The following is a 55,055-nucleotide window of genomic DNA, read 5'->3' on the forward strand; positions in this document are numbered from 1 at the left end:
GCCGGGGCGGGCGTCGCCTGGGGAGCGTCCTGAGCCATCCCTTGCGTCCTGTCCTGGCTCACTCCCTGGGCCTGCGCCGGACCGGCCATGACGGCTACCGTCAACAGGCCGGCGAGAAGGCCGGCGCGGGAACGCACGAGGCGGATCATCGGCCCGCTCCGGTGCCGCGCCCGTTCGCCAGCGTTTCCGGCACCGGCGTCAGCGGCCCCTTGCCGGAGAACCAGGACAGCAGGTTGTCGACCACGAGCCGGCCCATGACCTCGCGGGTATGGACGGAGCCGGAGCCCACATGCGGCAGCAGGACGACCCGTTCCAGGCCGAGAAACGCCTCCGGCACATGGGGCTCGGTGGCGAAGACATCGAGGCCGGCCCCGTGGATCCTGCCGGATCGCAGGGCTTCGATCAGCGCCGGCTCGTCGACGAGGCTGCCGCGGGCGACGTTGACGACGATCGCGTCGGGGCCGAGGGCGTCGAGAATCTCGGCATTGACGATCCCGTTCGTCTCCGGGCCGCCGGGCGCCACGATCATCAGGACGTCCACCGCCCGCGCCATCTCCAGCAGGGTCGGGTGGAAGGCGTAGGTCACGTCCTCCTGCCGGCGGCGGCCGTGATAGGAGAGGGTGACGCCGAAGCCTTCGAGGCGATGCGCGATGGCCCGTCCGATCCGGCCGAGGCCGAGGATGCCCACATGCCGGCCGCGCAGGGTCGCGGTGAGGGGGTAGGTCCGCGTCGGCCAATGCCCGGCGCGCAGGTAGCGGTCCGCCTGCGGGATTTCGCGGAGTGTCGCGAGCAGCAGCCCGAGGGCGAGATCGGCCACCTCGTCGGAGAGCACGTCGGGCGTGTTGGTGACGACGATGCCCCGCTCCGCCGCGGCCCCGACATCGATCGTGTCGTAGCCGACGCCGAAACTCGCCACGATCTCAAGGTGGGGCAGCCGCTCGATCAGGGCGCGGTCGACGGGTGCCTGCGCCCCGGTGGCCATGGCGCGGATGCGCGGTCCGATCTCGCGATAGAACGCGTCGCGATCCGGGGCGGTGTCGGCGCGGTGGAGTGTGAAGGCGGCGGCCAGCGCGTCCATGACGCTCGGCTGCATCGGCTTCAGGAGCAACAGGTCGGCAGGCTGCATGTCGCGCTCGTCATCCGTCCCCCGGAACCGGCCATGAAGAGGAATGGCCATGAGGGCATACGGCTGTAATCCGCCGTCCGGGCAGGGTCCAGCCTCGCGAATGGCCCTGGGCCGGCCAGGCTCGCCATGCGGCGCGCGAGTGGCCATCATGCCTCGGATGCACCGTGTGCGCCGGCCTACTTCCATGCGGGCCTTTCGAACACTACTAAAGAGGGCGAGCGTCACATGCCTGCCCGTGATCCCATCAACGACGAAAACCGAAACAGCCACGCCATGACTGCCCCGCGCACCCTCTACGACAAGATTTGGGACGACCACGTGGTCGATGTCGAGCCGGACGGCACCAGCCTCCTCTACATCGACCGCCACCTCGTCCACGAGGTGACGAGCCCACAGGCCTTCGAGGGGCTGCGCGTGGCCGGACGGCGCGTGCGCCACCCGGAGAAGACCCTGGCGGTGGTGGATCACAACGTCCAGACCTCGGACCGCCGCTTCGGCATCGAGGATCCGGAGAGCCGCCTCCAGCTGGAGACGCTGGCCGAGAACGTGCGCGACTTCGGCATCGAGTTCTACGACGCCCTCGACCGGCGCCAGGGCATCGTCCACGTCATCGGGCCCGAACAGGGCTTCACCCTGCCGGGCCAGACCATCGTTTGCGGCGACAGCCACACCTCGACCCACGGCGCCTTCGGGGCGCTGGCGCATGGCATCGGCACCTCTGAGGTGGAGCACGTGCTCGCCACTCAGACGCTGCTGCAGCGCAAGGCCAAGAACATGCGCGTCACCGTGGACGGCATCCTGCCGCCGGGCGTCACCGCCAAGGACATCATCCTCGCCATCATCGGCGAGATCGGCACCGCCGGCGGCACCGGCTACGTCATCGAATATGCCGGCGAGGCGATCCGCGCCCTCTCGATGGAGGGGCGCATGACGATCTGCAACATGTCGATCGAGGGCGGCGCCCGCGCCGGCATGGTGGCGCCCGACGCCATCACCTACGCCTACGTCAAGGACCGCCCCAAATCCCCCAAGGGCGAGGTGTTCGAGCGGGCCCGCGCCTATTGGGACAGCCTCGCCACCGACGAGGGCGCCTTCTTCGACCGTGAGGTCCGCCTTGATGCCGCCAGCCTGCCGCCCCTGGTGAGCTGGGGCACCAGCCCCGAGGATGTGGTCTCGATCTCCGGCCTCGTGCCCGATCCGGCCGCCATCGCCGACGAGAACAAGCGCCAGTCGAAGGCGAAAGCCCTCGACTATATGGGCCTCACGCCGGGCACGAAGATCACCGACATCACCCTCGACCGGGTCTTCATCGGTTCCTGCACCAACGGCCGCATCGAGGATCTGCGCGCCGTGGCCAAGATGGTGGAGGGCCGCAAGGTCCATCCGTCGGTCTCGGCGATGGTGGTGCCGGGCTCCGGCGTGGTGAAGGCCCAGGCGGAAGCGGAAGGCATCGACCGCATCCTCAAGGAGGCCGGGTTCGACTGGCGCGAGCCGGGCTGTTCCATGTGCCTCGGCATGAATGCCGACCGCCTCAGCCCCAACGAGCGCTGCGCCTCCACCTCGAACCGCAACTTCGAGGGCCGCCAGGGCCATCGCGGGCGCACCCACCTCGTCTCCCCGGCCATGGCCGCCGCCGCCGCCGTGGCCGGCCGCTTCGTCGACATCCGCGAGTGGCGCGGCGAGGCCTGAGCCCCGAGCTTGGGCGGAATCGGCGAGACGGGCCGGAATCGCGATTGACGCGGCCGGCCCGTCCGCTTAAACGAACCTCCGCGTCGGCAAACATCTGCCGACCGGCCCAGGTGGCGGAATTGGTAGACGCGCTGGTTTCAGGTACCAGTCTTGCAAGAGGTGAAGGTTCGAGTCCTTTCCTGGGCACCAAGCGACCTTAGGTCGTTGCTCCGTTGAACATGTAGGATCAGACCGACCCACCCGAACGGGTTTCGATCCTCGCCATGAGATGGCACGCTGCCCGCGCGAAGACGGGATCTCTCTAGGTCAAGTTTCGTTTTTCGGCTGACGAGCCCAACCGGGTCGCAGACGCGTCATTACGGTGGAGCTTCCGGGTTCGACATCCCGGCTTCGACCGTCGCGTCGCCTCCCTTTAGCGTGAAGACCGCGGCACCCATCCCGGGATCAGGCACAAGGTGCGACCACGCGTGAGGCGGCCGTCATGGTCAAGCGCACGGATAGAGGCAGCATCCGTGCGTCGGGAATTCAACGTCTCATAAAAAGCTGCCGCATATCGCGCCTTTTCACTCGATCGGAATCGGGACCGAGGACAGCTTCTTGACGACATGAAGCGGTAGCGTGCATTCGCTCTTGCCCCCTGGATACTCCGATATCGCACGCTGATCATATGTGATCGTCGCCGATGTCGAGTCGAACGTCCAATGGGCCGCCTCTTCATTGATTGCGGACGCCTGTTTCCTGGCATCGGCCAATTCAAGTGTTTCGATGTTGCGATCATCTTCCGTTTGCTGTGCTTTTGAAACCTGATCGCCGTCTTGTCGTTTCCACTGCTTACGGATCTGGCTGAAGCAGGTCTTGTCGATGAGATGTCTCGCCTTTTCATCGAACCAGTCGGTAATTGTCACGGCCTTGCCTGACCGGAGGTCGAAATTGATGTTCTGGGTCCAGGACAGGCCATGCGCCGCGCCTTGAGCGTATTCGTCGGCGTCGACGCAGATCGAAATGAAGCTTGGTGACGCATAGACGAGGGTGCCGTCCACACTCCACGTGCCGGTCTCCCCCCCTCCCGCACCGTCCATCTTCACCGGCAGATCCGAGACGGCTTTGTCGATCAGCAGATTGAAGGCTCTCTCCGCGTCGGTCGAGGGCTTGTTGAAACGGAAGAGGGATGCGGATCTGTTCCATTCGCCGTCCTTGCCGTCGGCCCCGACGTCGTAGGGTACCAAAGCGCCCAATAGGCCGGGACCGTCTTCCGGTATGGCGGCGCTCATGCTCCTGAGCGCATCCATCCTGTCTTTGCTGGACGTGATGATGCAGGCGACGAGGTCTTTTCCTTTGTCGGAACAGCTTTGGCTGCGGGTCTGCAGCCATTTCCTCTGTCCCTCAAGCAAAGCCTTGCCGCTCACGCTATCGAAGCTATGATGGAGGTTGGTGTAAGCTTTCACCATTCCGTCATCGGCTGATTTTGCAGCAGGGTTCGTACAGATGGCCCTGTCGACGGCGTCCGTGGCCGTGTCGCAGTGTTTCGGCGTTTCTGCTCGGCCGATTGTCGGGAATGTCAGGAAGACTGTCATCATTACGCTGAGAGATGACGCGGTCATGAATGTGCTCGACATTGCAAAAACTCGATCAGGCGAGAGACAAAAAGCGTTGCGATTGCTGACGTTCCGTTCGATCTGGCTAGCATCCGATTGTTTGAGACGCCGTTACAACTTTGGCTCACGGCGGTGAGATGAATCGGATGCCTTCCGAATGGTGAATGAGTGACGGGTTCTGTAATCGGGCCTCTGCCGTCAAGGGGTGCCGTGCTGCCGCGCCTGCCGAAGGTCCGCACAGGGTGGACGGTGGACCTTTCGCCCGCAGAGACGTCGGTTGGCATCCGGGGAGAAAGCCGGGATGCGGCCGAGCCGCTACCAGGCTGTGAACGTCAGTTCGCCGAAGGCGCGATGGTCTGCCCCAATCCTGAAGGCCATCGCGATCAGCCCGTAAACCTCGCCGACAGTCACCAGCTTCCCGTAGGACCCGTTCCGCTCCGGTTGCGGAAAGTCCATCAAGATAATCCGAAGATGACTGGCATCCTCGACGTCGTTAGGAATGCTTGCCTCGAAGTAGAATTGGACCGCCCTGTTCCGGGCGTCGATCAGGCCGAAAAAATTTCCCTCGACGCCGCGGACCTCGTCGGACCAGATCAAGCCGGCCTCCCCGAGATCAACCTCCCTGGCCTGATCAGAGGTGACCTCAATACCGCAGCCTTTCCAAAACGCCCTCATCAGCAGTCCCTCGAACCTTTCCTCACCGCGATCTGATCATCCATCATACTACGGTGGAATGTCTGCGACGGGTCGAAAGTTCGCATCCTCCGGTCGCGCTGGGCGCGCGCTCGGCGGTCATGTTATCTCACACGTCGATCTCGCCACCCACGGGACTCTTGGCTTCTGTCCGTGGTCGGCACGCGGGCCGCCACATGATCGCGTTCCGATGAGAGGCGAGCCTATATGCGACAGCGGACTTGGCCCAGAGGCCAGCACACCCGTCATTCCGGCTTCATCTCCCGCCCGTCCCCGTGAGGACGACCTTTCGAGTCCAGGCGCGCCCGGCCTCGATCCCTGCAAACCGTGAGATGCCTACGCGGCGGCCGGAGCCTCGACTGCGCTGAAGCGGAAGGTCGTGCCGTCCACCCACATCCGGTGCATCACCACCGCCATCTTGCGCGCCAGCGCCACCGTCGCGCGCTTGTTGCCCTGGCGCTGGGCTACCTTCGTCGCCCACGCCCTTAGCCCGGACCACTTCTTGACCCGGTGCAGCATCACGTGCGCCGCTTCGAACAGCGCCGCCCGCGCCTCGGTATCGCCGGTTTTGGTGATCCGCCCGTTCCGGTCCACCTCCCCGGACTGATGCTTGCGCGGCACCAGGCCGAGGATCGCCCCGACCGAACGCGACTTGGCGAACCGGGCCGGATCCTCGATGGCGGCGATGAAGGTCAGGCCGACCACGGCCCCGACGCCTGGCACCGTCATCAGCCTACGGCAGACGGCGTGCTCGCGGGCGATCTCCAACACCACGCGGTTGAGCCGGTCGAGCGAGAGCAGCATCGCCGCATGCGCCTGCAACAGCACGTCGAGGATGGCCGCCACGCGTGGCAGGTCGGCCGTCAGCTCCCGCACCCGTTCCGAGAAGGTCCGGCGCTTGGCGGTGCCAAGCTTGATCCCGAACAGGCAGAGCGACCCGCGAATTTGATTCTCCACGTCGCTGATCTTCAGCACCAACGTTTTGCGGCTGGTCAGCAACGTGCGCAGCTCCATCGTCCGGCGTGCCTTCACGTGGACCTGCCGGAACCAGCCGGTGCGCAGCATCTGAGCAAGGCCGCGCGCGTCGTTGCGGTCGGTCTTGTGGGTCATCGCGACCATCGCGGCGCGGGCGTGCCGCGCGTCCATGCAGACAACGTTGGGCACGCCAAGTTCGGTCATCTTCTCGCATAGCCAGCCTGCCAGCGCCCCGGTCTCCAGGCCGACACGGGTCAGCGGTAGGCCGAGAGCGCCAAGCCAGGTCGCCAGCGCTTCCGGTTCGCTGGCGACCTTGGCCTCGCGGAGGATTTTGCCCTCCTCATCGACGACGCACACCGACGTCTCCGCCAACGAGACATCCAGACCGGCGTAGTAGCGCATGACCCTGCTCCCGGATGATCGGTCGCGGGCGTCGCGCCGGCAGACCGGATTGAACCACCGAGCAGCTTGCCACGATCCGCGACGCGGGGAAGGCTGGCGACGGCCCGATTACCCGATCTGCGCAGGGCCGAGACTCACAGAGCCGGCGGTCGTGCCGGTGCTGTTGGAGATACCGGCACGACCCTGACCGGTCCCGGAAGGCGCTGCAGCGGGTTGACGCCGCGAGCCCCCGCCAGCCAGGGTGCCGCCGCCCGGGACGTTGCACAGGCCGCGAACCGGACACCGGGCAAGCCCCACCGACGCTGACGTCCCACGCGCGAGAGACGCTTCCACGATGGTTCTTCCACGCTTCCGCCGCGCCACCGGCCGGCTGTTCGCCCTCCTTGGCCTCGTCGTTGGCCCCCTCCTCTCCGCCCCGCTCCTCTCCATCTCGCTCTTGCCGGCCCGCGCCGCCGAGGCGGTCTTCCCGCCCGCCGGCGCGATCGGTCTCGTGCCGCCCGCCGGCATGACGCCCGCCAGGAGCTTCGCCGGTTTCGAGCATCCCTCCGGCGCCTCCATCGTCATCGTCGCGATGCCGGCCGAGGCCTATGGGCAGCTCGCCGAAAAGTTCACCCCCGAATCCCTGCGCGCGACGGGCTTTGCCGCCGTCGGAGCGGCCGAGGCGCTGCCGGTCGCTGGCGGCGAGGGCCGTGTCCTGCGCGGCAGCCAGTCGGCCAGGGGGATCACCTACACCAAGTGGGTCGCGGTGGTGCGCGGCGGGGACGGCACCGGCCTCGTCACCGTGCAGGTTCCGGAAGCGGCCCGTGGGCAGGTGCCGAACCAGGCGGTGGAGGCTGCCCTCGGCACCATCGCGTTCCGCTCCCCCGGCAATGTCGCCGACCAGATCGCGGCCTTGCCCTACACGGTGGGGGATCTGGCGGGGTTCCGCCCGGTCCGCACGCTGATGGGAAATACCCTCCTGCTCACCGATGGCCCCAAGGACGTCGATCCCGAAGGCACGCAGACCCTCGTCATCGTAGCGCCCTCCCTGGGGAAGGCTCCGGTCGCGCCCGGGCAGCAGAGCGCTTTCGCCCGCAAGGCGCTGGGCACCCTCCGCGAGGTTCAGAACATCGCGGTCACCGACGAGACCCGCACCAGCGAGGGCGGCGCGGTCCTCATCCGCCTGCGCGCCACCGGCAAGGACGTGCGGTCCGGCCGAAAGGTCGGGGTGAGCCAGACGATCCGCTTCGATGGGAAGAGCTATCTGCGCGTCATCGGCCTCGCCGGCGCGGACCAGCCGGACGCCCTCGCACGGGCCGAGCGCGTCGCCGCCTCGGTGGTTCCGCGCTGAGCAGGCGGGGCGACGCCGGTCTCTGCCGCTTCGATGGCGCGGCAGGCCAGCCTCCTGCGCCGTTTCGTGCCGGCCAAGCAGTTCGACAAGAGCGACCGCAAGCAGATGCGCCTTCCCCTAGTCTCGTGAAGCTCCACGTCTCGAGCACCCAGGGCGGGGCGCGCTTCGTGTGGCTCTACGAACCTGTCTGATCGGATGTCTCGGCGGATGCTCATGCCAAAGCCGCTCCTCCCACCAGACCACCTCATCCTGAGGCGCCCTTCGCCTCGGCGAAGGGCCTCGAAGGAGGTTTCCAGAGCCCACTGCGATATCTGGAGTCCTCCTTCGAGGCCGCTACGCGGCACCTCAGGATGAGGTAAGCCCTTGGAAAACCAACTCAAACAAGATCTTAGGGCCGACCGGGATTGACCATCGGGTCGGCCTGTAGCCGCGCCGCGGCCAGATCGATGAAGGCGCGCACCTTCGCCGGCGCGCGCCTTCCCTCCAGGCTCACGATATGGACCGGGACCGGCACCGCGTCCGGATCGTCGAGGACCAGCCTGAGCCGGCCCTCGGCCACCGAGGGCGCCACCTGATAGGACAGCAGGGGTGCGATCCCCTGGCCGGCGAGGGCGGCCGCCAGGACCGCGTCGATGGTGTTGCAGATCAACCGTGATTGCGTGGCGCCACGCGTCGGCCCTTCGGCCGGGGAATGGCGCTCGAAGGGCAATCGCGTTCCCATCAAACCGATGGTCGCGTGGCGGTGCAAATCCCCCATCGATTGCGGTGTCCCGTGCCGGTCGAGATAGTCCGGCGCGGCGCAGAGAACCCTGCGGACCGTGCCGACCCGGACCGCGACGAGCCCGGAATCGGCGAGATGGCCGATGCGGATTCCTACATCTGCGCCCTCCTCGATCAGGTTGACCACCCGGTCGAGGAACAGCGCGCGCACGCTGACGGCCGGGTAGCGCGCAAGAAACTCCGTGACGGCGGGCAATACATAAAGCCGACCGAATTGCACCGGAGCGGTAATCGTCAAGATTCCGGAAGGTGTCGCATAGGCGCCGGCCGCGAGTGTTTCGGCCTCTTCTGTGTCCGCGAGGATGCGGCGGCAATCCTCCAGATAGCGTCCGCCCACCTCGGTGAGCATCAGCGAGCGCGTGGTCCGGGTCAGCAGGCGGGTTCCGATCCGGTTCTCCAGGGCGGCCACCGCACGGGTCACGGCGGGCGGGCTCATGTTCAGCTGGCGTGCCGCAGCGGCGAACCCCCCGCTCTCCGCCACCCGCACGAAGACCCGCATCGCCTGCCACCGATCCATGCCGGCCTCCTCCGTACCCGCAGATTATTCCATCCAGCGGAATAGTCGATTGCGGAGAATGCCGGTTCACGCGTTCCAGGCAAGGGTCTCTCATGTGCCCGTGGCCGGCGCCCTCGTCCGGCCGTCGCGGAGACATGTCATGAAGCTGTTCCACATGGCCCTGTCCGGGCATGCGCACCGGGCCCGCCTGTTCCTGTCCCTGGTGGGCGCGGATTGCGAGATCGTGGAGCTCGATCTTGCCGCCGGCGCGCACAGGACGCCGGACTTCCTCGCCCTGAACCCCTTCGGCCAGGTGCCGGTGCTCGTGGACGGCGACGTGATCGTTCCGGATTCGAACGCCATCCTGGTCTACGTGGCGAAAAAGCTCGGGCGCACGGATTGGCTGCCCGAGGATGCCCTGGCGGCGGCGCGGGTCCAGCGCTGGCTCTCGGTGGCGGCCGGGCCCATCGCCTTCGGGCCCGCCGCCGCCCGCCTGATCACCCTGTTCGGCGCGAATTTCGACGCCGCGGAGGTGATCGCTCGGGCCCATCAGATCCTCGGCCGCATCGAGGCCGAGCTCGGCGGCCGCTCTTGGATCGCCGCCGATCACCCGACCATCGCGGATGTGGCCCTCTACAGCTACATCGCCGCAGCACCCGAGGGGAATGTCGACCTTGCGCCCTATGCCGAGATCCGGGCCTGGCTCGGCCGTATCGAGGCGCTGCCCGGCTTCGTGGCCCTTCCGACGACAGTGGTCGGCCTGCGCGCGGCCTGAGTCGAGACCCTCTCACGGGAGATCCCCCCATGTCGTCATCCGACCATCACTCCGCCTCGCCCTGGCACCGGGGCGAGATCGCGATCCAGAACCATGCCGGCGTCGCCGCGCGCATGGCCGAGCTCGGCCCCCGCGTCATCCGCGACCGGATGATCGAGCAGCATCGCGACTTCTTCCGGCAACTACCCTTCGTGGTGCTCGGGGCCGTCGACTCGGAGGGCGACGTCTGGGCGACGATCCGGGCCGGCGAGCCGGGGTTCCTCGAAGCGCCGGATCCCGTCCGTCTCCGGGTACGGGCTGCCGCCGACCCCGGCGATCCCGCGGAGGCGGGCCTGACGGAGGGAGCGGCGGTGGGTCTGCTCGGGATCGATCTCGCGACGCGGCGGCGGAACCGCCTGAACGGGATCGTGCAGCGCAGGGAGGGCGACGGTTTCGAGGTCCGGGTGCAGCAGAGCTTCGGCAATTGCCCGCAATACATCCGTGTCCGGCAGGGTACGGAGCGTTTGCTGAATTCCATCGCGGCGGCCCCGGAGACCGGCCATGGCCTCGACGAGCGCGCCCGTGCGCTCATCGCCGAGGCCGATACGGTCTTCGTCGCCACCTATGCGGACGGGGAGGAGGGGGACCGGCAGGTCGACGTCTCGCATCGCGGCGGCGCGCAAGGCTTCGTGCGGATCGGCGCGGACGACGTGCTCACGGTCCCGGATTATTCCGGCAACCGGTTCTTCAACACGTTGGGAAACATCCGCGCCAATCCCCGCGCCGGACTCCTCGTCATCGATTTCATCACCGGCGACCTGCTGCAGATGACCGGCCGGGCCGAATTGGTCCTCGATTCCCCCGAGATCGCGCGTTTTCCGGGCGCCGAGCGGCTCTGGCGCTTCGCACCCCGAACCTTCGTCCGACGGGCTGGCGCCGTGCCACCCCGGTGACGGGAGCCCCGGCGCCGGGCTCGCTTCAGCGACGACGGCCCTGGCTCGCGCGGAGCACCTTGCGGGCCCGGGCCACGTGGATCGCGGCCACCTTCATCAGGAGGTGGCGTACGACATCCGAAGGAGCGCTCGCGGCACAGTCCCGCAGGGCGATCGCCGCCCGCACATGCATCAGCGCCCTACCCAGCATCCGATCCCCGCTCTCCGCCCGATCCCCTCCTGGTCTAGCGGCGCGGTGCTTAAGGCATCATCAAGCCGGATGCGTAGAGGCCGGTCCGGCACCGGGGGGGCCGTGCGGGGAGTACCGATCCGCTGTGAGAGTTGACGCCGGCCGTTGGGACTGCCAACCCGGCCGCATTGCGGGCGCGGCCGATCCCTCGGTCCGCAGGAGTACCGAATCTTCATGTCCGATCTGCTTGAGACGATCCGCCGAACCCTCGTGCCGATCCACAAGGAGGGCTACCCCTTCATCCTGATCGGCATCGTGCTGACCGTGCTGTTCGGCTATTTCGCCCAGTTCGCCGGCTGGATCTTCCTGATCCTCACCCTGTGGGTCTGCTACTTCTTCCGCGATCCCGAGCGCGTCACCCCGGTGGCGGACGGCCTCGTGGTCTCGCCGGCCGACGGCCGGGTGAACCTGATCTCCACCGTGCTGCCGCCGCCCGAGCTCGACCTGCCGCAGGAGCCGATGACGCGGATCTCGGTCTTCATGAACGTGTTCGATTGCCACGTGAACCGCGTCCCCGTCACCGGCAAGATCGGCCAGATCGTTTACACGCCCGGCCTGTTCCTCAATGCGGAGCTCGACAAGGCCAGCGACGACAACGAGCGCAACGGCCTCGTCATCGAGACCACCCATCGCGGCAGCCCCCTGCGCGTCGGCGTCGTGCAGATCGCCGGATTGGTGGCCCGCCGCATCGTCGGCTGGGTCCAGGCGAACGATACCCTGAACGTGGGCGAGCGCTTCGGCCTGATCCGCTTCGGCTCGCGCGTGGACGTCTACCTGCCGGTGGGCACGCGCGTGCTGGTCGGCCTCGGCCAGAAGGCGGTGGCGGGCGAGACCGTGCTCGCCGATCTCGGCGGCGGCCCCGAGCGCAGCTTCCGCCGCATCTGATCCCGCACGGCCCCGCCCGGCGGGGTCGCGATCCTTCGCGGACGGTGTCCCACAGGCCCGTTCGCCCGTCTTTCTGAAAAGGCGCGTCATGGACGATCTCTTTCCGCCCTTCGAGCCGGATGCCAACGAGCCGAAGCCGCGCCGCTTCAAGGCGGTGCCATTCCGGATGATCGCGCCCAACATGATCACCCTGATGGCGGTCTGCCTCGGGCTGACCGCGATCCGTCTGGCCTTCGAGGGCAAGTTCGAGCCGGCGGTGATCGCCATCGTCGCGGCCGCCTTCCTCGACGGGATCGACGGGCGCGTCGCCCGCATGCTCAAGGGGACGTCGCGTTTCGGGGCCGAGCTCGATTCCCTCGCCGATTTCGTCAATTTCGGCTGCGCTCCGGCGCTCATCCTCTACGGCTTTGCCCTGAAGGAGCTGCGCTCGCTGGGCTGGATCGTCGCCCTGATCTTCGCCATCGCCATGGCCCTGCGTCTCGCCCGCTTCAACGCGATGCTCGACGATCCCAACCGGCCCGCCTGGAAGAAGGACTTCTTCGTCGGCATGCCGGCGCCGGCCGGAGCGCTGACCGCGTTGCTGCCGCTCTATCTCCACTTCCTCGGCCTGCCGTTCGAGCGCTGGGCCGCGCCGGTGGTGCTCGGCTACACCCTCTGCATCGCCCTCCTCGTGGTCTCCACGGTGCCGACCTTCTCCGGCAAGACCATGGGCAAGCGCGTGCCGCGCGAATGGGTGCTGCCGATCTTCCTCGTCGTGGTCGCGGCCTTCGGCCTGTTCATCAGCTATCCGTTCGAGGCCATGGTGGTGATGGCGGGCGGCTACCTCGTCACCCTGCCGATCGGGGCGGCGCAGTATCGGCGCCGGGCGAAACTCGAGGAGCGTCTCGACGCAACCGGTCGTGGACAGATCGAACCGGCGCCTGTCGAAACCTGATCGCCTCGCCTAACCTCCCGGCAGGAAACCCACTGGGCTTGGGCTTGGGAGGCGACGATGCTGGAAGAATTCAAGAAATTCGCACTGCGCGGCAACGTCGTCGATCTGGCCGTGGGCGTGATCATCGGTGCCGCCTTCGGTGCCATCGTCACCTCGGCCGTCCAGGACGTGTTCATGCCGATCATCGGCGCGGTGACCGGCGGCCTCGACTTCTCGAACTACTACATCGCCCTGTCGTCGAGCGTGCAGAAGGGCGCGGCCTATGTCGACGCCAAGAAGCAGGGCGCGGTGATCGGCTACGGCCAGTTCATCACCGTGGCGCTCAATTTCATGATCGTCGCCTTCGTGCTGTTCCTCGTGATCCGGGCCATGAACAAACTTCAGACCCAGGAGGAGGCAAAGCCCGCTCCTGAAACGCCGGCCGACGTGAAGCTGCTCGGCGAGATTCGCGACATCCTGGCGGCGAAGCCGACCCTATGACGTCCCCGCGCTCGAAGCTCGCTCAGGGGTTCGAGCGTCGCGCCCCGAAGCGAGCGTTGCCGACCCGCGCTCCGATCTTCGGCCCAGTGGCGCGTCAGAAGCGGTAGCCGATTCCGCCGCCGACGATCACCGTGTTCATCTCGACCTTGGCGCCGATGGCGGCATGTCCCAGCGTGTAGCCGGGAAGCCAGATCTTCTTGACCTCGGCATTGGCGTACCAGTTGCCGCCGAGATGATAGTCGAACCCGGCCTGAAGCAGCAGGCCGGCGATGGGATCGACGCTGAAGGCGGTCACGAAGCCCCCGGCGGGCTCCGTCTGGAGCGGTACGGACAGGCTGAGGCCCAAACCGACATAGGGCTTGAAGGGTCCGTCGGAGAAGGCGTGATACTGGATCGCCGCGAAGCCGCCGAAGCTCTGGATCGCTCCGATGGGGATGTCTCCCACCAGCGATCCCTTGATCACGGGCTTCGTCCGGATGATGCCGGCCTGTCCCGCGACGGCCAGATTGCCGGTGAGGAAATACGTGACGTCGGCATCCGGCAGAATCATCGCGGGCATCCTGACCGTACCGCCGATCAGATCGATCCGGGACCGTTCGTCGACCGCGAACATGCCGATGACGCGGGCCCGCACCAAGACATCGCCCGCTGCAAAGCCTGCCCTCGCCGGAAGCGGCGCGCCGACGGGAAGGGTTTCGTCCGCACCCAGGCAGACGGAGGAGCCCATCGACACGGCAAGTCCTGCCAGACCCAGATGCCGGACAGCCACGCCCCACGCCGCCCCTTCACGAGCCTTGAGACGAAGACGCGGCCTCCATGGCACCGCAAAGATCGATCGGTCCCGTGCACCGATGGTTGTAGCGCGTGGGGAACCGGTCCTTGTCATCAGATCAGCCTATGAACTAGACAATAACCGTTCCTTACCGGCCCCTGAAAGAATGTCTGCTTGTGACAGCTTTGCTATTCTTTCGTGTGGAAATCTGATTTCCTGGCATGTAAGCCCGCAGGCGTGTTTGAGATAGTGAAAAAATTGGCGTGTTTGTTCTCTGTGCATTAATAAAGTCGCCGCACGCTCAGCCAAGGGTGGACTTCGACCAAGTATGAAACATTATTTCATGTCGTTAAATTCTCCAACACAACGGCACTTCAGGAAGTGTGATCCGCATCGCCGCGTCGGTACGCCCATCGCGTATCGGATGCCCCTCGGCGGCGGAAGCGCCGTCCGTCGCCCCGTCATCGGCGTCTAGTGAAAGGTCGGAACCGTGTCCCTTGACGTCGATACGCTTCAGTTCGCGACGCTGACGTCGCGCGGGGCCTATCTCGCCGTGTTCATCGTCGTGGTGCTCAGGCAACGCAACGAGATCTATCTCTGGCATTGGATCGCCTCGGTCATCGTGTCGATCCTCACGACCATGTTCATGATGAGCGGCCCCCTCGGCGGATGGATGACGCTGTCGCAAGGGCTGGTGACCTATTGCGGCTTCGGGACGAGCTTGGCCTTGACCTGGAGCGGATTGCGGCTCTTCTACGGCCGCTCGGTCGCACCGTCTCATCTCATGGTTCTGGCTTGCCTGCCGGGCATCCTGCATACCGGAGCATTGCTGGTCGGTCTGTCGCCACGGATTGCCTTGGCACTCGTGTTCGCGCCCTGCCTGCTGACGACGGTTCTGGCAATCCATGAATGTGTTCGGACACGCGCGGGTGACCATCTCTGGTCGCAATATATCATCGTGGCTGCGATGAGCTTCTATGCCCTGAGCTTCGCGGCTTCACTGGCCGTTCTCGTCGCTACGGACCTGCCGATGCAGACCGAGGAGGCCGCCCGCATGTCCCTCGCGGTCGATCAGGTGTCCGGCATCCTGGTCCATTTCGCGTATCTCGCCATGTCGGGCGAACGCGCCAGCCTTCGCCTCGGCCGTCTCGCCCAGACCGATCCGTTGACCAGCCTCGCCAATCGTCGGGGGTTGATTGAGACCCTGCGCCGAACGTGGTGGTCGAAATGGGAAGGGCAGCCGGTCGGAATCCTGATGGCCGACATCGATCATTTCAAATCGATCAACGATCGCTTCGGGCATCTCAGCGGTGACGAGGTCCTGATCGCGTTCGCCGGCCTCGTCGCCAACACCATCCGCCGGGACGACATCGCCGTGCGCTGGGGCGGCGAGGAGTTCCTGGCCGTCCTGCCCGGCGCTGAGCTGGAGCAGACCTTGGCCATCGCCGAACGCCTGCGTCTCGCGACCGCATCCTGCGCCCTTCCGCTCGCCGGTCAGACCGTGAGGGTCACGGCGAGCATCGGTGTCGCCATGATGGAACCGGGCGAGACCGATATCGGACCCGCGACACTAAGGGCCGATGCGGCCCTCTATGCGGCCAAGGCCCAGGGGAGAAACCAGGTCTGCCGAAACAGCCCGGTGCGGAAGGCCGAGAAACGGGACGGTCTCGACGAGGCAGCGTTCGGCGCCGATAAGCTCGTTGCCTGACCGTCATCGCGTGGGCCGACGCCGTGACCTCGAGCGCCGGTCGATCAGGTCGTCGAACTGGCCGGAAGGGAGTGGCCCTCCTTCAGGTCGTCGAGCAGCCCGTCCAGGGCCTGTTCGACGGCGACGGTGCCCTCCTCATGGGTCTTCAGCCGGGTTTCCAGGCGACGCAGCTGAGGCGCGAACTCTTCCGGCACGGCGGGATCCCCAAGGAATCGAGGCGCTTCGTCCTGCGTGGTGAAGACCGAGCGCAACTGCTGGCCGAGATGATCCCGCACCGGCTCGGGCAGAGCCGGATCGACATCCACGCCGCCGGCCTGACCGGGGGGCGGATGATCAACGCGGACGATTGGATCGTTTGCCATGTCGGGTGTCTCCGTCAGTCAAGAGCAATAACCAGCCCGGGCGGAGAGTGTTGCGCGTGCCGACATACAAATGTTGACGGCGGTCGGCGCGACGACGGTAGTTTGTCCATGTCTCATGCGAGTCCTGACGACTCTCCGATCCACGAAAAAGCCCCCGGTGCCGTAGCACCGAGGGCCTTTATCGAATGATCAGCGACGGTCGAGGTCGACGATCAGTCGATGACCTCGACGATGCGGCGGCTGCGGTCGACCAGCACCGGGCGGTCGTTGACGATGGTGTAGCGTGCGCCGCGGGCGTTGTACTCGGAGGGGACGTCGTAATAGGTCACGCCGGTGCCCGGCAGGGTCGCGCCGACGCGGACATCGCCGTCATAGGCGTAGGAGCTGTGACGCTCGCGGGTGACGTACTGGCGGAAGCGGGGACGATCGTCGACGCCGAGGATGCCACCGACGGTTCCGGTCGCCGCACCGACGGCACCGCCGACGATGGCGCCCAACGGGCCGGCCGCATCCGCACCATCCTGCGCGCCACGCTCGGCGCCGCGCACGAGGCCCTGGGCCTGGGCGGCGAGGGGGAGGGACAGGGCAATCGCCGAAGCGGCGAGAAGGGTCTTGATGTTCATGATCGAGATCTCCGTATCCGATATCCCGCGAACGGTGACGCTCAGCGGGGTTCGGGGCAGTAACGCCCGATCTCCGGAAAGGGATGCCTCGAAAGTCGATTTTGCCGGATTGTCCCAACCCTGCCCCCGATCGGGGGACGACGTTCCTCATGCGCCCGGCGTCGCGAAACAACGTCGCCTGGTAAACGCCGAGGGGTGCCGATCCCGACTGGGTGCCGGATGGTGTCAGGCGTCCTTCGGCATGGCCGATTGGATCAGGCGGTCCGAGCTGAGGTCTTCCTCGTCGTAGCCGAGCAGTTCGGCGAGGCGCCCACGGGCACGGCTCACGCGGCTTTTCACCGTGCCGACCTTGCAGCCCATGATCGTGGCCGCCTCCTCGTAGGACACGCCCTCGGCGCCCACGAGGACGAGGGCCTCGCGCTGGTCGGGCGGCAATTTGGCGAGAGCCGTCTGCAGATCCTCTACATCGAGGCGGTCGCCTTGGTGCGGCGCCGTCGCGAGACGTGCCGCGTAGGAGCCGTCCTGGTCCTCCACTTCGCGCACGCGCTTGCGGTGGTCCGAGTAGAAGATGTTGCGCAGGATGGTGAAGAGCCAGGCGTTCAGGTTCGTGCCCGGCTGGAACCGCGCGCGGTGCTGCCAGCCCTTGAGCAGGGTGTCCTGCACCAGATCGTCCGAGCGGGCCGGATTGCTGGTGAGCGAGAGCGCGAAGGCCCGCAGCGACGGCACCGCCGCGAGCAGACCGTTGCGGAACTCGGGCTCCACCTGCTCGCCGCGCGCCTTCAGGGCGGCTTCCAGCTTCTCGATGAGCTCGGCGAACCGAGTGGACGGCTCGTCCGTGCCGAGGCGATCGTAGACCGTGCGGAGCTGGTCTCCGAGATGGGAGCGAATGGTCGCTGTCAGGCTCGGCCGCCCGTCGCCGTTCGTGTCGCTCAAGCGGTCGGGGCTGGTGTCAAGGACGTCGCGTGTCATGGCTCGTCGTATTCTGATCGTTTGGCAGGAAATCGCCCGGTTCGGACCGGCCGTATCGGATAGGTCCGCCTGACGTCGATGGCGAGCCCGTAGCATGTCCCGGGGTTGTAGCGCATCCCACCCGGTCACGCATCCCGCCAAGCTGAGCATATGGCGATGTACGCCGTTCGCGTCCACATGCGGCGGATGGCGTCGGAGACGTCGACATCTTGGTCACATCCCCGAGCCCTGCGGCCTCTGCTGGCGTCTTCGGTGGCCTATATGATCCGGTCATTGCCATCGGAAAGGATCGTCCATGGATCGTCGCGCCTTCACCGCGAGCCTGACGGCGGCTGTCCTGTCCGGTCCAGGCGAGGCCGCGCGCGCGGCGGTGCCGGACCAGCCGCCCGTGCGGATCGCCATGCTGATGTTTCCCGGCATGACGGCACTCGACCTCGTGGGCCCGCAGGCGATCCTGGCCGGGTTGGCGGGCGATCGGCTCCATCTCGTCGCCCACCAAGCCGGACCGGTCCCCAGCGATACAGGGCTGACTCTCTTGGCGGACACCTCCTTCGAGACCTGCCCTCGCGACGTCGATGTGCTCTTCGTGCCCGGCGGCGACGCGACCCCCGCCCAGATGCGCCATGAGGCGACTCTGGCCTTCCTGCGCGACAGGGCGGCCGGGGCGTCCTGGATCACCAGCGTCTGCACCGGCTCGCTCATCCTCGGTGCGGCGGGGTTGCTCGATGGCTATCGCGCCACCTCGCATTGGTGCGTGCGCGAGACCGTCCTGCCCCGCCTCGGCGCCATCCCGGTGAACCGGCGCGTGGTGGTGGACCGCAACCGGATCACGGCGGCAGGCATCTCCGCCGGCCTCGACTTCGCCCTCGTCCTGGCGGCGCGCCTGCGTGGCGACGAGTATGCCAGGACGAGCCAGCTCGTGGCCGAGTATGCGCCGGAACCGCCCTTCTCCGCCGGTACGCCCGAGACGGCCGGCCCGGACATCGCCGCCCGCGCCGGAGCGATCCTCAAGGACCTGGCGGATGGGTCGCTCGCGGCCGCGGCAGGGCCCACGCCGCGGTGAGGGCTGGGGCGCTCGGGGCTGCCGGAGGCAGGTGGTCTCCAGCTCTCCGCGCGGCAGCTCCTTCGCGCGACTGCCCCTGGCGCGACGGCGCGTCATTTTGCCGGAACCTCGTTGAATGGCCAAGGTTTAGCCAATGGCGGGAAAGCTGCATGGTCGCAATGCGCTGGACACCGGACATCCGCGCTCCAACGATGAAGGGCATCGATCCATGGCATCAGGCCTCGCAGGCGATCTCACCCGGACGAAAACCCTCGAGCGACTGAATGCCGATGCCGAAGGGGGTGAGCACAAGCTCGAACGCACCCTCGGCCCCTGGAGCCTCGTCGCCCTCGGGATCGGCGCGGTGATCGGCGCCGGCCTGTTCTCCCTCACCGGCATCGCGGCGGCCGAGCATGCCGGCCCCGCCGTGGTGATCTCCTTCGCCATCGCGTCGATCGCCTGCGCCTTCGCCGGGATGTGCTACAGCGAGCTCGCCGGCATGATCCCCGTGGCGGGTTCGGCTTATACCTACGCCTATGCCACCATGGGCGAGTTCGTGGCTTGGATCATCGGCTGGGATCTCGTCCTCGAATACGCTGTCGGCGCGGCCACCGTTTCGGTGAGCTGGTCGAGCTACGTCACCCGGTTCCTGCGGGACACCCTCGGCATCAACTTGCCGCCCAGCCTCGTGAATTCACCCTTCGAGACCTACACGGTCGACGGGGTGACGGCGCATGGCATCGTCAACCTGCCGGCCATCCTCATCATCGTCGCCGTCTCGGCCCTGCTGATGATCGGCATCCGCGAATCCGCCCGCGTCAACGCCGTCGTCGTGGCGATCAAGCTCGCGGTGGTGGCGGTCGTGGTGGGCGTCGGCCTGTTCTACATCAAGGCGCAGAACTATGTGCCGTTCATCCCCGAGAATACCGGCACGTTCGGCGAGTACGGCTGGAGCGGCATCATGCGCGGCGCCGGTGTCGTGTTCTTCGCCTATATCGGGTTCGACGCGGTCTCGACGGCGGCGCAGGAGGCTAAGAACCCCCAGCGCAACATGATGATCGGCATCCTCGGGTCGCTGGCCATCTGCACGGTGATCTACATCGCCTTCGCCGGCGTGCTCACCGGCCTCGTCCATTACGACGCCATGAAGGGCGATGCCGCGCCGGTGAACACGGCCATCGCCCAGACGCCGTTCCCCTGGCTGAAGAGCCTCGTGACCCTCGGCGTCATCGCCGGCTTCTCCACCGTGATCCTGGTCCTGCTGCTGGGCCAGAGCCGGGTGTTCTATTCCATGAGCCAGGACCGGCTGCTGCCAGGCTTCTTCTCGAAGATCCATCCGACCTGGAAGACGCCCTACCGCTCGAACCTGTTCTTCATGGTGTTCACCAGCGCGCTCGGCGGCTTCCTGCCGATCAGCCAGCTCGGCCACATGACCAGCATCGGCACTTTGCTCGCTTTCATCCTGGTCTGTGCGGGGGTCGTCATCCTGCGCCGGACCCAGCCCGATGCGCGCCGGGACTACCGGACGCCGCTGGTGCCGCTGGTGCCGATCCTCGGCATCGTCAGCTGCCTCGCCATGATGGTGTCCCTCGACGGCCAGACCTGGCTGCGACTGCTTGCCTGGCTCGCGGTAGGACTTGTCATCTACTTCGCCTGGAGCCGGCGCAACAGCCGCCTCGGCCGCGAAGAGGCCGTCAGGCCGTCTTGATCAGGGACAGGTGCCGGCCGTCACGGGCCGGTTCCGTCATCTCGCCCACGGCGACCATCTGCCGTTCGCGCGCGATGAAGGCGGTCGGCATGACGGCCTGCATCTCCGTCTCCACGCTGCGCAACTGCGCATCGCCATGGGACGGATGCAGATGAATGATCGCCAAAGCCTTCGCCCCGGCCGCCTGCGCCAGCTCGACGCCCTTTTCCCAGGTGGAATGTCCCCAACCGCAGCAGCGGGGATACTCGGTCTCCGTGAACATGCCGTCGTAGACGAGGAGGTCGGCGCCCTCCACGAAGCGGCGCAGGGCTTCGTCAGGCCAGGGATCGGAATGCTCGATGTCGCTGATGATGCAGAGACGCTTGCCCGCATGATCGAAGCGGTAGCCCACAGATCCTTGCGGATGGTTGAGCAGGATGGTGTCGACGCGCGCGCCATCGGCGAAATTCAGCGATTCGCCCGCCTTGAAGCCGTGATGGGCGAATGTGCACGGGAGGACGTCGAGCGTCACGGGAAACAACGGCGGCGAGAACAGCCGGTCCAGAGTCGCCTCGGCGCTGTCCCCATCGAGGTTGCCGCAATAGGTGTTGATGGTCCGCTCCGGATTGAAGATCACGGGTTTGAAGAACGGCAGACCGGCGGTGTGATCGAGATGGAGATGGCTGAACAGGAGATCGATCTCTTTGGGTAGCGCCTCCCGATGATGCAGGCCGCAGGCGTTCAGGCCGGAACCAGCATCGACCATGAACAAGCGCGTGCCGCAGCGGATCTCCATGCAGGGAGTATTGCCGCCGAACTCGGCATAATCCGGTCCGCTGACGGGCGTGGAACCCCGGACGCCCCAGAAGCGTAGCGAGAGGCCGTCCTCAGCCAAAGTGTTCGTCATCGTCATCGTTCGACTACCGATTGCCCGATCTGCCTGAGATCCGGTGCCTTTCGGCGCACCGATGCGGTCCGTTCGTCGCAAGAACGGTCACAAGCAGGTTGCCAGGATCGAAGTGGGGTTGACCATCAGGTAGTCAGCCCGTTTCGACATCGATGTGCGGCCACGCACACAGCTTGGAAGACTGGATTCTGCGCAAAGCCTGCTCTCGCGTGACTGTTTTCGAGTCGGGCGAGAGCGCATTGGGCTTACGTCAACGAGCGATAGAGGGAGACGACCAACGCCTTGGGATTGCGCATCGAAACGCCATTGAAAGGGCGTGCAAGACAAGAGCTCCACGGCCCTAGGTGTCTCTCACAAAACTCCCGCTGCGCCGTCGTGCTCCGAGGAGAACCGACCGTGACCGGGAGTTTTGTGAGACTTTTTAAGACGGGCGATCCTTGGGTCCGAAACCCTGCCCCGCCGTTCAGGTGTTCAGCCGGACGGGGAAGGGGAACGCCGCCCGGAGGGCCTTCGTATCGATTGGCGACGGCGGCAGGACGCACTTGCGCGCTTCGAGCCACTTCAGGTCGGTGAATCGCGGCGGGACGCCGAGCGCGGGATCATCGAGACCGACCGAGAGCTTGTAATCCCGCATCTTGAACGAATCCCCCGCGTTTTCCAGGTCGCTCGTCACGCGGAGCGACTGACAGGGAATACCGTAGGCATGGGAAACGATGAGGCCGTGGAGCGAGGTGGAGACGATCTCCTCGCAGCTCATGATGTCTCGGATTACACGTTCGATTTCGTCAAACGTCACCGATCGCAGCGAAATGACTTTGATGTGGTCCGCACCCAGCTTCTCGATGGCGGCCCGGAACATCCCTTCCTGCAGCACGTGTGGAATGATGCCGATCTTGTGGGTTTTGGGCACATCCGGTGCATACACCTCTGGCAGTAGGACGGCGGCATCACCGTAGATCTCCGGGCATTCTCCACCGCTGGCGAGGATCGCCGAACGCGAGAGCGGACCGCGCACGGCGCTGTAGATCGCGGTCGGGCAGAGTGGGTCGCTGCCGCGTGGCATGCCGGTTCCCCACACGTGGGTGCCGGGGCGGGCGAACTTGGCGATGCTGCCGATGCAAAGACCTTCCGCCTTGCTGGAGGCCACCCAGCGCGGCATCACACCGAAGGCGTGCCAAAGGATGTACGGGGTGAGGATGTCGCCGAAATTGCCGGGATAGGGGCTGCGCATCCACCACACTTTGGGGCGGTACTTCTCGTCGAGGCCGGCTTCGGCCGCCAACTCGTCGAACGTGCGCAGGGTGCGGAACGCCGTGACGAAGGCACCCCATTTCTGCTCTGACTCAGCGAGGAGTTCGTTCTCCAGCTTGATGTACGCGTCCCTGTTGCCTTTCCGGAGATGGGCGTGGAACGCTTTCGCCGCCGCCTTCTCGGCCTGATTCTCCTGACCTTCGAGCTCTTCCTGGTCCGACACTCGATCTCTCCAAACTTGGTCGTCAGCGCAATTCGACAGAGCTTATCGTCTCGGAGACAGTCAGAGTCGAGGCCGTTACCGGAGAACGGCATAAGGGAAAGGCCGATCTGCCGAAACTGCCGATTCCTGACGGGGACGGGCGTAGGGGCGGCGTCGCTCAAAACGTCGGTCTACGATGCCTTCGGCTGCCCGGAGACGTCAAGAATGCAGGTATCGCAGACTGATAGTCTGGAATAGATATAAATCAAATCTGATGATCTGGCGAGTTATGTAAGATTTATACTCTTTCCAATATTCTCAAATACGCTTGATTGATCGCGCGTCTTGCTTCTTTATACCCGCTATCGGGGCATTGCGGGATGTGGAGGTCGGCCGAGATGGAACGGATGCTGGAACTGATCCGCGGCTATGCACGGCTGGCATGGTGGGACGGGTGCGCCGTCGACATGCGTCTGCACCGCATCGCCGACTTGGTGGATTTCCTCGCCGCCGCGAAGGAGCCGCGGTTGATGCCCCAATCAATCCCGATCACAAAAGGAGAGATCGCGTGAGCGCCGTCCGTTCGTCCCGGCCCTGTATCGAGCCGGCCAAGGAGGGAAGCGAGCTGGACGAAGCACTGCGCCGCGCCTTCTGGACCAGTCTGCACCGTCAACCTCTTCCGGCGCTCCAGGCCCTGACGGTGGCAGCCCGCACGATCGGGACGCTGTATCGACAGATCGCCGAGGCCCATGACGGCCCAGGCGGCTGCAATTGCGGGTGGGAGCCCGATCCCGATAGCGATCTCATCGTGCTCGAAGCCAATCTGGCGGCGGCCCTGCTCAAGCCGCCGGAAGCTGATCTCGCTTTCATGGCAATGCTCGGACGAGCGTGAGGTAGGCCGTGACGGCCTGATTGACCCGTGGTTCTCGATGAGCCGTGGCCTGGGGCCCCACGTCCGGTTCCTTCCCTCGACGCTCCGCATGAGGGATTGGTTAACCCGTTCCCGTTCATGATCCGTCCGACCCAACAGGGTGGAGGTGGGAATGGACGTGATCTACCGCGGTCTCGAAACGTCACTTCTCGGGCTGACCCTCGTCTTGGGTATCGCAGCCTTTGCCCTTCCCTCTCTGGCCCCCCGCATGCTCGGCGCCCCGGAGCTTGCCGTGACCCTGCCGCTGCTCAGCGTCACCGCTGAACGTTGAAATCGATCACGGGATTCCTCCCGCGATGTCGGTGGCATCGGAGCCGGCACGCGAGAAGAGATCGCGATCGTCACGGTGCGGTGTCACACAAGCAGCAACGCATCCCAACTATCTAGGTGCGGCGCGTCATCGCGCTGCAACTGTTTTGCTCCCACGCGACTTTACAGATCAAGCGCTGCGGTAAGCGCAATGGCTTGGGTCTGAATGGTGCTTCGAAAAACGGAGCGCGGGCAGGGTTGCGATGACGAAACGATTTGGCCTTTTCACTGCGATGGGTGTTGCGCTCTTCGTCGGTATGTCCTCCTTTTCCGCTGAAGCGATGCCGGGGACCGAGGGATCCTCGACCACCACGCCTCACCGGGATGCGGAACTCGGCAAGGTTGCTCTGACGGTCGAGGCCGAAGACGACACTCTGGCCTGCACCAAATCGCGCAAGCGCTTGTTCGTCGATGGCGAGGGCTGGATTGTCCGCCGCGTCACCACCTGCCGCTGAAACGACGGCCTCAATTTTTTGACGTACGGCGTACGGACATCGGGTTCTGCATCCTGCAGGTCGAGCGAAATCGTCTCTTCGTACTCTTCGCCGTTATTTTTCGACTGGCCCATGGCCCGATCGTGCCGTCCCATCTCGAACCGGATTCACGCAGCGAGGTTGGCATGTCGCCGACTCTAAAATGGTCGATGCTGGCATGCAATCTGGCACTTGCCCTTATGGTGGTGCCAGTTGCCTCTGCGCAGGATGTCGTCGCCTCGGGATACGGCCATCCCGACACGTCGCGCCTGCGATTCGATGAAAGCTATGCAGGGCCCTATGTCATCGCAGCCTCTCATACTGCGTCGCGCCCCCTCTTGCCCCGACCCACAGAGTTGGTTCCGAGTGCCTGGGGCTATGGAACATATGGCATTCCCACCGCTACCGGCATTCGTCCCGCGCCCGTCGGAACACCCACCATCTACCTGATTGATACGTCGCCCGGCGCGATGCATCTGGCTCGTCACGCCGGCCCCAGGATACTGTCCCGGAAAGGGCGAAATCCTGCCGCGATATCCATCGCTCCGCAGATGCGGGCCGGAGCGATGATCGTTACGTTACGTATCGGGCGACACGCCTCACGCTGAGGGGCGATGTCAGTACTGCGCGCGCATGATCGTCTCGGAGACAAGCTTGATGGGCTTTCCGCGTCCCATCATGATCGCCGCGCGGGATTGCTCCGGATCGGACTCGAACCGAGTGCGCACCCATGAGACGAGGAACTTCAGGTATTCCGAGCCGATGAGCCTTGCCGTTCCGGGGTGACGCCACCAGCGATCGGCGTCGAAGCCTTCCGCGATCACGGGGTGGGGAAGGACGCGATCTTTGCCCATCAGCGCGTGGTCCAGCTCCACCAGAGTTCGGGGCATGTGGTAGTTCGAGGTGACCACCGCGACGGTGTTGAACCGGTGCTGGCGCATCCAGCGCCGGGTCTCGATGGCGTTGCCGATCGTGTTGCGTGCCCGGTAATCGAGATCGACGCAGCACTCGATCCAGTGGCGCTGGCTCGGGTTGAGCCGGGCGATCTCGTCGCGGCTCGTGCGCTCGTTGACGCCGGTGATCAGCAGGCGCCGGCCATAACCGCCGGCAAGCAGGTCGATGGCGTCGCCGATACGCTGTGCGCCACCCGTGAGGACCACGATCCCGTCCGCCCGGCCGTCGAGCGTGCGCTCGTCGCGGGCAATTGACTCGGCGAAGATCAGGAACCCAGCGACCAGCGCCAGGGTGGCGACGGTACCGAGGCCGAGGGCGAGATAGCCGAGGCGCTTCAGTCTTGGAGACATCACCCTTGCGATCCGTGCGGGGGGCACCGACGATTCCATCCAACCGCGTGGCCAGACCCAACCGAACGCCTCCAGCGGGCGAGTGGTGCCAAGTCCTGACATCCGCGTGGCCATTCTCCGAAGGTAGTGCCGAATGCGGCATCCGCGAGGCGATACTTCCGCCTCCAAGGGTTTACGAATGGTTAACCCGATTCGGAGGCGACGTTCGAAATCCGTGAGATGTCAGGCTGAAGGACGGGAGAGGACGTGTCCCGCAGCCGAAAGCGAGGTTCAGCGCAAGAAGCGCCGGACCGTCAGCCGCGATACGATGCCGGTGACCACTGACGCGATGACGCCGATGAGGAGGACGGCGGCGTAGCCACGCCAGCCGATATGGAAGGCGCCGAACAGGGCCTCGATCTCGTCTCCGGCCGGCCCCGACCGCCAGAGCTGGGCGAGCAGTCCCGCTAGCGCGAAGACCGCCAGTGCCAGGCACGAGCCAATGACGCCCCCGCGCAGGCCGAGGCGGAAGAAGCGGCGCTGGAAGGCGCGAGCGATGAAATCGTCGTTCGCGCCGACGAAGTGCAGCACCTCCACCACCTCCCGGTTGCCCGCCATGGCGCCGCGCGTGGCAAACACGACGGCGAGGCCGGTGGCGATCAGCACGAGGGCGACGATGCCGATGCCGACGCCGACGAAAGTGTTGGCCATGGTCGAGAGCCGCTGAAGCCATAGGGCATGGTCGTCGAGGCTCGCCACCCCCGGCATGGCTTCGCCGAGCGCACTTCGCAGCCCCTTCAGGTCGGGGGCGGGGGAATCCGCGAGTTTCAGGGTCACGAGCCGCGGAACCGGCAGGTCGGAGAGGTCGAGGCCGCTGCCGAGCCAGGGCTCGAGCAGGCGTTCGGCCTCCGCCTTCGAGAAGATCCGCGTCGTAGCGATTCCGGGGGTCGCTTTCGCCAGCGCGTCGGCCTTGGCCACGTCGGCATCGATATCGCGGCCGGCGCTTGGCCTCACCTGGATCGTCACCTCCTGCGCGACGCTCCCCTGCCACTGGTCGGCGCTGGAGGCGACGATCTCCGCTGCCCCGGCACAGAGAGCCGCCAGGAAGGTCAGGATCGCGATAACGGCCGCGAGCGCCCGGCTCGCCGCCGAGTCGGTGGGGACGAGGGGGGCGTTGCGTCGCAGGGTCGCTGGAAGCGCCTCCTGATCGGGTGCGACAGGTAGCGAGGGATGCGGGGGTGGGCTTGCCTGGCCCATCAGCGTTCGATCTGCAGCCGGCCCTGACCCAGGACGAGCCGGGGGGCGTCGACGAGGTCCATCAGGGCGAAATCGTGGGTGGCGATCAGGACCGAGGTTCCGAGCCGGTTGAGTTCGATGAAAAGCCGCAGCAGCCGCCGGCCGAGGCCTGGATCGACGTTGCCGGTGGGTTCGTCGGCGAGGAGAAGGTCAGGCCGGGCGATGAGCGCGCGGGCGATCGCCGCGCGCTGCTTCTCGCCGCCCGAGAGAAGCGGCGGTAGGACGTGCATGCGCTCGCCGAGACCGACCCAGCGTAGGAGTTCCACCACCTCGGCGCGGTAGCTCGTCTCCGACCGGCCCTGGACGCGCAGCGGCAGGGCGACGTTCTCGTAGGTGGTCAGGTGGTCGAGCAGGCGGAAATCCTGGAATACGATGCCCATCCGCCTGCGCAGGCCGGTAAGCGCCTCGTTGGAGATGTCGCTGACTTCCTGTCCGAACACCGAGACCAGCCCCCGCGTCGGCCGCACCGAGAGCAGGATCAAGCGCAGCAAAGTGGTCTTCCCCGCGCCGGAGGGACCGGTGAGAAACTGGAACGAGCGCGGGGCGATCTGGAAGCTCACGTCGCTCAGCACTTCCGGCCCGAGGCCGTAGCGCATGCCCACATTCTCGAACTGGACAACGGGCTCTTCGACGCCCGAAAGGAGGCTGTCACCCGTCACGCGAGATGCCCAGATCCGTCGATGCCCAATTCTGCTGACAAGCGTGTGCTCCCATTCTGCTGCTTCATGAAGGATTAACCGCTCTCGGCGATGACGGTGTGAGTCTTTTTCACCGAACCGGCAACTGCCGATCGCGAATTCGAGGCGCCATGTCGCCATGCTGATCGTCTGTCCGTCCTGCGCAAGCGAATACGACATCGCCACCGACAGGGTCGGCGTCGAAGGCCGCTCGGTGCGCTGCGCCGCCTGTCGCGAAACCTGGTTCATCTCACCCGACGAGGTCGCCGCGGCGCTGGCCGAGGAGATGGCCGAAATTCAAGCGGCGATGGGCTCGGTGGAAGGGCGCGGCGAGGCGCAGGCCGATCTCGATGCATGGGAAGCGGCACTGGCCGAGGAGGCTCAGTCCGCAGCGGTGGATCCGGAGCCTGAGGATAACCCGGTCCGCAAGGCCCGCGGGCGGATTCCGCCGAAGAAGCGATGGGGCGCCCCGTCGCCGGCCGCCGCCTTCGGGCTCGCCCTGCTGGCGGGCATTCCCCTGGCGCTTCTCGCGCGCAGCACCGTGGTGCGAGCCATGCCCCAGAGCGCCGCGCTCTATGCCCGGATCGGCATGCCGGTGAACCTGCGCGGCATCGAGATCCGCGATCTTGCGGCATTCCAGACCCAGGGCGAGGGTGCTGCCTCCCAACTCATCGTCGAGGGTGACATCGTCGGCGTAGCGGGCGGCACAGTACCGGTGCCACCGATCGAGGTGGAGGTGCGGGACGGGCGGGACCAGACCATCTACCGCTGGACCGTGGCGCCGCCTCGCTCCAGTCTTGAGGATCGCGAGACGGCCCGGTTCCGGGCGAGTTTGTCGGCTCCTCCGGCGCAGGGGCGCACGATCAAGGTCGGATTCGCGCCGGAACGCGGGATGCCCGAGGCGGATGCGACACGCTAAATGTGCGCCATCGAGCGTCCCTTCGAGCGAAATCCGATGCCAGCCGCGTCCGCTCGTGATAGGGAGATCGCATGACTAGTCCGACCCGACGCGTGCGCGTCCTCTTCGACGAAACCGCTATCGCGAACCGCAACGAGGAGCTGGCCGCGGCCATCGTCGCGGCCAAGCCCGAGAATCTCCTCGTCGTGGCGGTTCTCAAGGGAAGCTTCATGTTCGCGGCCGACCTGCTGAGGGCGCTGCACCGCTCCGGCCTGTCGCCGCAGGTCGAGTTCATCCACCTGTCGAGCTATCGCAGCGGCACGGTGTCCTCGGGGCAGGTGGAGATCCTGCGCGACGTGGAGAGCGAGGTTCGCGGCCGCGACGTCCTCCTCGTGGACGACATCCTGGAATCCGGACGCACCGTCGTCTTCGCCAAGGACCTGCTCATGGCGCGCGGCGCCAAGCGGGTTTTGACCGCCGTCCTGCTGGAGAAGCCGGGCAAACGGGCTGTGACCATCGATGCCGATTTCGTCGGATTCACCTGCCCCGATGTGTTCGTGGTGGGCTATGGCATGGATGTCGCCCACGAATACAGGCAGCTCCCCTTCGTCGGCCTGGTCGACCACGTGAGCAGCGAGCCGGATCTGTTCGGCGGCACCTGAGCCCGGACTCCAGGCAAGCGAAGCAGACGATCAGACACACCCGTGACTTTAGGGCGACAATTGCGTGCGACCGGGTATCGCGGAACATTTGCGTATTATTTGATGCAAAACAGCGCTTGACATCGAGGCGAGGTCAAAGCGCAGTCTGGGCGATCCAGAAGAGATAAAGAGTTGATGGCACGAATCCTCCTCGTTGACGATGAAGAGCCCGTGCGCGGCTTCCTGAAGCGGGGCCTGGAAATCGACGGGCATTCCGTCGTGACGGCGTCGGACGGGAGCGACGGGCTCGATCGACTGACGGAGGCGGATGGCGCATTCGATCTGATGCTCACCGATATCCGCATGCCGCTGATGGACGGCATCGCTCTCGCTCTCGCAGCCAAGCGCGATTTTCCCGACTTGACCATCCTCCTGATGACGGGGTTCGCCGACCAGCGCGAGCGGGCCCGTGGCCTCGACGCCATCGTCACCGACGTGCTGACGAAGCCTTTCTCGCTGGCGGACCTGCGCTCGACGGTGAAACGCGCGCTCGCCGCCTGAACCGGCCGCACGGCCGCAAAATTTCTATGAAGCTTGGCCGCGGGTCCTTGCGTTGCTGAAGGGAGTGTTTCCTCCTTTCCTCGCGACGAGTGCCCCATGATGTCATCGACGACGACCCGCGCCGCCCTGACGGCGGTGCTCCTTTCCGGCACGATCGTCACTGGGGCCGTTGGGGCTGAAGCCCAGGCGGGTCCCGCCGCCGGCACACTCACCAAAGTGGCGAGCTTCGAGCATCAGGTCACCGGCGTCACCGTCTCCAAGGACGGCCGCGTCTTCGTCAATTTCCCGCGCTGGACCGAGGACAGCGCCGTCTCGGTCGCCGAGGTGAAGGACGGCCGGATCACACCTTTCCCCGATGCGGAGTGGAACGCGTGGCGCAATGCGCGCAAGGACGAGGTCTCAGCCGGTGACCATTGGATCTGCGTCCAGAGCGTGGTGGCCAGCCCGGACGGCAATCTCTGGGTGCTCGATCCGGCCGCGCCCGCCATGGCGGCGGTGGTGAAGAACGGGCCGAAGCTCGTGGAGATCGACCTCAAGACCAACAGGCCCGCCCGCACCATCGCCTTCGACGAGGCGGTGGCCCCGCAAGGCTCTTACCTCAACGACGTCCGCTTCTCACCGGATGGAAAGACGGCCTACATCACCGACTCGGGCGCGAGTGGTGCCCTCGTCGTGGTCGATCTCGCCAGCGGCAAGGCCCGCCGCCTCCTCGACGGCGATCCGACGACCCAGCCCGACAAGACGGTGACCGTGACCTACGAGGGCAAGCCCCTGAAGCGTCCCGATGGGCGCGGCGTGGAATTCGCTGCCGACGGCATCGCCCTCTCGCCCGATGGCGGCACCCTCTACTGGCAAGCGATCAAGGGGCGGACCCTCTACAGCCTGCCGACCTCCGCGCTCACCGGCTGGCTGACGTCGTCGCTCGTGCCGGAGGCACTCAGCGACAGGAGCCTCTCGGGCAAGGTGGAGACGGTGGGCGAGAACGGCCCGGCGGATGGCCTCATCATCTCGCGCAAGGATGGGCGGATGTACGTCACCTCGCCCCAGGACGATTCGATCAAGGTCCGCGATTTGTCCGCCAAGGGCTCCGCCCTCACGACACTGGTGCAGGACAAGCGCCTGCGCTGGCCCGACACCTTTGCCGAGGGACCGGACGGAACCCTCTACGTGACGACCTCACGCATCCAGGATTCGGCCTTCTACAAACCCGACGCCCCTGCGGCCCTGCCCACCGACCTGTGGAGCATCAAGCCCTCGGCGAGCGATGCCACCGGCTCGATGAGCCCATCCGCCCGCTGAGACCGAAGGCCCGGCCTGTCGGCGAGACCGGCCGGGCATTGCCGCCGCCCTCCGTCACGAGCTTTTCCATGCGCCGACGCGACATCCTCTACGGCCTTGCCGCATCCGGTCTCTGGAGCGGCCACGCCTCAGCGGCTCCGATCCTTCGTTCGGACGATCCCCGGTTCGCCGAACTGGTCGATCCGTCCGCCCGGCCGGTGACCCTCTATCACGAGGGTCGGTGGTGCGAAGGCCTGTGCTGGGCGCCGCATCTCGGGGGCCTCATCGTCAGCGACGTGCGGTCGAACCGCATGCTGGTGATTGGGGAGAACGGCCGAGTGACGCCGTTCCGCGATCCGTCCAACAATGCGAACGGCAACATCCTCGATGCCGAAGGACGTCTCGTCACCTGCGAGCACCGGACCCGTCGCGTCGTCCGCCGCGAGCCTGACGGGACGATGACGGTGCTGGCAGATTCTTATGGCGGCAAGCCCCTGAACTCGCCCAACGACGCGGCGCTCGCGCTGGACGGAGCGATCTGGTTCACCGATCCCGTCTTCGGCATCACGGTACCGGATGAAGGTATTCAGGCGGTGCCGGTCCAATCTGCGAGGCGGGTCTATCGGATCGATCCGGCCGGCGAGGTCCAGGGCATGACCGATGCCGTCGGCCAGCCCAACGGCATCGCCTTCGCGCCCGACGGCCACACGCTCTACGTCACGGAGACCAGTGCCGCCCTGGACAATGCGGAAGGCGCGCGCGCCATCCTCGCCTTCCCTGTGAAGGACCGGCGCCTCGGCGAGCCACGGGTCGTCGCCTCGCTCGATGCCGGTGCTCCGGACGGTCTCGCCATTGATGAGGCCGGGCGGATCTACGCCGCCTGTGCCGACGGCGTGCGCATCTACCTGCCCGACGGGACGCTGCTCGGCCGGATCGCCACGGCGACGCCGGCCTCCAACGTCGAGTTCGGTGGGGCGGACGGGCATCGCCTCTTCATCTCGGCCGGCTCCGTGGTGGCCGCCATCGATCTCAAGGTCCGGGGCGCGGCAAAAGCCGGCTGACCGATTTCATTTTCTCCAGGATTGCAGCATACATGACCCTCGCTCGACGTGACATGCTGGCGGCCGGCCTCGCCGGATTTGCCTCCCTGAGCAGCCAAGCCTCCGCGGCTGAGGGAGGCTCCCCCCCTACGGCATCCGGCAAGACGGTTGCCAGCGATCCAGGGGTGCCGGGACTTGAACTCGCCATGGCGGCGGATGCGCCCTCGAACCCCACTGGCCTCACCGTGTCGCGGAGCGGCCGCATCTTCGTGATGATGCCGCGCTTCAACGCCAAGGTGCCCTTCACCCTCGGCGAAGTCATGCCGGATGGGAGCGTGGCGCCCTATCCCGACGAGACCACCAACCAGCCCGATGCGAAGCACGCCCAGACCCGTCTGCTGCATGTCCCCAATGGGGTGATGGACCGGGACGACAAGCTCTGGGTTCTTGATGCCGGACTGCCGGACGGCGCGGGCCCGCCCATGCCGGGTGGTGCCAAGCTCGTCCAGATCGATCTCACCAGCAACCGCATCGTCCGCGTCGTTCCGCTGGAGGCCGCCGTCACCGCGACCTCCTCGCTCAACGACCTGCGAGTCGATATCCGCGACGGCCGGGCGGTGGCCTTCATCACCGACCAGGGCCAGGACGGGCACGGCGCGATCCTGGCGGTGGACCTCGCCAGCGGCCGCGTCGTCCGGCGCCTCGCCGAGCATGCCAGCACCGAATCCCAAAAAGGCATCGTCAAGATCGTCGAGAACCGCCAGATCCTCCAGCGAAAGGCCGAAGGGCCGCCGCGCCCGGTGCAGGGTGGCGCCAACGGCATTGCCCTCAGCCCCGACGGCCGACGCCTCTACTACGCGCCCCTCATGGGCCGGCGGCTCTATGCGGTGGAGACCGCTCTGCTCCTCGACCCGGCGGTGTCCGATGCCGAGGTCGCCGCCGCCGTGGAGGATCTCGGCGAGAAGGGTATGACTGGCGGCCTCATCGCGGATTCGAAGGACCGCGTGTATCTCGCCCTGCAGGAGCATAACGCGGTCGGCCGGCGCGAGACCGACGGCACCGTCACCATCCTCGCCACCGATCCCCGGCTGATCTGGGCCGACACGTTCTGGATCACCCCTGACCGTTGGCTCTACATCACCGCCGCGCAGGTCAATCGGAGCCCGGACTACAACAACGGCCGCGACATGCGGCAGCCTCCCTACGCCATCCTCAGGATGCGCATCGACGCCGACCCGGCCTGATACGGCGTCCCCGCCCGGTCGTATGATCAGCCAAGCATGTGAGTGAGGAGGGCACGCAGCTGCGCCGGCTTGATCGGTTTGTGCATCAATTCGGCGCCGATCATCGCCACTTCGGCCTCGATCCCGGGCGAATGGTCGGCGGTGGTCACGATGACCGGCAGGGCCGAGCGGGTCACGCCGCGCAGGTAGCTCGCGACATCGAGGCCGCGGGCGCCGTGATCGAGGTGGTAGTCCAGGATCAGGACGTCCGGCGGGGGCTGCCCGGCGGCGACGCGCTCGACCACGCCCGCAAGGTCGCGATGGGCGCTGACCTCCGCATCCCAATTCTGCAGCAGACGCTTCAGGGCATCGGCGGTGGCCGGGTCATTCTCGACGATGAGGACGCGGGCCCCGGTCAACCGCGTCGCGATGGGCTCGGGGCCGGCCATGGTTTCAGTCCCGGAGGCGCCGATGGGCACGGACAGGCTGACCCGCGTACCATGGTCGAGCCGCGAAGTGAGGACGAGGGCATGGTCGAGGGCCGTGGCCATGCGCTGGACGATGGAAAGGCCGAGGCCGAGTCCCGGCTCGCCCTCGTCACCCCCCGCGCCGCCCCGGTAGAATTCCTCGAAGACGAGATGGCGCTCGCTCTCCGCGATGCCGCAGCCGGTATCGATCACCTCGATGCGGCACAGCCGACCGCGCCGGCGCGCGGCGATCAGCACGCCGCCCCGGTCGGTATAGCGGATCGCGTTGGAGACGAGGTTCTGCAGGATGCGCCGAAGCAGGATCGGGTCGCTGTCCACCCGGATCTCCGGGCAGCGGACCGCGAGGCGCAGGCCCTTGCGCTCGGCCATCGGCATGAAGCTGGCCGCGATCCCGTCGAGCAGATCGCCAAGAGTCACCGGCCGGATGACCGGGCGGACGATGCCGGCATCGAGCTTGGAGATGTCGAGCAGGGTCTTGATCAGGTCTTCGATGGTCTGCAGGCCCCGTTCCACCTGCCCCGACATCGCCAGAGCTTCCGGGCCGAGCGGCATGTCCGACAGGGCGGAGGCCGAGAGGCGTGCGGCATTGAGCGGCTGCAGCAGGTCGTGCCCGGCGGCGGCGAGGAAACGGGTCTTCGAGCGGTTGGCGGTCTCGGCCTCCTCCTTGGCCGCGACCAACGCGGCGTTGGAGCGCTCCAGGCTGTGCATCAGGCCGGTCAGTTCCTCGGTGCGGGAGCGAACCCGGCCCTCGAGCATGATCGCGGTCTGAAACAGCGAATAGGCGCCCCCCTGTTGGTCCATAGTGCGCTCCACATGCGCCATGAGTGCCGCGTTGATACGCTCCAGTTTGGCGATGCGGCGGCGGGCCTCTTCGTCGCCGACGCTGGGAGAGCCGGCCGTCATGAATCGGGCGGCCGGCCGATGGCGATGCCGGTGAAGGTCTGGTTGAGGTGCATCGCCCGGTACTGCTCGCCATAGGTCTCGAACCCGACCACGTCATAGCGGCGATAAAGATCGCAGATGCCCTGGCGGACCTGCCGGCTCTCCGCATCGAGGCGGCGCAGGATGCAGTCGAAGCCGATGATGAGATCGATCCCCCCGAGTGCCGCTTCGACGCGACTGAGTTCGCTGCGGGTGGTCTCCACGATGTCGCGCGGCCGGGCCAGGGTAAGCACGACGCCCTCGTCGATGGCGCAGAAGAAGCTCAGGGAGCCATCGGCGTTCATCCGCCGGATCGAGCGGCAGAAATACTCGCCCCCGACCTTCACCGCGAGAGGATAGGCGGCAAAGCTCATCGGCGTCAGCGCTTCCGGGTCGAGCCCTACCGCCATGGCGTATTCGCGGGCGGCGGGCTCGGCATTCAACTCGTGGACGATGCGCTGTTCGTCGTCGGAGGCCGTGACCACGAACTTTGTGGCCGTCGGCTCGAAATGATCGCTCTTGAAGATCTGGAACGGATAATCCGTCTCCACCAGCACCACCACTGCCGCCCGGCGATGGATCGCGCCTTCGTGGAGCAGCACCGTCTCGCGAAAGCTCAAATCGTCGCCGGCCGACCCGCCGACCAGGGGGATGCCGTCCAGCGCCCAGGCGATGGCCGAAACCACCGTCTCCTCCGCATTGGCGAGGCCATCGATGAAGCACAGGGCGAAGCGCCGGCTCGGTGCGGAATCCGGGGATTCCGTCTCCAGGATCCGCCGCAGGGCGCGGACGGACGAGGCCGTGCGCGCCACGTCGAGATGGTCGATGGCAGCGAGGATCGCCGAGACGACACGAAAGCCCTTTTCGGGGAACGCCACCACCACGAGACCGCGCTCCAGTCCTCCCGCCGGGCAGATGCCGCCCGACATGGTGCATCCGGTGATGGGTGTGCCGGGGAAGGCGCCCGCGAGGGCGGTGTTCAGGTCGTCGACGAGGTAATCGGGAGAGAAGAAGGCGAGCAGATGCGAGAGGCGGGATGAACCGATGCCGGCGGCGACATCTGCCACCGCCTCGGCCGCCGTCGCGGCAACCGTCCAGGCGGTCCTGATCCCGCACAGATGCCCACGCATCCGCGTGTCCCCCTTCACCGCTCCACACCCCCCGGCATCATGCGTCGGCTTTACGCCTTGACGTCATGTCGGAGAAGTATGTCGGTGCGTCAGGCCGGGCGCAATGGCGGCGCTTGCGAGCGCCGCCTTATGGGCTCAATTCACCGTCTTGAGGTCTTGCACCGAGACGTCGCCCTGGCGGGACGAGAAGGTCGGCGCCGAGCCGTTGCTCTGAGAGACGCCGCTGATCTGATGATCGCCGGTATCGTAGGTCGTGCGCTTGCCGTCGGTGTCGATGACGAGACGGCGCGCATCGGGGAAGAACGCGTAGCGCATCCCGTTCTGGCCACCGCTGGTGGAGGGCTGGCCCAGCTCCTGCGGCCACCAGGCCTCGCCGCCGGACATGGGTTTCATCGGTTCCATGGGCTTCATGGGTGCCATGGGCTTCATCGGTTCCATCGTCGTCGTCTCCGAGCGTGGTGAGTCAGACACGGCTACGCCCGAGAGCGGACAAGGTTGCACGGACCAGGCGTCAGCCCCTGTCGGCTGCGCGCCGGGAGGCGACGTCTACTTGCCGACATTGAATTTCCCCGCCGCAGGGGTCATATCGCGCACCGTTCGATCCCCGGAGGCAAACCCTTGAGCGATACCCTGGAACGGCACGAATTCGGTGCCGAGGTCGGCCGGCTGCTGGACCTCGTGGTCCACGCCCTCTACTCCGATCGCGAAATCTTCCTGCGCGAGCTGGTGGCCAACGCCGCCGATGCCCTGGACCGGCGCCGCTTCGAGGCGTTGACGCAGTCGGTCTCGGCCCCTCCGGCCGACGCGAAGGTGACGATCACCCCCGATAAGGCCGTGCGCACGCTGACGATCTCCGATCCCGGCATCGGCATGACAAAATCCGAACTGGCGCAGAACCTCGGCACCATCGCCCGCTCGGGCACCCGCGCCTTCAGCCAGTCGCTCGGAGACGCGAAGGCCGAGGACAAGCCCAGCCTGATCGGCCAGTTCGGCGTGGGCTTCTACTCCGCCTTCATGGTGGCCGACCGCGTCACCGTCACTTCGCGGCGCGCCGGTTCCGACGAAGCCTGGACCTGGGCCTCGGACGGCCACGGCAGCTACACCCTGGAACAGGTGACACGCGACGAGCCCGGCACCGACATCGTCCTCCATCTCAAGGAGGATGCCGACGAGTATCTGGAGAGCTACCGCCTCGATCACGTCGTGCGCAAATGGGCCGATCACATCACCGTGCCGGTGGCCATCGTCTCAGAGGGCAAGACCGAGACCGCGAACCAGGGCACGGCCCTGTGGCGCAAGTCGAAATCCGAGGTCACCCCGGAGCAGTACACCGAGTTCTACCGCCATGTCGGCATGAACTTCGACGAGCCTTGGGCGACCCTGCATTGGCGGGCGGAGGGCGCGCTCGAATTCTCGGCGCTGCTGTTCATCCCCGGCATGAAGCCGTTCCAGGCGGTGGAAGGCGAACGCGCGAGCAAGGTCCGGCTCCATGTCCGGCGCATGTTCATCACCGACGAGGCCGAGTTGCTGCCGACCTGGCTGCGCTTCGTCCAGGGCGTCGTCGACACGGAGGACCTGCCCCTCAACGTCTCCCGCGAGATGCTGCAGGCGACGCCGGTCCTCACCAAGATCCGCCGCGCGGTCACCGGCCGCGTCCTCTCCGAACTCGGCACCCGCGCCAAGGATACGGAGGGCTATCAGTCCTTCTGGGAGAATTTCGGGCCCATCCTCAAGGAGGGCATCTACGAGGATTACGAACGCCGCGGCGAGATCGCCCCGCTCCTGCGCTTCCGCTCCTCGGCGGTGGAGGGCTGGACCTCGCTGCCTGATTACGTCTCACGCATGAAGGACGGCCAGGAGGCGATCTATTACCTCGTAGCCGACGATGCCGACGCGCTCGCGGCCTCGCCCCAACTCGAAGGGTTTCGCGCGCGCGGCATCGAAGTGCTGCTGCTCTCCGACCATGTGGACGCGTTCTGGCCCGAGCAACTCGGCCGCTTCGACGAGAAGCCGCTGCGTTCGGTGACACAGGGCGGCCTCGACCTCTCGAAGATCGCTGCCGCGGAGGATGAGGCCGCCGAGGCGCCGGCCCCGGTCGATGCCCTCATCGCCGCCCTCAAGGCGGCGCTGGCCAAGGATGTGGCCGATGTCCGCGCCACCGACCGGCTGGTGGAGAGCGCCGTGGTGCTCTCGGCTTCGGGCAGCGGGCCCGACCTGCAGATGCAGCGCCTCCTGCGCCGGGCCGGGCGCGGATCGGGCGGATTGCCGATCCTCGAGATCAACCCGCGCCATCCGCTGATCGCCTCCCTCGGAGCGAGGGCCGAGGCCGGGGAGGACGTGACAGAGGCCGCCGGCACCCTCGTCGACCTCGCCCGCATCCAGGACGGCGACACTCCCCGCGATCCGGTCGGCTTCGCCCGCAAGGTCGCCGCGGCCCTGGCCTCGGGCGCCTGAGCCCGCAACGTTCGACGGGAGCGCATTCTTTGTGCGCTCCCGACTTGTGATTCTGATCGAACTCGTGTTAACGAGCCTCCGTCTCATCGAGGCGCCCCGCGGAGAGGTGGCAGAGCGGTTGATTGTACCGCACTCGAAATGCGGCATGGGTGCAAGCCCATCGGGGGTTCGAATCCCCCCCTCTCCGCCACTAAGCCCCGTCATTGACACCATAAATGCGCCATTCCAGCGTCGAATGGGGGTCTAAAAACACCATCACAGGGCTCTCGAGGTCCGTGTGCGTTGTTTTTCAATGGCTTAGGTTTTTGCGTCTGGGCGCAGTGGATAATCGAGGTCGCTTGGAAAAATCCGACCCTCCACGATAGTGTCGCATGACCTTGACCTGCCATCGTCACACAACCGACGATGCACTAACTTCGAACCCGCGCCACCGAATGGGGGTAGGCCAGTTCGGTTCGAAGGTGCCGTTCGGCCGCCAGGGCCAGCCGGCCGATCTCGCCTCGGCCTACGTGATGCTGGCGTCGGACAAGAGCAGCTATACCCCAGGTTCCCTGGTCACCGTGGCGGGCAGGATGCCCGTCCTCTAATCGGCGACATTTCCCAGGGGGCGGTCATTTCGACTGTCCCCCATTTGTAGCCTACTGGTCGGGTCCGAAGGTGGGCGGCCCGAGGTGGCGGAGGAAATCCGGCTTGCCGAGGGTCACGCCGGATGCGCGAAGGATCGCGTAGGCGGTCGTGACGTGGAAGAAGAAGTTCGGCAACGCGAAGCCTGTCAGGTAGGCTTGTCCCGTAAAGCGATAGCCCGTGCCGTTGGGAAAGTTGAGCACCACCTCGCGCTCGGCGCTCGATGCCAGCGCGGTCAGATCGACGCTTTCGACGAAACTGATCGTCAGTGCGCAACGCTCCTTGAGTTGGGTGAAGCTGGCCTCGGTGTCCGGCATCGAAGGCGCTTCGATGCCGGCGAGACGAGCCACCGCGTTCTTCGCACTGTCGGATGCCATCTGGTATTGGGCCGGCAAGGCCCGCATGTCGGGTGCGAGACGTCCGGCGAGAAGCTCGGCCTCCGGCTTTTCGGACGCCGCCTTGTCGAGCCAGGCGCTCATGTTGCGCAGTCCGTTGACGAAGATCGGAACGCTGACGTCGTGCATGCTGGTGCTCATGGCAGCCAGCTAGGCCGCTTATCCCAATCAGGGCAATGGGTTTACCGGGCCTTCGACGCCAAACTGATCGACCGGAGGCGGTGGACCTTCGCCCCCGTGCGGTTCGGCACCGGCCCCTGAGGTCCCTGAGGAGATCCCCGCAGCCCGATTGGCCACGGTCACGTCCCAAGGCGCCGGCGTCTGGAAGATCTCTCCGAGGAAGGTCAGGAACGCCTTCACGTTCGGGTTTCCCCGGCGGCTCTCCGGCCACAAGGCGGTGATCGCGTGCCGGTCGACGGCGTAGTCATGCAGAACCGGGATGAGGTCGCCTCGCTCGACATGGGTCGCCGCCAGGTAGGTGGGCGAGATGCCGATCCCGCCGCCGGTGACCAGGATGGCCGCGACGGCGTCGCTGACGTCGGTGACAATCCCGGCGTTCGGCACGATGTCCACGACACGGTCCCCGATCCGGAAGGGCCAGCGCAGCACCTGACCCGAGCTCTGGAACCTAAAGTTCACGCAAGCGTGGCCGACGAGCTCGTCCGGATGCCGCGGGATGCCATGCCGCGCCAGATAGGTCGGCGCGGCGAAGGCGCAGACGCGATGCGGCGCCAGGTGGCGTGAGATCAGGCGGCTGTCGCCGAGGTCGCCGACGCGGATGGCCACGTCGATGCCCTCCTCGATCAGATCGGCGAACCCGTCTCCGAGACGCAGATCCACCATCAGCCTCGGATAGCGTTCGCGGAATCGCGACAGGGCCGGCGCCAGGATGTGGAGTCCGATCGGCAGCGGTGCAGTGACCTTCAGGGTACCGGCCGGTTCCGAGCGAGCCGCCGCGGCCATCTGCTCGATCTCCTCGGCGGCCCGAAGCAATCCGAGGGCTCGCTCGTGGAGGTCTCGACCTTCCGGAGTCAGCGTCAGGGAGCGCGTGGTACGGTGGAAAAGGCGCAACCCGAGCCGTTGCTCCAGGCGCTGGATGCTCTTGCTCACCGCCGATGGCGAGATCCCGAGCGCACGAGCGGCCGCAGTATAGCTCCCGAGTGAACCCGCCCGGGCGAAAGCAATGATGCCCGTGAGCCTGTCGATGCCGATCTGTTCCGTCATGGCACGAGTGAAACGCCAAAGGGGCGAATTATCAAGCCAAGGACGCAGGTCTACCTTCGGGTCATCGGCGCCGCATCGGTGCCGGTTGAGGGACTCCGATCATGAGCCAGCCCGCCCATACCATGCCCACACCTTCCACTCTGCGGGACCGTACCGTCGTCATCTTCGGCGGCACCTCCGGCATCGGCCTCGCCGCCGCGATCCAGGCCAAGGCCGCCGGAGCGAAGGTCATCGTCGTCGGGTTCAACCCGGAGGGCGCCGAGCGGGTCGCCACCGAGAACGGCCTCGATGGCTGGCGCGCAGCCGACGTGACCAGGGACGAGACCATTGCACAAGCGCTTGCCGACATCCCGCATGTCGACCATCTCGTCCTGCTTGCCGGCAGCTTCGTCGCCGGCAAGGTCCTGAAGGCCGAAGTCGAGTACCTGAAGCGCGCTTTCGACGAACGGATCTGGGCGGCAATTCATACTCTTCGCGCCCTCGGCGACCGGCTTTCCAGGAACGGGTCGGTCACGTTCATCTCCGGCGCGCTGGCGGATCGTCCGAGCGCCCAGGGCACCGCCGTGCTGGCATCGGCGTCGGCTGCGATGGAAGCGCTTGCCCGGGGCCTCGTGCTGGAGATGGCGCCGGTGCGCTTCAACACCCTCTCGCCCGGCACGACCGACACGCCGCTCCTAGCCCGCACGCTCGGCGCGAACCGCGACGCCTACGTCGCTGCCCTTTCCGAGAAGCTTCCGCAGCGGCGCCTCGGTACGGCCAATGAGGCCGGCGCGGCTGTCGTCTTCCTCATGGCCAACGGTTTCATGAACGGAGAGACCTTGCACATCGACGGCGGCTCACGCTTGGTCTGATCCTTGAGCGGAAGATAGCGCGACGTTCGCAAGCGGATGTTCCGTCTCTGACCCAATGTCCCAGTAAATCTCGGATCCAACCTCTTCCGAAAGCAGTCGTTGGGTGGCGCTTTCGAGGTGCAGCGGGTCCACGCCGGATCAGGCAGACCAGCCCGTCGGTGCGGAACCACTATGCTGCCTCCGTGATCCGCTCCTGATGAACAATCGGTGCGCTGTCACCATGCTGCTTGAGCGGCCGGTTGCCACTGAGGCGGCGCAGGAGGACGTAGAAGACCGGCGTCAGGAAGAGGCCGAAGGCAGTGACACCAATCATGCCGGAGAACACGGCGACGCCCATGGCGCTGCGCATTTCCGAGCCGGCACCAGTGGCCGTCACCAGGGGCAGCACGCCCATGATGAAGGCCATTGAGGTCATCAGGATCGGGCGCAGCCGCAGGCGGCTCGCCTCGATGGCGGCCTGTAGCGGCGTGCGGCCGACGAATTCAAGTTCGCGGGCGAATTCCACGATCAGGATGGCGTTCTTGGCCGAGAGGCCGACGAGGACGATCAGGCCGATCTGCGTGAAGACGTTGTTGTCGCCCGCCGAGAGCCAGACCCCGAACATCGCCGCGAGCAGGCCCATCGGCACGATCAGCAGGATGGCGAGGGGCAGGGCCAGGCTTTCGTACTGGGCGGCAAGCACGAGGAAGACGAGGAGCAGGGCCAGCGGGAACACCCACATCCCGGAATTGCCCGCAATGAACTCCTGGTAGGTCAGGTCCGTCCACTCGAAGGCGAAGCCGCGCGGCAGCGTCTCGGCCGCGATGCGGGCGGCCGCCGCCTGGGCTTGGCCCGACGAGTAGCCCGGTGCCGCACCGGCGTTGATGTCGGCCGAGAGGAAGCCGTTGTAGCGCATGGCGCGCTCCGGGCCGGCCGTCTGCCGGACGCGGAGAAGGGCCGCGAGCGGCACCATCTCACCGGAACCCGCCCGCACCTTCAGCGCTCCGATGTCATCCAAGCGGGCGCGGAAGGGCGCGTCGGCCTGGACCCGGACCGAGTAGGTCCGGCCGAACCGGTTGAAGTCGTTGACGTAGAGCGAGCCGAGATAGATCTGCAGCGTGTCGAAGACGTCGGTGACAGGAATCCGGAGCTGGCGCGCCTTCGTCCGGTCGATGTCGGCGAAGAGCTGCGGCACATTCATCTGGAAGCTCGAGAAGAGGCCCGCGAGCTCCGGCGCCTGGGCGGCCTTGGCCAGGAACGCCTTGGTCGCCTCGTTCAAGGCCTCGTAGCCGAGGCCGGCCCGGTCCTCGATCTGCATCTTGAAGCCGCCGATGGTGCCGAGCCCGTTCACAGGCGGGGGCGGGAACATCGCGATGAAGGCCTCGGGGATCGCCGCGAACTTCTTGTTGAGCGACTGGGCGATGGCGCCGCCGTTCAGGGCAGGCGAGCGGCGCTCCTGGAATGGCTTCAGGGTGGAGAACACAATCCCTGAGTTCGAACTGTTGGTGAAGCCGTTGATGGAGAGGCCTGGGAAGGCGACAGCGCTTTCGACGCCGGGCTCCTTCAGGGCGATCTCGCTCATGCGGCGGATCACCTCCTCGGTCCGGTCGAGGGTCGCGCCGTCCGGCAGCTGCGCGAAGCCAACGAGGTACTGCTTGTCTTGGCCCGGCACGAAGCCGCCGGGGATCTGGCGGAACAGCACCACGGTCAGACCGACAAGGACGAGGTAGAGCACCATCATTGTCGCCTTGCGGGAGACGACGAAACTGACGCCTCGCCCGTACCCATCCGAGGCCCGGCCGAAGACGCGGTTGAAGCGCCGGAAAAACCAGCCGAGCATCCCGTCCAGGATGCGAGTCAGGCGGTCCTTGGGGGCGTGGTGGTCTTTCAGCAGCAGCGCCGAGAGAGCCGGCGACAGGGTCAGCGAATTGACCGCCGAGATGACGGTCGAGATGGCGATGGTGAGGGCGAACTGCTTGTAGAACTGGCCCGTCAGGCCGCTGATGAAGGCGAGCGGCACGAACACCGCCACGAGCACAAGCGCGATGGCGATGATCGGGCCGGAGACCTCGCGCATGGCCTGGTAGCTGGCATCGCGGGGCGACAGGCCGCTCTCAATGTTCCGCTCGACGTTCTCGACGACCACGATGGCGTCGTCGACCACGATGCCAATGGCGAGCACGAGGCCGAACAGGCTGAGCGCGTTGATGGAGAAGCCGAAGGCGTGCATCACCGCGAAAGTCCCGACAATGGAGACCGGCACCGCCAGCAGCGGGATGATCGAGGCCCGCCATGTCTGCAGGAACAGGATTACCACGAGGACGACGAGGGCGATGGCCTCCAGCAGGGTGTGGATCACAGCCTCGATGGAGGCGCGCACGAACTGCGTCGGATCGTAGACGATCTCGTAGTCGACGCCCTCGGGCATGTTCTGCTTGATCTCCGCCATGGTCCGGCGGACCTCGTCGGAGATCTGAATCGCGTTCGAGCCGGGCGACTGGGAGATCGGCAGCGCCACGGCGGACTTGTTGTCGAGAAGCGAGCGAAGGGCGTAGTCGGAAGCTCCGAGCTCGATCCGGGCGACGTCGCGCAGGCGGGTGATCTCACCGCTCTCCCCGGTCTTTACGACGATGTCGCCGAATTGCTCCTCAGTGGTAAGCCGCCCCTCGGCGTTGAGGGAAAGCTGGACGTCGAGTCCCGGGATTGCCGGCGAGGCGCCAATGACACCGGCCGCCGCCTCCACGTTCTGCGCCTGGATCTCGCGCACGACGTCGCCGGCCGACAGCCCGTGCTCGGCAACCTTCTGCGGGTCGAGCCAGATGCGCATCGAATAGTCGCCAGAGCCGAAAAGCTGCACCTGCCCGACGCCGTCGAGGCGGGCGAGCCGGTCCTTGATGTTCAGCACCGCGTAGTTGCGCAGGTAGGTCATGTCGTAGCGCCCGTTGGGCGAGACGAGGTGCACCACCATGGTCAGGTCCGGCGAGGACTTCACCGTGACGATGCCGAGCTGGCGCACGATGGCCGGCAGGCGCGGCTCGGCCTGCGAGACGCGGTTCTGTACGAGCTGCTGGGCCTTGTCGGGGTCAGTGCCGAGACGGAACGTGACGGTGAGCGTCATGATGCCGTCGGTCGTGGCCTGGCTCGACATGTAAAGCATGCCCTCGACGCCGTTGATCTGCTCCTCGATCGGCGTCGCCACCGTCTCGACGATGACCTTGGGGTTAGCGCCTGGGAACGTCGCGCGCACGACGACCGAGGGTGGCACCACGTCCGGATACTCGGAGATCGGCATCGCGAAGAGCGAGATCAGGCCCATGATGAACATGAGCACCGAGAGCACGCCTGCGAAGATCGGCCGGTCGATGAAGAATTTCGAGAGGTTCATGCCGCCCTCCTGGGCGCACGGGGAGAGAGAGCGGTCGCATGGCGGCCGCCGGGTAGAAGTCCGATCGGGGAGAGCGGCCTGCGCCGCCCGTCAGTTCTGCGCGACTCGGCGCGGAGCCGTTGCGGAGTCCTGCGGCCGCGCGCCCATGGCGACCGGCTCGGGCCGGAGGAGCATGCCGGGCCGGAGCCGCTGAAGGCCGTTGACGACGATGCGCTCGCCGCCTGACAGGCCGGAGTTCACGACGCGCAGTCCGTCAACGGACCGGCCGAGGGTGACGGCACGGAACTCTGCGCGGTCGTCGGCCCCCACAACGAGCACGAACTTCTTGTCCTGATCCGTGCCGACCGCCCGCTCGTCCACGAGCAGCAGTGTTTCGGGTGCGGCCTGGCCGAGGCGCATGCGAGCGAACTGACCCGGGATGAGATGTCCGTCGCTGTTACCGAAGCTTGCGCGGACCCGGATGGTGCCGCTTCGCGCATCGACCTTGTTGTCGATGAACTGGAGGTGCCCACGCGCCCGCGCCCCGTCGGCGGTGAGCATCTCGACCGGGATGCGGTCGAGGCTGCCGCGCTTGCCCGAGGGGTCAGCCAGTGAGGCCAGGGCTTTGAGGACGACGGTCTCGTCCGCGTCGAAGCTGGCATAGACGGGATCGACGGAGACGAGGGTGGTCAGCACAGCAGCGCCCGCGCCAGTGGCGACGAGGTTCCCCGGCGTGATCTCACGGCGTCCAACGCGTCCGCCGACTGCGGCCCTCACCTCCGTGTAGCTGAGGTTGAGCCGGGCGGCCTCCAGCGTCGCCTTGGCAGCGTCAAGGCTCGCCTTGGCTTCCTTGAACGCGTTGGCGCGGACATCGAGATCGCGGGCCGTGACGATGCGTTGGTCGGAAAGCCGCTGTCCACGCTCGAAGTCGCTTGCGGTGAGGGCGAGACGCGCCTCGGCGCCGGCGGCCTGTGCCTCCAGGCGATGGACTTCGGTGGCGTAGGGTGCGGGGTCGATAGTCACCAGCAGGTCGCCGGGCCTGACGAGTTCGCCCTCGGTGAAGTGCGTCGCCTGGATCGCTCCGCCAACACGTGCCCGGACGTCGACCCGGTCAACCGCTTCGAGTCGGCCGGAGAACTCGTCCCACAGCACGACCGGGCGAGGCGCGACGGTGGCGACGGGCACCGGCGTCGCGGGCTCGGCCGGCGACGGTGCGGCGACCGCCTCCGTTCCGTGCGCCGTCAGGCTGGGGAGGGTTTGAACGAAGGCGCCCGCCAGAAGAGCGAAGGCAACACCGGCCGCGAGGCTGCGCCGAAAACCGGAACGGGTAGGGGAAGCGTGAGGCGAAGGGTTCACGGCCGACTCCGACATCTGTAGAGTTCGCTACACATGTCGGCGTGGACGGCGGGCGTCAAGAGACTTATCTACCACTCGTTATAAAAGTTGGAGCCAGCTGACAATGGTGATGGGGCGACCCAGGTCCTTCGATAGGGACAAAGCCCTCGACGAGGCGATGGAGGTGTTCTGGCGTCACGGCTACGATGGCGCCAGCCTCGCCATGCTGACGAAGGCGATGGGCATCAAGGCGCCGAGCCTCTACGCAGCCTTCGGTAGCAAAGAGGGCCTCCTCAAGGCCGCCCTCGATCGCTACGCGCTGCGGCGGTCGGAGCACATGCGCTACGTACTCGCCGGCGCCACGGCGCGCGACGTGGCCGAGCGCTTCCTAAGCAGCATTGCCGAGAGCCATACCGACCCGGCCAATCCACCCGGCTGCCTTCTCGTCCAGGGCGGACTCGCCTGCGGCGCCGGCTCGGAGAACATCCCGTTCGAGCTGGCCTCGCGCCGGGCCGAGTCGGAGACGGAACTCCTCGGGCGTTTCATTCAGGCAAAGGCCGACGGCGATCTGCCGGAGGACGCGGATCCTGCGGCGCTGGCGCGATTCCTGTCGACGGTGGCCTCTGGCATGGGCGTCATCGCGTCGTCGGGGGCCAATCGCGAGGCCCTGCGAGAGGTGGCGCGCGTCTCGCTTGGGGCCTTCGCCAGGAGCGGTAGGGACTGAACGCTCGGTCGAACAGGGCTGCAGGCCGCAGATTCCGGCACTTTCCTTTCTGAAAGCTGCATGCCCGCAAACTACCCGCTCCGGCAGTAGAGAAGACCAGCAAGTCCCGAACTTACTCAGACCTACCTTGCAATACAGAACATTTGCCGGAAGTGATTCGACGGGGTCACACTGACGGCCGCAAGCCAACCAACGCATGGGTTCTTCTCGACAAAGGATACTGACCCAATTTCAGCCTTCAAGGCCGAATACTGCAACGCCTGAATTTGAAGAAAGTCTGAGCTTTTATCATACGCTTTGGATGCAGCGTGAGTTTAGCTATGGAAGGAAGTGCATTCATTTAAGCTGTCTAAGGAACCGCATTCCCGCATAAAGATGGCGCCCCGCGGGGAGCCATATTTGGCGTCGTGCGGTTACCTGGGAAGAAGCCTGTTATGGCGCGTGGGGAAGAGTATCGTGAACAAGCAGGTGGCCAAGCGTGACGAGATCCGCGCAGAAATTGCTGATCGAATGGGATTAGGATCGCCGTAGACATTAAGCTCTGCGCAGACGGCGGGTTTCGACCGGGAGGCGGACCAGTAATCGCCAAATATCGTGCGGCCATCAAACGTGATAACACTTACCCTGAAGCGACCGACTTCGCTCCCTTTCAGCGTTTACTGGTTGATTATTCCATGTTGGAACAGGAGGAAAACGGTCCAGGGGATGGCGATGCTACGGAAGGATTTGGCGCTCGCCATTGAGGTGGTTCGCTGACGCGTTCCTGGTCGTGCTGCAGTGTTCGAGTGTCAGGTGACGTCCGACTTCAGCACCCGCGTGTCATACCAACCCAGACGACGGTCATCGGCGGATCGCAAGGCGAGTTGAGCGACCGGAGCCCCGACTTCACGATCGACCAAGCGAGACCGGCGATCGTTCGGCTCATAGAGATGAGCCTCCCCCCACTGGCGAAGCGCGACGATGACGAGGAAAAGGCCGCGCCCCTTCTCCGTCAGTACGTATTCCCGGTAGGCGGTCCCGTCCGAGGCGGGCGCCGTCTCCAGAATTCCCCGTTCGGTCAGGTCGCGAAGGCGGGTCGCCAGCATACCCTTGGCGATGCCGAGACCATTCTGGAACTCACTGAAGCGCCGCACTCCGTCGAAAGCATCGCGGATGATGAGGAGCGACCACCAGTCGCCAATGACATCGAGCGCGCGCGCAACCGGGCACCCGGCGTTCCAGAGGCTGACGCGCTTTGCCACGAAGGTACACTCCCGTTCCAAGCTGGTCTCAATTTAGAACTGGAATGAGCGGATCACAAGTGGTCTCAAAGTAAAACCAGATTGGATTTCATCGACGGGACCGCCATGCCACACGGAAAAGATGGACGGATCGCTCCCGAGCCGAAGGGGCAACTGCCCAAGACGACGATCCTGATTTTCGCGGTCGCCGCCGGCTTGAGCGTCGCGAACATCTACTACGCCCAGCCCCTGCTCGATGCGATGGCGCGAGAGTTCGACATTTCGCCTGCCGTGATCGGGCTCGTGGCGACCCTGACCCAGGTCGGCTACGGGCTGGGCTTGATCTTCATCGTGCCGCTCGGCGATCTCATCGACCGCCGTCGCCTCATCCTCGGCCAGGGGCTTCTGTCGGTGCTCGCGCTGGCGGCAGTGGCCACGGCCAAGACCGGAGCGATCCTGTTCGCCGGCATGGCGGCGGTTGGGTTGCTCGCCGTCGTGGTTCAGATCCTGGTCGCATTCGCCGCGACGCTCGCGACACCGACCGAACGAGGCCGGGTGGTCGGTACAGTCACGAGCGGCATCGTGATCGGCATCCTGGCGGCGCGCTTCGCGGCCGGGATACTGGCCGATCTCGGTGGCTGGCGAGCGGTCTATCTAGTCTCCGCCGGCCTGTCGCTCGCCCTCGTCGGCCTGCTCGTGCGCGTCCTGCCACGGCATCGGATCCCGTCCGGCACCGGGAGCTATGTCGCCGCCCTCCGCTCCGTCCCCATCCTTTTCCTCAGCGAGCCGGTCTTGCTGGTTCGCGGTGTTCTCGCGCTTCTGGTCTTCGCGTCGTTCAGCACATTCTGGACCGCGCTGGTGCTGCCGCTCAGTGCGCCGCCCTTCTCCTACTCCCATACCTGGATCGGCCTGTTCGGCCTCGTGGGCCTGGCGGGAGCGATGGCCGCGACGGGGGCCGGGCGGCTCGCGGACCGAGGCCACGGTCGGTGGACGACAGGCGTATCTCTCATGCTCCTGCTCGTATCTTGGGCGCCGATTGCGCTTCTACCGGTATCAATTCCGGCCCTGATATTTGGCGTCGTCCTGCTCGATCTCGCCGTGCAGGCCGTTCATGTGACGAACCAGAGCCTCATCGTCTCCCTTCGTCCCGAAGCCAGCAGCCGGCTCATCGGCGGCTACATGGTGTTCTACTCCGTGGGCAGCGCCCTCGGCGCCGTTGCTGCGACGTCCATCTATGCCCGGGCTGGCTGGCCCGGTGTCTCAGTACTTGGCGCGAGTTTCAGCGCCGCTGCAATGCTCGTGTGGGTGTTCACTTTGCGCGCGGTCCGGACGTATCGAACGTAACTCGGTGATCCAACCGGAACGGCAACTCCATCCTCGATCGTTGCGGAGAACGGCCGGTCCGCTCACCACCCGACCCAGCCTTTGAACGGCCCGGCGGTTCTCGACTCAACTACGCCGTACGAGCAATCCTACACAACTCATAGATGCGGTCGTTCGTAGAAACCATGAGCCCGCGCAGCGGCCCTACTGTCAGGAGCCGGTTTATGGAACTCCAGTACTGGCGAAAGCATGGTTTAGTTCAAGGCGTGGCTGCGAGGCTAGAAGCGCCTTCGTGTAGGCATCGGTCGGATGTGCCAGGATCTCTTCTACCGGACCCTGTTCCACCAGCCTCCCGCGGTAGAAAACGAGGACACGGTCCGCCAGATGCTGGATGACCCCCAGATCGTGGGAGATGAACAGGAGCGCCGTTCCGAGGCGCGCCCGCAGATCCGCGAGTAGATCGAGTACCTGGGCCTGGATGCCGATGTCGAGGGCTGAGACCGGCTCGTCGCAGACGATGAGGGCCGGCTCGGCTGCCAGCGCCCGGGCTATCGAGACGCGCTGGCGTTGACCTCCCGATAAGGAGGACGGGTTGCGCGCTGCAATGTCGGCGGCCAGGCCGACCTGCTCGAGAAGTTCGACCACGCGCGCGGCCCTGTCCGCGTGTGCATGACTTGCGAGGTTCTCCCCGATGATGTCGGAAACGCGGTATCGCGGGTCGAAGCTGCTCAGAGCGTCCTGCGGGACGTATTGCAGGCGCGGGCGAAGCCCGCGCCGCTGCGTTTCCGGGATGCCGCTCCAAGGCTGCCCGAGGAGGCGGACGCTGCCACGATCCGGGGCCAGCAAACCGAGGACGATTTTGGCGCAGGTCGACTTTCCCGAGCCGGATTCACCCACGAGGCCCACGACCTCGCCGGCCTTCACCACGAAGCTCACATCATCAAGGGCCTTCGTGGCGAAGGCCGGGCGGCCATAGCCCGCGGCCCCCGCGTAATGTTTTGCGATCCCGCGCACCTCCAGGACGACCTCCTGGCGGGGAGCAGGTCTCGGATCACCACCATCCCAGTGAATTGCCTGAGCCGCCCCGGTGAGCCGGCGACCCCGCGAGGCGGAGGAAGGAATCGCCGCGATCAGACCCTTGGTATAGGGGTGGCGCGGCCGCGTCAGGACCTCCGCCGTCGGCCCGCTATCGACCACCCGGCCGTGCCGCATGACCAGTACCCAGTCCGCGATCCCGGCAACCACCGCGAGATCGTGGCTGATGAGCAGGAGCCCCGCACCCGCCCGCACCCGCTCCGCGAGCACCTGCAGAACCTGCGCCTGTACCGTCACGTCGAGAGAGGTGGTCGGCTCGTCGGCGATGATCAGGTCGGGTTCGCCCGCGATGGCCGAGGCGATGAGGGCGCGCTGGCGCAGGCCCCCGGAGAGCTGGTGAGCATATTGGCTGGCGCGGTGCTCCGGGTCCGGAATTCCCACCCGGGCCAGGACGTCGAGCACGCGCGCCCCGATGGCTTTCCGTCCCGCCAGGAGGCGATGCTCGGACAGGACCTCCGCCACCTCCTGCCCGATGGTGCGCAGCGGATCGAGCGAGACCAGGGCGTCCTGCATCACGAGGCCCGTCACTGTGCCGCGCAGGCGGCGCCAGTCGGCGGCCCCGAAGGTTTTCGCATCGCGATCCTGAAGGTGGAAGCGGTGGGCCTCCACCGTCGCGCCCGCGCCAGCGAGGTTCAGGAGGCTGCGCGCCGTCAAGCTCTTGCCGGACCCGGACTCGCCGACGAGCGCGACACACTCTCCGGCCCGGACGACGAGATCGACCCCCTGGACGATGGGCGGCCCACCGAAGCCAATGGACAGGTTGCGGATGTCGACCAGCGGCGGAAGCGCGCCGGTGGCTGAGGCCTCGGCCGCGCCCCTCATGCGATGCGTCCCTCAAAGCGCTTTTGTAGGAAGACCCCGACGGTGCTGAAGGCGATGACCGTCAGGGTGATGGCGGCGCCCGGAAACACCGCCGGCCACCAGGCGACGCGCAGAACATCGCGGCTCTCGGCCAGCATGACGCCCCATTCGGGGGTCGGCGGCTGTGGGCCGAGGCCGAGGAAGCTAAGGCCCGACACGGTCAGGATGGTACTGCCGATATACACGGTGGCGATCACCGGGACCGCCACCAGAACGTTCGGCAGCACGTGTCGGAGGAAGATCTGGCGCCGGCCGAGTCCGTAGATGGCGGCCTGCGTCACGTAATCGGCATCGCGGACCAGTTGGGTCTGGGCGCGCACGATGCGGCCGAACTTCGGAATGCCCGCGATGCCCACCGCGAGGGCGATGTTGAGCATGGCCTGGCCGAGGAAGGTGACGACCAACATGGCCAGGAGAACGCCGGGAAACGACGAGAGCACGTCGAAGAGGCGCGAGGTCACCTCATCCAGAAAGCGGTTGCGCTGGCCGGCCAGGATCCCGAGGAAGACGCCCGCCAGCACCGAGACCGTCATGCCGCCGAGGCCGATCAGCAGGGAGTAGCGGGCCCCGTACAAGGTGCGGGCGAGGACATCCCGGCCGAGCCGGTCGGTGCCGAAGGGATGGGCCCAGTCCGGCGCCTTCAGGCCCTCCAGGACATCGCCAACCAGCGGGTCGTGGGCCGTGAAGAGGCCGGGCGCCGCCGCTACAGCGAAAAGGGCGGCGAGGAACAGGGCAGAGCCCAGGACGGGAAGCGGATAGGCGCGGTGCCGGTTCAACGCGACGCTGGCGGGATCATGTCCGGCCCGCGCGGGCGCGCCGGGCTCGTGGAGCAAGCCAGAGGGAGGAGCGATGCGAGCGGAAGCAGTCATGCGGTCCTCAATCTCGGGTCGATCAGTAGGTACAGGATGTCGAGGAGCGTCGAGGCCGCAACGTGAATGAAGGCGGCGAGGAGCACGACCGCGAGCACCACTGGAATGTCATGGGTCAGCACCGCGCCAAGGGTGACGCTGCCGAGTCCCGGCCGGCCGAACACCTTTTCGGTGATGACCGCGCCACCCAGCAGCCCACCGATCAGCCAGCCGCCGAGGGTGACGGCCGGCAGTGAGGCGTGACGCAGGAGGTGGCGGGTCCGGATCGTGAGTTCGCCGACCCCACGGGCGCGGATCGTGGTGACGAAGGGCTGGTCCAGGGCCTTCTCGATGGCCTCCCGGAGCACCTGCGCCAGAAGGCCGGCGGTGGGCAGCGCCAGGGCGATCGCGGGTAGGACCAGGGATTGCCAGCCATTCGCTCCCGAGACCGGAAACCACCGCAAGGTGAAGGAGAACAGCATCAGCAGCAGGATGCCGATCCAGAAGACCGGGGTGGAGGCCAGGACGAGTTCAATGGCGGAGGCGACCTTCCGGGACAGCCGGCCCCGCCCGGCGGTGAGAAGCGCCACCGCCACGGCGAGCGCCACCGCCAGCACGCCTGCCGTCAATGCGAGCTGAACCGTGGGCCAGAGTTGCGAGCCGACGATCTCGCGTACGGGCTGGCGCAGGACGTAGGAGGTGCCGAGGTCGCCGCCGGCGATGCGGGATAGGAAGGCCCAATATTGCGCGAGCAGGCTCTGATCGAGCCCCCATTCGGCGGCGATGGCCTCGCGCAGCCCCGGGGTATCGATGTCGCCCGCCAGGATGTCCTCGATCCGGCCCGGGAGCGCATGGAGGGCGAGGAAGGCCGCCGTGACGCTGGCCCAGGCGACGATGATGCTCGTGCCCAGGCGTGCGACGACGCGGGACCAGAGGGCGCGCGAACCCATGGGGGCTACTCCTTTGCGAGCCAGACGTCGTAGGCGTTCGACGGCGAGTCGAGCCCCGCCTCGAAGCCCAGCCCGCGCACGGCCGTCTTCGCAGCCAGGAACCAGCTCGGCGCGAACAGGGGGACGATGAACGCCTTCTCGACGCCCAGGACCTGAATGCGGTCCGTGAGCGCGCGCTTGGCGACCGGGTCCGTCGCCTGGAGGGCCTGATCGATCAGGCCGGTGATCTCCGGGTCGGGATTGGACACCTTCGTGTAGAGGAAGCCCTTCGAGCCGAGCATGTCCCATAATTCGCGGGCCGGGTCGGCGGGGTTGTCGGTGTTGGGATAGATCGACCAAGTGCCGGTGGCGTTGCCCTTGGCGTACTCGCCCGCCGTGACGATGCGCAGGTTGAGGTCCAACCCGATGTTCTTGCGCAAGGCTGCCTGGATGCCCTGGATGAGGATCTCCCGGTTGTCGCGCACGTAGGGTTGCGGATACCCGACATCGAGGGTGAGGCGCCGGCCCTCCCGGGTGCGGAACCCCTGCGCGTCGCGCTGCGTCCACCCGGCCTCGTCGAGCAGCCGATTCGCGCCCGCGATGTCGTTGCCCCAGGCCCCCACCAGAGCCTTGTTGTAGGCCGGGTTTGCCGGCCCGATGATCGACCAGGCCCGCGGCACGTGACTGAGATAGACCTGACGCACGATCGGCTCGGGATCGAACCCGTCGCGCAGGGCGCGTCGAACCCGGATGTCGTCGGCCGGCGCCCGGGTGTAGTTGATGTTGAGGGTGAAGGACGTGCTGGCACCCGACGGGCCGATGAGGAGCCGGTACTGCGGATCGTCCGCGAACAGGGACACGTCGGTGGCCTGAACGCCCTCGATGACGTCTACCTGCCCCGACGTGAGGGCGCCGGTGCGCACGGCGTATTCGGGCAGGAACCGGAAGCTGAACCCGTCGAGATGGGCCGGTCCCTGATGGGCCGCGTAGCCGGGGGGCCAGGCGTAGCGCGGATTACGCACGAAGCTCGCCGACTGGCCGCGCACGTAACGCTCGAAGACGAACGGGCCGGTGCCGGCCAGGGACGGACCGCCGCCGCAGAGATCGCCCTTGGCCAGGGACTTGGGCGAGATCAGGCCGAGTTTGACGTTGGAAACCGATTCAAGAAACGTCGAATCCGGCTTCGAGAGCGTGAGCCTGACCACGTGCGGTGAGATCACCTCGGCCGAGCTCAAATATTCGAGCAGCGCGACGGCGTTCGCTGCGTTGGCGGGGTTTTTCACGAAGTCGAAATTCGCTTTCACCGCCGCCGCATCGAACACCTCACCGTCGTGGAAGATGACGTCCTCGCGCAAGGTGAAGGTATAGACCTTTCCGTCCGGCGATATCGTCCATTCCGTGGCGAGCCAGGGCGCGAAGGTCCCGTCCGCCCTCTTGCCGACCAGCGAGTCGATGTAGTTGCGCGCCACGAAGAAGGCGGCCTGCTGCGACGAGCGATGCGGATCGAAGCAGGACGGCTCCGTCGTCACGCCCCAGGTGAGGGAGCCGCCGGGCCGAGGCTGCGGTTCCGCAGCATCGACGGGTGACAGAGGAGCGAGCCCGGTCGCGGAGATCGTGGCCAGCGTAAGCAAGGAAACGAATTTTTTCATCAATCTCAGCTCGGGATATGCTTTGTCTACGACCAGACTCAACGCGAGCAAAATATTCCCTAATTGATGCTGAGGGAATTTTTTGACTTCATCTCTGATCTTGACCGGTCTAGTTGTAGCTGGCGTGATCTAGTGCGACGCAGAAGCCAAAATCAACTGGGAAATACCAAGCAACTGACAGCATCGC

Annotated in this window: 52 protein-coding genes, 2 tRNA genes and 1 pseudogene; 28 read left to right on the forward strand and 27 right to left on the reverse strand. The window is 66.3% G+C overall.

Features of this window, described 5'->3' with window-relative positions; genetic code table 11:
- Positions 1 to 145: 145 nt before the first annotated feature.
- Positions 146 to 1,126 carry a 2-hydroxyacid dehydrogenase gene (locus FPV16_RS07285; protein WP_227437487.1) on the reverse strand — a complete coding sequence of 327 codons (981 nt, stop codon included), beginning with the start codon at positions 1,124 to 1,126 and terminating at the stop codon, positions 146 to 148.
- Between the two features lie 273 nt (positions 1,127 to 1,399).
- On the opposite strand from FPV16_RS07285, the gene leuC reads away from it, so the two are divergent.
- Both leuC and FPV16_RS07295 read left to right on the forward strand, forming a co-directional pair.
- Complete coding sequence (leuC, locus tag FPV16_RS07290) at positions 1,400 to 2,815, forward strand: 3-isopropylmalate dehydratase large subunit (protein ID WP_227437488.1); 1,416 nt, start codon at positions 1,400 to 1,402, stop codon at positions 2,813 to 2,815.
- 104 nt (positions 2,816 to 2,919) lie between these two features.
- Positions 2,920 to 3,004, forward strand: a tRNA-Leu gene (locus FPV16_RS07295).
- Positions 3,005 to 3,378: 374 nt separating this feature from the next.
- Here the strand turns inward: FPV16_RS07295 and FPV16_RS07300 are convergent.
- The 3 genes from FPV16_RS07300 to FPV16_RS07310 all read right to left on the reverse strand — a co-directional run bounded on the left by FPV16_RS07300 (position 3,379) and on the right by FPV16_RS07310 (position 6,480).
- Positions 3,379 to 4,416, reverse strand: coding sequence for a lysozyme inhibitor LprI family protein (locus FPV16_RS07300; protein ID WP_227437491.1), 1,038 nt, complete (start codon positions 4,414 to 4,416; stop codon positions 3,379 to 3,381).
- Positions 4,417 to 4,725: 309 nt separating this feature from the next.
- The gene (locus FPV16_RS07305; RefSeq protein WP_227437493.1) at positions 4,726 to 5,085 is read right to left on the reverse strand and encodes a hypothetical protein; all 360 of its coding nucleotides are present in this window, start codon (positions 5,083 to 5,085) and stop codon (positions 4,726 to 4,728) included.
- Between the two features lie 354 nt (positions 5,086 to 5,439).
- The gene (locus FPV16_RS07310; protein WP_227437495.1) at positions 5,440 to 6,480 is read right to left on the reverse strand and encodes an IS110-like element ISMpo4 family transposase; all 1,041 of its coding nucleotides are present in this window, start codon (positions 6,478 to 6,480) and stop codon (positions 5,440 to 5,442) included.
- 334 nt (positions 6,481 to 6,814) lie between these two features.
- On the opposite strand from FPV16_RS07310, the gene FPV16_RS07315 reads away from it, so the two are divergent.
- Together FPV16_RS07315 and FPV16_RS26390 are read left to right on the forward strand one after the other, a co-directional pair.
- Entirely contained in the window at positions 6,815 to 7,810 is a 996-nt protein-coding gene (locus tag FPV16_RS07315) for a hypothetical protein (RefSeq protein ID WP_227437497.1), read from the forward strand.
- 21 nt (positions 7,811 to 7,831) lie between these two features.
- Positions 7,832 to 7,939 (forward strand): annotated as a pseudogene (locus FPV16_RS26390) (short-chain dehydrogenase/reductase); the annotation flags it as partial.
- 259 nt (positions 7,940 to 8,198) lie between these two features.
- On the opposite strand, the gene FPV16_RS07320 reads toward FPV16_RS26390, so the two are convergent.
- A complete protein-coding gene (locus FPV16_RS07320) occupies positions 8,199 to 9,107 on the reverse strand; it encodes a LysR family transcriptional regulator (protein WP_227437499.1) in 909 nt (302 codons plus the stop codon).
- 139 nt (positions 9,108 to 9,246) lie between these two features.
- Between FPV16_RS07320 and FPV16_RS07325 the strand changes: the two genes are divergently transcribed.
- Entirely contained in the window at positions 9,247 to 9,861 is a 615-nt protein-coding gene (locus FPV16_RS07325; RefSeq protein WP_227437502.1) for a glutathione S-transferase family protein, read from the forward strand.
- A 29-nt stretch (positions 9,862 to 9,890) separates the two neighbouring features.
- Complete coding sequence (locus tag FPV16_RS07330; protein ID WP_227437504.1) at positions 9,891 to 10,793, forward strand: pyridoxamine 5'-phosphate oxidase family protein; 903 nt, start codon at positions 9,891 to 9,893, stop codon at positions 10,791 to 10,793.
- Positions 10,794 to 10,818: 25 nt separating this feature from the next.
- On the opposite strand, the gene FPV16_RS07335 is transcribed toward FPV16_RS07330, so the two are convergent.
- Entirely contained in the window at positions 10,819 to 10,983 is a 165-nt protein-coding gene (locus tag FPV16_RS07335; protein ID WP_227437505.1) for a hypothetical protein, read from the reverse strand.
- A 213-nt stretch (positions 10,984 to 11,196) separates the two neighbouring features.
- On the opposite strand from FPV16_RS07335, the gene FPV16_RS07340 reads away from it, so the two are divergent.
- The 3 genes from FPV16_RS07340 (at position 11,197) to mscL (ending at position 13,321) form a co-directional block, all read left to right on the forward strand.
- Positions 11,197 to 11,907 carry a phosphatidylserine decarboxylase gene (locus FPV16_RS07340; RefSeq protein WP_018045459.1) on the forward strand — a complete coding sequence of 237 codons (711 nt, stop codon included), beginning with the start codon at positions 11,197 to 11,199 and terminating at the stop codon, positions 11,905 to 11,907.
- An 88-nt stretch (positions 11,908 to 11,995) separates the two neighbouring features.
- Positions 11,996 to 12,841, forward strand: coding sequence for a CDP-alcohol phosphatidyltransferase family protein (locus tag FPV16_RS07345; RefSeq protein WP_227437507.1), 846 nt, complete (start codon positions 11,996 to 11,998; stop codon positions 12,839 to 12,841).
- A 57-nt stretch (positions 12,842 to 12,898) separates the two neighbouring features.
- Positions 12,899 to 13,321, forward strand: coding sequence for a large conductance mechanosensitive channel protein MscL (gene mscL / locus FPV16_RS07350; protein WP_227437509.1), 423 nt, complete (start codon positions 12,899 to 12,901; stop codon positions 13,319 to 13,321).
- A gap of 94 nt (positions 13,322 to 13,415) precedes the next feature.
- On the opposite strand, the gene FPV16_RS07355 is transcribed toward mscL, so the two are convergent.
- Entirely contained in the window at positions 13,416 to 14,048 is a 633-nt protein-coding gene (locus FPV16_RS07355) for an OmpW/AlkL family protein (RefSeq protein WP_227437511.1), read from the reverse strand.
- A 535-nt stretch (positions 14,049 to 14,583) separates the two neighbouring features.
- On the opposite strand from FPV16_RS07355, the gene FPV16_RS26255 reads away from it, so the two are divergent.
- Complete coding sequence (locus tag FPV16_RS26255; protein WP_227437512.1) at positions 14,584 to 15,801, forward strand: GGDEF domain-containing protein; 1,218 nt, start codon at positions 14,584 to 14,586, stop codon at positions 15,799 to 15,801.
- A gap of 44 nt (positions 15,802 to 15,845) precedes the next feature.
- Here FPV16_RS26255 and FPV16_RS07365 read toward each other — a convergent pair whose 3' ends face one another.
- The 3 genes from FPV16_RS07365 to FPV16_RS07375 all read right to left on the reverse strand — a co-directional run bounded on the left by FPV16_RS07365 (position 15,846) and on the right by FPV16_RS07375 (position 17,755).
- Entirely contained in the window at positions 15,846 to 16,163 is a 318-nt protein-coding gene (locus FPV16_RS07365; RefSeq protein ID WP_227437514.1) for a hypothetical protein, read from the reverse strand.
- Positions 16,164 to 16,375: 212 nt separating this feature from the next.
- On the reverse strand, positions 16,376 to 16,786 hold the full coding sequence (locus FPV16_RS07370) for a DUF1236 domain-containing protein (protein ID WP_018045463.1): 411 nt from the start codon (positions 16,784 to 16,786) through the stop codon (positions 16,376 to 16,378).
- A 225-nt stretch (positions 16,787 to 17,011) separates the two neighbouring features.
- The gene (locus tag FPV16_RS07375) at positions 17,012 to 17,755 is read right to left on the reverse strand and encodes a sigma-70 family RNA polymerase sigma factor (protein ID WP_018045464.1); all 744 of its coding nucleotides are present in this window, start codon (positions 17,753 to 17,755) and stop codon (positions 17,012 to 17,014) included.
- A 295-nt stretch (positions 17,756 to 18,050) separates the two neighbouring features.
- On the opposite strand from FPV16_RS07375, the gene FPV16_RS07380 reads away from it, so the two are divergent.
- Positions 18,051 to 18,818 carry a DJ-1/PfpI family protein gene (locus FPV16_RS07380; protein WP_413629220.1) on the forward strand — a complete coding sequence of 256 codons (768 nt, stop codon included), beginning with the start codon at positions 18,051 to 18,053 and terminating at the stop codon, positions 18,816 to 18,818.
- A 208-nt stretch (positions 18,819 to 19,026) separates the two neighbouring features.
- Positions 19,027 to 20,505 (forward strand): amino acid permease, encoded by a 1,479-nt coding sequence (locus FPV16_RS07385; RefSeq protein WP_227437516.1) that lies wholly within the window; start codon positions 19,027 to 19,029, stop codon positions 20,503 to 20,505.
- Here FPV16_RS07385 and FPV16_RS07390 read toward each other — a convergent pair.
- Complete coding sequence (locus FPV16_RS07390; protein WP_227437518.1) at positions 20,492 to 21,397, reverse strand: MBL fold metallo-hydrolase; 906 nt, start codon at positions 21,395 to 21,397, stop codon at positions 20,492 to 20,494. The genes FPV16_RS07385 and FPV16_RS07390 overlap by 14 nt on opposite strands.
- 457 nt (positions 21,398 to 21,854) lie before the next feature.
- Positions 21,855 to 22,865 (reverse strand): polysaccharide pyruvyl transferase family protein, encoded by a 1,011-nt coding sequence (locus FPV16_RS07395; RefSeq protein WP_227437520.1) that lies wholly within the window; start codon positions 22,863 to 22,865, stop codon positions 21,855 to 21,857.
- A 386-nt stretch (positions 22,866 to 23,251) separates the two neighbouring features.
- On the opposite strand from FPV16_RS07395, the gene FPV16_RS07400 reads away from it, so the two are divergent.
- The 4 genes from FPV16_RS07400 (at position 23,252) to FPV16_RS07415 (ending at position 24,539) form a co-directional block, all read left to right on the forward strand.
- Positions 23,252 to 23,416 carry a hypothetical protein gene (locus FPV16_RS07400; protein WP_227437522.1) on the forward strand — a complete coding sequence of 55 codons (165 nt, stop codon included), beginning with the start codon at positions 23,252 to 23,254 and terminating at the stop codon, positions 23,414 to 23,416.
- A complete protein-coding gene (locus tag FPV16_RS07405) occupies positions 23,413 to 23,736 on the forward strand; it encodes a hypothetical protein (protein WP_227437524.1) in 324 nt (107 codons plus the stop codon). Before FPV16_RS07400 ends, FPV16_RS07405 begins: the two co-directional genes overlap by 4 nt.
- A gap of 151 nt (positions 23,737 to 23,887) precedes the next feature.
- Entirely contained in the window at positions 23,888 to 24,046 is a 159-nt protein-coding gene (locus FPV16_RS07410; protein ID WP_227437526.1) for a hypothetical protein, read from the forward strand.
- A 271-nt stretch (positions 24,047 to 24,317) separates the two neighbouring features.
- The gene (locus FPV16_RS07415) at positions 24,318 to 24,539 is read left to right on the forward strand and encodes a hypothetical protein (protein WP_227437528.1); all 222 of its coding nucleotides are present in this window, start codon (positions 24,318 to 24,320) and stop codon (positions 24,537 to 24,539) included.
- Between the two features lie 635 nt (positions 24,540 to 25,174).
- Here the strand turns inward: FPV16_RS07415 and FPV16_RS07420 are convergent.
- From FPV16_RS07420 to ftsE, 3 genes are all read right to left on the reverse strand, one after another.
- Complete coding sequence (locus FPV16_RS07420; protein WP_227437530.1) at positions 25,175 to 25,861, reverse strand: YdcF family protein; 687 nt, start codon at positions 25,859 to 25,861, stop codon at positions 25,175 to 25,177.
- A gap of 270 nt (positions 25,862 to 26,131) precedes the next feature.
- Positions 26,132 to 27,097 carry a cell division protein FtsX gene (locus FPV16_RS07425; RefSeq protein ID WP_227437531.1) on the reverse strand — a complete coding sequence of 322 codons (966 nt, stop codon included), beginning with the start codon at positions 27,095 to 27,097 and terminating at the stop codon, positions 26,132 to 26,134.
- On the reverse strand, positions 27,097 to 27,795 hold the full coding sequence (ftsE, locus tag FPV16_RS07430; RefSeq protein WP_227437534.1) for a cell division ATP-binding protein FtsE: 699 nt from the start codon (positions 27,793 to 27,795) through the stop codon (positions 27,097 to 27,099). The genes FPV16_RS07425 and ftsE overlap by 1 nt, the downstream gene beginning before the upstream one ends.
- A 157-nt stretch (positions 27,796 to 27,952) precedes the next feature.
- Between ftsE and FPV16_RS07435 the strand changes: the two genes are divergently transcribed.
- From FPV16_RS07435 to FPV16_RS07460, 6 genes are all read left to right on the forward strand, one after another.
- Entirely contained in the window at positions 27,953 to 28,732 is a 780-nt protein-coding gene (locus FPV16_RS07435) for a zinc-ribbon domain-containing protein (protein ID WP_227437536.1), read from the forward strand.
- Positions 28,733 to 28,803: 71 nt separating this feature from the next.
- Positions 28,804 to 29,373: a hypoxanthine phosphoribosyltransferase gene (gene hpt, locus FPV16_RS07440; RefSeq protein ID WP_227437538.1), complete on the forward strand. Its 570-nt coding sequence runs from the start codon at positions 28,804 to 28,806 to the stop codon at positions 29,371 to 29,373.
- Between the two features lie 174 nt (positions 29,374 to 29,547).
- Positions 29,548 to 29,913: a response regulator gene (locus FPV16_RS07445; RefSeq protein ID WP_027171809.1), complete on the forward strand. Its 366-nt coding sequence runs from the start codon at positions 29,548 to 29,550 to the stop codon at positions 29,911 to 29,913.
- A gap of 96 nt (positions 29,914 to 30,009) precedes the next feature.
- A complete protein-coding gene (locus FPV16_RS07450) occupies positions 30,010 to 31,212 on the forward strand; it encodes an SMP-30/gluconolactonase/LRE family protein (RefSeq protein WP_227437540.1) in 1,203 nt (400 codons plus the stop codon).
- Between the two features lie 68 nt (positions 31,213 to 31,280).
- Positions 31,281 to 32,252, forward strand: a complete 972-nt coding sequence (locus FPV16_RS07455) for an SMP-30/gluconolactonase/LRE family protein (protein WP_227437542.1) — start codon at positions 31,281 to 31,283, stop codon at positions 32,250 to 32,252.
- A gap of 32 nt (positions 32,253 to 32,284) precedes the next feature.
- Positions 32,285 to 33,475: an SMP-30/gluconolactonase/LRE family protein gene (locus tag FPV16_RS07460; RefSeq protein WP_227437543.1), complete on the forward strand. Its 1,191-nt coding sequence runs from the start codon at positions 32,285 to 32,287 to the stop codon at positions 33,473 to 33,475.
- Between the two features lie 26 nt (positions 33,476 to 33,501).
- Here the strand turns inward: FPV16_RS07460 and FPV16_RS07465 are convergent, their stop codons facing one another.
- The 3 genes from FPV16_RS07465 to FPV16_RS07475 all read right to left on the reverse strand — a co-directional run bounded on the left by FPV16_RS07465 (position 33,502) and on the right by FPV16_RS07475 (position 36,431).
- On the reverse strand, positions 33,502 to 34,845 hold the full coding sequence (locus FPV16_RS07465; protein ID WP_227437545.1) for a hybrid sensor histidine kinase/response regulator: 1,344 nt from the start codon (positions 34,843 to 34,845) through the stop codon (positions 33,502 to 33,504).
- Positions 34,842 to 35,993 (reverse strand): FIST N-terminal domain-containing protein, encoded by a 1,152-nt coding sequence (locus FPV16_RS07470; RefSeq protein ID WP_227437547.1) that lies wholly within the window; start codon positions 35,991 to 35,993, stop codon positions 34,842 to 34,844. Before FPV16_RS07470 ends, FPV16_RS07465 begins: the two co-directional genes overlap by 4 nt.
- 135 nt (positions 35,994 to 36,128) lie before the next feature.
- Entirely contained in the window at positions 36,129 to 36,431 is a 303-nt protein-coding gene (locus tag FPV16_RS07475; RefSeq protein WP_227437549.1) for a hypothetical protein, read from the reverse strand.
- A 180-nt stretch (positions 36,432 to 36,611) separates the two neighbouring features.
- On the opposite strand from FPV16_RS07475, the gene htpG reads away from it, so the two are divergent.
- From htpG to FPV16_RS26395, 3 genes are all read left to right on the forward strand, one after another.
- Positions 36,612 to 38,447: a molecular chaperone HtpG gene (gene htpG, locus FPV16_RS07480; RefSeq protein ID WP_227437551.1), complete on the forward strand. Its 1,836-nt coding sequence runs from the start codon at positions 36,612 to 36,614 to the stop codon at positions 38,445 to 38,447.
- A 100-nt stretch (positions 38,448 to 38,547) separates the two neighbouring features.
- A tRNA-Ser gene (locus tag FPV16_RS07485) sits at positions 38,548 to 38,637 on the forward strand.
- A gap of 181 nt (positions 38,638 to 38,818) precedes the next feature.
- A complete protein-coding gene (locus FPV16_RS26395; protein WP_227437553.1) occupies positions 38,819 to 39,034 on the forward strand; it encodes an SDR family oxidoreductase in 216 nt (71 codons plus the stop codon).
- Positions 39,035 to 39,085: 51 nt separating this feature from the next.
- Here FPV16_RS26395 and FPV16_RS07495 read toward each other — a convergent pair whose 3' ends face one another.
- Together FPV16_RS07495 and FPV16_RS07500 are read right to left on the reverse strand one after the other, a co-directional pair.
- On the reverse strand, positions 39,086 to 39,595 hold the full coding sequence (locus tag FPV16_RS07495) for a DUF1993 domain-containing protein (RefSeq protein WP_319802224.1): 510 nt from the start codon (positions 39,593 to 39,595) through the stop codon (positions 39,086 to 39,088).
- Between the two features lie 39 nt (positions 39,596 to 39,634).
- Positions 39,635 to 40,690 (reverse strand): LysR family transcriptional regulator, encoded by a 1,056-nt coding sequence (locus FPV16_RS07500; RefSeq protein WP_227437557.1) that lies wholly within the window; start codon positions 40,688 to 40,690, stop codon positions 39,635 to 39,637.
- Between the two features lie 101 nt (positions 40,691 to 40,791).
- On the opposite strand from FPV16_RS07500, the gene FPV16_RS07505 reads away from it, so the two are divergent.
- Entirely contained in the window at positions 40,792 to 41,541 is a 750-nt protein-coding gene (locus tag FPV16_RS07505) for an SDR family oxidoreductase (RefSeq protein ID WP_227437559.1), read from the forward strand.
- A gap of 169 nt (positions 41,542 to 41,710) precedes the next feature.
- Here FPV16_RS07505 and FPV16_RS07510 read toward each other — a convergent pair whose 3' ends face one another.
- Positions 41,711 to 44,905, reverse strand: coding sequence for an efflux RND transporter permease subunit (locus FPV16_RS07510; protein ID WP_227437561.1), 3,195 nt, complete (start codon positions 44,903 to 44,905; stop codon positions 41,711 to 41,713).
- A gap of 90 nt (positions 44,906 to 44,995) precedes the next feature.
- On the reverse strand, positions 44,996 to 46,255 hold the full coding sequence (locus FPV16_RS07515; RefSeq protein WP_227437562.1) for an efflux RND transporter periplasmic adaptor subunit: 1,260 nt from the start codon (positions 46,253 to 46,255) through the stop codon (positions 44,996 to 44,998).
- A gap of 88 nt (positions 46,256 to 46,343) precedes the next feature.
- Here FPV16_RS07515 and FPV16_RS07520 point away from each other — a divergent pair, with 88 nt between their 5' ends.
- The gene (locus tag FPV16_RS07520) at positions 46,344 to 46,943 is read left to right on the forward strand and encodes a TetR/AcrR family transcriptional regulator (RefSeq protein ID WP_207410929.1); all 600 of its coding nucleotides are present in this window, start codon (positions 46,344 to 46,346) and stop codon (positions 46,941 to 46,943) included.
- Positions 46,944 to 47,731: 788 nt separating this feature from the next.
- Here the strand turns inward: FPV16_RS07520 and FPV16_RS07525 are convergent.
- Positions 47,732 to 48,184 carry a winged helix-turn-helix transcriptional regulator gene (locus FPV16_RS07525; RefSeq protein WP_227437564.1) on the reverse strand — a complete coding sequence of 151 codons (453 nt, stop codon included), beginning with the start codon at positions 48,182 to 48,184 and terminating at the stop codon, positions 47,732 to 47,734.
- Positions 48,185 to 48,289: 105 nt separating this feature from the next.
- Between FPV16_RS07525 and FPV16_RS07530 the strand changes: the two genes are divergently transcribed.
- Complete coding sequence (locus tag FPV16_RS07530; RefSeq protein ID WP_227437566.1) at positions 48,290 to 49,507, forward strand: MFS transporter; 1,218 nt, start codon at positions 48,290 to 48,292, stop codon at positions 49,505 to 49,507.
- Positions 49,508 to 49,708: 201 nt separating this feature from the next.
- Here FPV16_RS07530 and FPV16_RS26265 read toward each other — a convergent pair whose 3' ends face one another.
- Genes FPV16_RS26265 through FPV16_RS07555 form a run of 4 tightly spaced genes read right to left on the reverse strand, consistent with a single transcriptional unit; the run spans position 49,709 to position 54,868 of the window.
- Positions 49,709 to 51,403, reverse strand: coding sequence for an ABC transporter ATP-binding protein (locus FPV16_RS26265; RefSeq protein WP_319802225.1), 1,695 nt, complete (start codon positions 51,401 to 51,403; stop codon positions 49,709 to 49,711).
- Complete coding sequence (locus tag FPV16_RS07545; RefSeq protein WP_227437568.1) at positions 51,400 to 52,311, reverse strand: ABC transporter permease; 912 nt, start codon at positions 52,309 to 52,311, stop codon at positions 51,400 to 51,402. Before FPV16_RS07545 ends, FPV16_RS26265 begins: the two co-directional genes overlap by 4 nt.
- The gene (locus FPV16_RS07550; protein ID WP_227437570.1) at positions 52,308 to 53,240 is read right to left on the reverse strand and encodes an ABC transporter permease; all 933 of its coding nucleotides are present in this window, start codon (positions 53,238 to 53,240) and stop codon (positions 52,308 to 52,310) included. The genes FPV16_RS07545 and FPV16_RS07550 overlap by 4 nt, the downstream gene beginning before the upstream one ends.
- 5 nt (positions 53,241 to 53,245) lie before the next feature.
- Positions 53,246 to 54,868 carry an ABC transporter substrate-binding protein gene (locus tag FPV16_RS07555; protein ID WP_227437572.1) on the reverse strand — a complete coding sequence of 541 codons (1,623 nt, stop codon included), beginning with the start codon at positions 54,866 to 54,868 and terminating at the stop codon, positions 53,246 to 53,248.
- Between the last annotated feature and the right edge of the window lie 187 nt (positions 54,869 to 55,055).

Origin of the sequence: Methylobacterium sp. W2 (assembly GCF_020662345.1) — a bacterium.
Classification (GTDB): Bacteria; Pseudomonadota; Alphaproteobacteria; order Rhizobiales; family Beijerinckiaceae; genus Methylobacterium.

What these genes read in the sequence shown, in the direction of transcription:
- leuC (WP_227437488.1), top strand. Translation starts at nt 1,400, where the DNA reads ATGACTGCCCCGCGCACCCTCTACGACAAGATTTGGGACGACCACGTG.
- FPV16_RS07370 (WP_018045463.1), bottom strand. Translation starts at nt 16,786, where the DNA reads ATGAACATCAAGACCCTTCTCGCCGCTTCGGCGATTGCCCTGTCCCTC.
- FPV16_RS07460 (WP_227437543.1), top strand. Translation starts at nt 32,285, where the DNA reads ATGACCCTCGCTCGACGTGACATGCTGGCGGCCGGCCTCGCCGGATTT.
- FPV16_RS07515 (WP_227437562.1), bottom strand. Translation starts at nt 46,255, where the DNA reads ATGTCGGAGTCGGCCGTGAACCCTTCGCCTCACGCTTCCCCTACCCGT.
- FPV16_RS07415 (WP_227437528.1), top strand. Translation starts at nt 24,318, where the DNA reads ATGGGTGTTGCGCTCTTCGTCGGTATGTCCTCCTTTTCCGCTGAAGCG.
- FPV16_RS07510 (WP_227437561.1), bottom strand. Translation starts at nt 44,905, where the DNA reads ATGAACCTCTCGAAATTCTTCATCGACCGGCCGATCTTCGCAGGCGTG.
- FPV16_RS07420 (WP_227437530.1), bottom strand. Translation starts at nt 25,861, where the DNA reads ATGTCTCCAAGACTGAAGCGCCTCGGCTATCTCGCCCTCGGCCTCGGT.
- FPV16_RS26265 (WP_319802225.1), bottom strand. Translation starts at nt 51,403, where the DNA reads ATGAGGGGCGCGGCCGAGGCCTCAGCCACCGGCGCGCTTCCGCCGCTG.
- FPV16_RS26395 (WP_227437553.1), top strand. Translation starts at nt 38,819, where the DNA reads ATGACCTTGACCTGCCATCGTCACACAACCGACGATGCACTAACTTCG.
- FPV16_RS07555 (WP_227437572.1), bottom strand. Translation starts at nt 54,868, where the DNA reads ATGAAAAAATTCGTTTCCTTGCTTACGCTGGCCACGATCTCCGCGACC.
- FPV16_RS07475 (WP_227437549.1), bottom strand. Translation starts at nt 36,431, where the DNA reads ATGGAACCGATGAAGCCCATGGCACCCATGAAGCCCATGGAACCGATG.
- FPV16_RS07550 (WP_227437570.1), bottom strand. Translation starts at nt 53,240, where the DNA reads ATGGGTTCGCGCGCCCTCTGGTCCCGCGTCGTCGCACGCCTGGGCACG.
- FPV16_RS07495 (WP_319802224.1), bottom strand. Translation starts at nt 39,595, where the DNA reads ATGCACGACGTCAGCGTTCCGATCTTCGTCAACGGACTGCGCAACATG.
- FPV16_RS07345 (WP_227437507.1), top strand. Translation starts at nt 11,996, where the DNA reads ATGGACGATCTCTTTCCGCCCTTCGAGCCGGATGCCAACGAGCCGAAG.
- FPV16_RS07380 (WP_413629220.1), top strand. Translation starts at nt 18,051, where the DNA reads ATGGATCGTCGCGCCTTCACCGCGAGCCTGACGGCGGCTGTCCTGTCC.
- FPV16_RS07310 (WP_227437495.1), bottom strand. Translation starts at nt 6,480, where the DNA reads ATGCGCTACTACGCCGGTCTGGATGTCTCGTTGGCGGAGACGTCGGTG.
- FPV16_RS07545 (WP_227437568.1), bottom strand. Translation starts at nt 52,311, where the DNA reads ATGACTGCTTCCGCTCGCATCGCTCCTCCCTCTGGCTTGCTCCACGAG.
- FPV16_RS07390 (WP_227437518.1), bottom strand. Translation starts at nt 21,397, where the DNA reads ATGACGATGACGAACACTTTGGCTGAGGACGGCCTCTCGCTACGCTTC.
- FPV16_RS07385 (WP_227437516.1), top strand. Translation starts at nt 19,027, where the DNA reads ATGGCATCAGGCCTCGCAGGCGATCTCACCCGGACGAAAACCCTCGAG.
- FPV16_RS07435 (WP_227437536.1), top strand. Translation starts at nt 27,953, where the DNA reads ATGCTGATCGTCTGTCCGTCCTGCGCAAGCGAATACGACATCGCCACC.
- FPV16_RS07520 (WP_207410929.1), top strand. Translation starts at nt 46,344, where the DNA reads ATGGTGATGGGGCGACCCAGGTCCTTCGATAGGGACAAAGCCCTCGAC.
- FPV16_RS07325 (WP_227437502.1), top strand. Translation starts at nt 9,247, where the DNA reads ATGAAGCTGTTCCACATGGCCCTGTCCGGGCATGCGCACCGGGCCCGC.
- FPV16_RS07320 (WP_227437499.1), bottom strand. Translation starts at nt 9,107, where the DNA reads ATGGATCGGTGGCAGGCGATGCGGGTCTTCGTGCGGGTGGCGGAGAGC.
- FPV16_RS07425 (WP_227437531.1), bottom strand. Translation starts at nt 27,097, where the DNA reads ATGGGCCAGGCAAGCCCACCCCCGCATCCCTCGCTACCTGTCGCACCC.
- FPV16_RS07330 (WP_227437504.1), top strand. Translation starts at nt 9,891, where the DNA reads ATGTCGTCATCCGACCATCACTCCGCCTCGCCCTGGCACCGGGGCGAG.
- FPV16_RS07530 (WP_227437566.1), top strand. Translation starts at nt 48,290, where the DNA reads ATGCCACACGGAAAAGATGGACGGATCGCTCCCGAGCCGAAGGGGCAA.
- FPV16_RS07455 (WP_227437542.1), top strand. Translation starts at nt 31,281, where the DNA reads ATGCGCCGACGCGACATCCTCTACGGCCTTGCCGCATCCGGTCTCTGG.
- FPV16_RS07285 (WP_227437487.1), bottom strand. Translation starts at nt 1,126, where the DNA reads ATGCAGCCTGCCGACCTGTTGCTCCTGAAGCCGATGCAGCCGAGCGTC.
- FPV16_RS07450 (WP_227437540.1), top strand. Translation starts at nt 30,010, where the DNA reads ATGATGTCATCGACGACGACCCGCGCCGCCCTGACGGCGGTGCTCCTT.
- hpt (WP_227437538.1), top strand. Translation starts at nt 28,804, where the DNA reads ATGACTAGTCCGACCCGACGCGTGCGCGTCCTCTTCGACGAAACCGCT.
- mscL (WP_227437509.1), top strand. Translation starts at nt 12,899, where the DNA reads ATGCTGGAAGAATTCAAGAAATTCGCACTGCGCGGCAACGTCGTCGAT.
- FPV16_RS07365 (WP_227437514.1), bottom strand. Translation starts at nt 16,163, where the DNA reads ATGGCAAACGATCCAATCGTCCGCGTTGATCATCCGCCCCCCGGTCAG.
- FPV16_RS07500 (WP_227437557.1), bottom strand. Translation starts at nt 40,690, where the DNA reads ATGACGGAACAGATCGGCATCGACAGGCTCACGGGCATCATTGCTTTC.
- FPV16_RS07375 (WP_018045464.1), bottom strand. Translation starts at nt 17,755, where the DNA reads ATGACACGCGACGTCCTTGACACCAGCCCCGACCGCTTGAGCGACACG.
- FPV16_RS07340 (WP_018045459.1), top strand. Translation starts at nt 11,197, where the DNA reads ATGTCCGATCTGCTTGAGACGATCCGCCGAACCCTCGTGCCGATCCAC.
- FPV16_RS07470 (WP_227437547.1), bottom strand. Translation starts at nt 35,993, where the DNA reads ATGCGTGGGCATCTGTGCGGGATCAGGACCGCCTGGACGGTTGCCGCG.
- FPV16_RS07300 (WP_227437491.1), bottom strand. Translation starts at nt 4,416, where the DNA reads ATGACCGCGTCATCTCTCAGCGTAATGATGACAGTCTTCCTGACATTC.
- FPV16_RS07400 (WP_227437522.1), top strand. Translation starts at nt 23,252, where the DNA reads ATGCTGGAACTGATCCGCGGCTATGCACGGCTGGCATGGTGGGACGGG.
- FPV16_RS07465 (WP_227437545.1), bottom strand. Translation starts at nt 34,845, where the DNA reads ATGACGGCCGGCTCTCCCAGCGTCGGCGACGAAGAGGCCCGCCGCCGC.
- FPV16_RS07410 (WP_227437526.1), top strand. Translation starts at nt 23,888, where the DNA reads ATGGACGTGATCTACCGCGGTCTCGAAACGTCACTTCTCGGGCTGACC.
- FPV16_RS07305 (WP_227437493.1), bottom strand. Translation starts at nt 5,085, where the DNA reads ATGAGGGCGTTTTGGAAAGGCTGCGGTATTGAGGTCACCTCTGATCAG.
- FPV16_RS07505 (WP_227437559.1), top strand. Translation starts at nt 40,792, where the DNA reads ATGAGCCAGCCCGCCCATACCATGCCCACACCTTCCACTCTGCGGGAC.
- FPV16_RS07335 (WP_227437505.1), bottom strand. Translation starts at nt 10,983, where the DNA reads ATGCTGGGTAGGGCGCTGATGCATGTGCGGGCGGCGATCGCCCTGCGG.
- FPV16_RS07315 (WP_227437497.1), top strand. Translation starts at nt 6,815, where the DNA reads ATGGTTCTTCCACGCTTCCGCCGCGCCACCGGCCGGCTGTTCGCCCTC.
- FPV16_RS07355 (WP_227437511.1), bottom strand. Translation starts at nt 14,048, where the DNA reads ATGGGCTCCTCCGTCTGCCTGGGTGCGGACGAAACCCTTCCCGTCGGC.
- FPV16_RS07445 (WP_027171809.1), top strand. Translation starts at nt 29,548, where the DNA reads ATGGCACGAATCCTCCTCGTTGACGATGAAGAGCCCGTGCGCGGCTTC.